The following is a 57,671-nucleotide window of genomic DNA, read 5'->3' as shown; positions in this document are numbered from 1 at the left end:
CGGCGCCGCGACATCGGCACCTTCACGACCCGCAAGCCCAGCGCACCCGTGATCGCGTTCACGCCGCAGCAGCAGGCCGTCTACGACGAGGTGCTTGCGCTCGGCCGACGCATCGTGCAACTGCAGGCTCCGGGTATGCCGGTCGAGTTCCTGCTCTCGATGCTGCACCGCCAGGCGGCGAGCTCCATCAATGGCCTAGCACCCCTGGTTGAGCAGATCCTCACCGACCGGCTGGACACCGTGGAGTTCTTCGAGGTCGACGACGACGTGCCGCAGACTGCGCCGGATCTGAGGGGAGACATCCGTGACCAGATCCGGCAGATCGGCCAGATGGCGGCCGGACTGGAAGGCCAGCCGGACCCAAAGGCTGACTACCTGCGCCAGGTCGTCGCTGATAAGCAAGGTGAAGCGAACAACAAGATCCTGGTGTTCAGCACGTTCCGGCACACCCTGGCGTACTTGCAGCACCAGGCGCGCACCTGGGGCGTGCGCGTCGCCGTCGTCCACGGCGCGGTCGCCGACGACGAGCGCCACGCGCTGCGCCGGCGCTTCAAACTACCCAGAGAGAACCCCGACGCGGTCGATCTCATGCTCTGTTCGGAGGTCGGAACCGAGGGCCTCGACTACCAGTTCTGCAACACCCTCGTGAACTACGACATCCCCTGGAACCCGATGCGCATCGAGCAGCGCATCGGCCGTATCGACCGACGTGGACAGCGCAGCGAGTCGGTGGCGATCGTCAACATCCTTACCCAAGGGACGATCGAGGCTGAGATCTACCAGCGCTGTCTGCTGCGCATCGGCGTCTTCCACCGCGCCCTGGGTGGCAGCGAGCAGATCCTCGGAGACATCGCGACCCAACTGCGACGCATCGCCGACAATCTGTCGCTCTCCGAGGAGGACCGCGCGCAGCGCCTGCGGCAGCTCGCCGACAACCAGGTCGGGCGTATTGAGGAACTCGAGCGGCTTGAGGCTCAGCAAGTGGCACTGCTCGGCCTCACGATCGAGTCCCTCGAGGAACGCATTGCGGAGGCGAGCAGCGAGTGGCTCGAGGACGACAAGCTCGGCGACCTCGTCCGCTCGTATCTCGGGCTCGTCCTCGGAGGCCGGCGCATCACAGGCCCAAAGCCCGGCAAGGTCGCGACCGTACGGCTGGACGACAAGACTGCGACCCGGGTGACGGCCGACCTCCGATCGGTTGGCGGCGACCCGCGCCTGGAACGAATCCTGCGACGTCGGGACCCAGTGCTGCAGCTAACCACTGATCCAGAGCTCGCCGCCGACGATGACGCCGTCGAACTGCTGGCGCCCACCCATCCACTCGTGGTGGCGGCTGCGAAGCACGCGGCACTGATCGATGTTCCCGTCGCGTCGCTGCGGGTCCGTTCGAATCTCGTCCCGCCTGGCCGCTACCCAGTCGCAATCCACGCCTGGACCCGGCTGGACTCCCACGACACTCTCACCCTGCGCTACATCAGCACGGATCCGCAGGCGGAGGCCGCAGCGGGTGAACTGCTCGCCAACGCCACCGACGGCGACTCCGGGCATACCGTCTCGTCGAGCGACAGCGACGCGCTCGACCAACGACACCACACCGAATGGGCGTCCGCCCGCGACACGCACGAGACACGGGCACGCGCCGCAGCGACCCAGCGAGCGGCCTCCCTTCGTGCCCAGCGGGACCGCCAGTTGAAGGTCATCGAGGAGAGCGCCAGCCGGGTGAGTGACCCCAACATCTTGAGGATGCGTCAGGGCGAGCGCGTCGCAGTCGAAGAGAAGTTCGATCGGCTTATTGCGCAACACGAACGGGCGCCCGACCTCCTGACTCGTCAGCTCGCGACGGTGCTCCTGGAGGTGGCTAAGCCGTGACGACCTTCGACGAGCTGTCCGCCGACCGCCGGGCATATGTCCATTGGGCACGGAAGAATGGGTTCGAAGAAGGGCTGCGCAACCTGCTGTCGGACCTGTATCCGGACAACGCACACTTCATCTACGAGCTACTCCAGAACGCCGAGGACGCAGGCGCGCGCGAAGTGACCTTCGACCTGCGCAGCGACGGGCTGCGGGTCGAGCACGATGGCAGCCGGCTCTTCGGCCTGCGCGACATCGATTCCATCACCGGTATCGGACAGTCGACCAAGAAGGACGACGCGACGACGATCGGCAAGTTCGGCGTCGGATTCAAGGCCGTCTTCGCCTACACCCAGACCCCGGTCATCCACTCCGGGAACCACTCGTTCGCCATTCACGACTTGTTCATCCCCGTCCCAGTCGCCGCGGCCGCCCACCGGGGACGGACGACCTTCTGGTTCCCCTTCGACCGAGCCGACAAGCCTGCGCAACGCGCGGTCAAGGAGGTCGCGCACGCACTGCGCATGCTCTCGTCGACAACCCTGCTGTTCCTCAACAACATTGAGCGCATCGCCTGTTCGCTGCCCGGTGACGAGGCGGTGCTGCTCGAGCGTGTCGCACTCGACGAACATGTGATCAAGATTGTGGGCGCACACGAAGACCGTCGCGCTTCGTACTGGTACCGCATAACCGGGGACATCGAAGTTGCCGGAAAGGTCTGCCCGGTCGCAGCGGCGTTCGCGCTCGACGCCACGAGCACTGAGCCGACGGTGTCGTCAAAGTTCTCGGTCAAGCCGGCCAAGGGCCGCGTCTACATCTACTTCCCAGCGGCCAAGGAGACCTCAGGGCTTCGGTTCCACATCCACGCGCCCTTCGCCTCGACGGTCGCCCGCGACAGTGTCCGAGACGACCCCGGCAACGACGAACTGCTGAACGGCATCGGTGAGCTCATCGCCAGAGCGCTTCCAGCCATGCGCGATGACGGTCTCATAACCGACGGCCTGCTCAGCGCGCTGCCGAACGATCGCGATGACCTGCCGGGACGATATGTCGTGCTGCGTGAGCGAATCGTTGATGCCTTCGACTCCGAACCTGTTACGCCCGTGGCAGGCGGCGGACACGCACGCGCGGGCCTGCTGCTGAGGTCCAGCCATGCCGCCATCCGCAACGCGCTCTCAATCGAAGATGCGAATTTCATCAGGGGATTCGCCTACGAGGATGATGAGCCGCCCGTCGGCTGGTTGCGCTCGGCCGACGGACGAGCGGGTACGTTCCTCAATTCGCTGCCCGCAATCGACTTCGGTCGCGACGAGTTGTTGGAGGTATTCGAGGTAGTCAGTGGCCCCGGTGTTGTCGAGCCTTCGTGGTTCGTATGGATTTCGGCCAAAACCGACGGATGGCTTCGCGAACTGTACGTGGCGCTAGGTGTCCTGTCTCAGGAGGACGCATCAGACCCGTTCGCCATGAGAGAACTACGGAATGTGCTCGGGGCCGCGCCGCTGATCCGCGTGTGGCAGGGCAACGACATCGACCATATTGCGGGAAGCAACGCCTACTTGCCCACGGCGCCTGACCTGCGAGCTGATCGACTGGTCATAGACCCCCTCGTCATCTTCGACGACGAGGGCAGGTCCAAGACCCGCGAGCACCGGTTCCTGCGCCAGTTCTACGAGATCGCCGGAGTCAGGCCGTGGGACCAGGCTGCGCAACTGGACATCCGCCTCAGCAACTACCGCACGCAGGCCGCCTCCGTCACCGAGGATCATCTCGCGGACCTCTCGGCACTGAAGGAACTGATCGACCGTCGGGCAGTCACGCCTGGCACGTACGCCGGGATGCCGATCTTCGTGGCCGTACGACACGACGGGACACGCCACTGGGCTTCGGCTCGAGCGACCTACCTGGACGACCCGTTCGTCGCGACCGGACTGACCGCCCTTTACCAATCCCGTGAGTACCGGGACAAGCCCCCAAGCCTGCTCGCCCCTGAATACGCCAAGCGGTCATTCGACGTCGCCGCACTCGCCAAGACGTTGGAGGCCATTTCGGATCTCAATGTCATCCGCGTTCCTATCGGGAAGAATCCAAAGTTCGAGTACTCATGGCATTGGGACGGCCGAGAAAACCACAATATGGTTGATCGTGACTGGGTGATCCCGCACTTCCACGCAATCGTCTCGACCGAGGACGAGGCACTGCTGAGGACACTCTGGCGAGTGGTAACTACGACGGACGGAGCCTGCGGGGACGCCGTCTACCCAGGGGGATTTCAAAGTCCGTGAAGCGTGTTGGTCACCGCTGGAGTGCTGCGGTCAGGACCGGCAGGATCCGCATCCGGTCTGCCGCGATGCTCTCGGTCAAACGTTTGACCTTGGAGATCCCGGCCAAGCGAAACAGGGAAAGGACCAGGTTGCGCAGGATCGCCATGGACTGCGGGCCGTTGCCGATGTAGGCACCCTGGGCGTCCTCGCCGAAGACAACGTCGCGGGACCAGTGCACCAGATTCTCGATCGCCCAGTGCCGTCGAACGAACCCGGCGAGCTGGGCGGGTGTGGCCCGGTGGGCCGGCAGGCTCGTGACCCCGTAGACGACCTCCTTACTCACCCGCGTCCCGAACGGGTCGAAACGCTCCCGGAGCATCCGAAACACCCGCGCCGCCTCGGGAAAGTCGACCCCGCCGGCTTCGACCACCCAATTAGTCCTGCGGTTCTTGTCCCCTTCGCTGTCTCCGAGCTCGCTACATTCCGCATCCGCCACCACCGCCGCGGGCATGACCGCGGCGATCTGCCGCAGCACCTCCACCTGGTTGGCCTTCACCTGCAGCACGTAGTCACCGCCACGTTCGAACACGATGTAGTCAGCCATGTCGACCTGAGCATGCGCGGCGTCGGCGGTCACCACCCAGCCAGCCAGATCCACCCCATCCAGCAGCGCACGGACCTGGGTGGTCTCCGTGGTCGCCGCCGGCACCCGCACCTGCCCCAGCACGACCGCCCACCCATGGGCCATCGCGGCGAACAGGGTCACCTCCCCCTCGGCGGTCGAGGCGCCCCGGACCGTCTTGGCGTCCATCGCCAACCCGCGCAGTTCGTCGCCGTCCGAGTCCAGCAACGACGCCAGCCAGGAACCGACCACCCGATCGGCGCCATCGGCGTCCAACAGGGTCAATGTCCTGCGGATCGTCGACCCACCGGGCGCCTGCACGGCTCCCAACGCGGGACACGCCCGCCCACCGGCCAGCGCCACCAGCGACTGGGGCAGGTCAGCGACCCGATCGCCGACCTGCCGGTAGTTCCGCGCCCCGGCCAGCACCGCGAACACCGCCACCGTCAGGATCGTCGCCAACCGATGACGCACCCCACGCGGGTCACGCGGGTCAGTCACCTGCTCGAACATCTCCACCAGCTCACCCACCGCACCAGCCCCGGGCAGCACCTGCGGCAGGCCAAGAATCCCCGCCACGGCACCCGATCCGACTCTGACGGCATGCGACACTGACACAGCGGCTCCTTGCTCCTCGATGACGTTTGTTGTGGAAGACCAACATCATCGCAGGACAAGGGGCCGCATCTATGTCTACCCCAGAACCGGGCTGAACCTACCAGCAGAAATAAAGATCAAGATACTTTGGAATCCCCCTGAGCCTGGTAGACCTCCAACGGCCCGACCACCACAACTCTCGACACCCTACGCGTCATGCCGTCCTCCTCAAGTCAGGAACTCTCGGAGAAGGCTGGCACGAGATCAACAAGCCGGATTATGCCGCGTATCCAACGGCAGAAAGCCCTTCCGCCCAACAGATCCAGCCCCAACCGCGGCATAATCCGCTACTCGGCATAATGCTTCTTATGCCGACGTCGGCATAAGAAACAGAACAGCGGATGGTAGCCAAACGACTTCTTCCAGGTCGGGGTCGCGGCTTCCTTCTCCGAATGGCAGATCACGATGGAGGCGTCCAGGTCGAGGGTCAGCCCCGGGACGGGTAGGCCGGCGGCCGTGGTCTGCGGCAGCCCACCTGCGGTGTCGATCCGTTGCGCCCACGCGATTTCGCGGGCTTGTGCCCGCGCGGTGGCGAACTGAACCAGTACCGCACTGTCCATGCTGGACAGCAGTCGCCACGCGGTCGGGTCGGACGCGACCGGCCCGAACAACGCCGCCTGATGCCGCAGCACGGCCAGGTCGGAGATCGTTTCCCCGCCGTCGGCGAGCGTCACCGCCAGATCGACTGCGATCCGGCCCGGGTCGTGGCCGCCGCGACGCTGCCGCAGCCCGGCGAGCGCGTCACTGCACGCGACGGTCAGACCGGTCACATCGGCGATGTCGGTGAGCAGGCGCGCACCGGCATGACCGACGACGCCACGACCGTCTGCGGACACCACAATCCTCGGACGCGTTCCGGTACGCTTCACCATGCAGGTGCCCTCCGGGCGGGATGGACAAGGACCCTCGACAAGTCCTATCTTCCCAGCTCAGACGGCACCTGTTCCCATTCAATCCAGCATGTGGGCAGCCCTTAACGAATGACCCGGGCTAGCCGCCGGAAGGTGTCCCATGTGCCGGCCAGGGCCAGGTCCTGGCCGGCATCGGCGGTCACGGCAGCAGCTTTTCCACCAGGTCGATCAGTCCCTGGATCAGCCCGCCACCACCGGACGGCGTCGGCGAAGGGTGCGACGGCGGCCGCCCAGACGCTGACGGGCCCGGCGACGCCGCGGAGCTCGTCCGCGCTGGCATGCCGAAGGAGTTCCACATCCAGACTCTCCCGGCGGTCAGCGACCTGCTGAGAACCAGCGCGATCGAATTCCGGTTCTGGCCTCCGGGCGGAATACCCGATGCTGACGTCTGGACCTGCGGGTGCGGGGCGGACGAGGAGGCATCGAACGGGCACTGGCAATTCAGGGTGCCGGTCGAGCCTCCTCCGGTGGCGCCGTACGGCGTGTCGTCGGGGCCGCAGCGCATTCGCTGACACGGGATCGGAATTGCGCCCCGGGTGGGGGTGACAGGGGGTCGTACCGTTGGTGGCCGTGAAGCGTGATGATGCGGGACATATGGCCCAGGGCGCGGTTGAGATCGCGAAGCTCGGCGGGGCGCTGATGCTCGCGGCCTCGGCGGCGACCCTGCCGTCGCCGACCTGCAGCCCTCGGCCTGCGGTGGTCGCGGCGGCCTCCGCGCCGAGCTACGGTCCGGGCCACGACATGCCCGAGCGCGACAGCGTTGTCGAGCTGCAGACCACGAATGTCGTGGTGACTGGCAGCGGCGGCGAAGTCCGCGCCCACGCTGGCACGGCTCACGCTACGGCCCAGGCGTTCGACGCGACCGTCGTCGTCACCTGAACAGCACGACGTGCCGCTGGCTGATGTCCGCGGAGCCCGAGCCGGCTATGCGGGAGCAGTTCGTTGAGCCGTGATGTGCTGCCCGTCACCGTCCGTGATTTCGTGGCGTTTGCTGATCCACGACCGCCGATGCCCACACTGAGATGCGTGGCTTTCTCACACTGCACCCCGCGGTGCAAGAGGTATGCGTTCGCCTTCATGCTTGGCCTCGGCCTGCTGCACAATGCGGCCGGCGACCGCCTCCTGCCCAACCTGCCGCGAGCTGTCGAGCCGATCGTCGGCCGCGACTGGGACCGCCAGGAAGCCGCGCACTCGACAGAGCCGGACACCGCTGTCGTGGAGGCCGGCCAGGGTGGCGGGGCGACCGGCGCGGCCCCGCCGCCGCTGGTCGTCAGCCAGCAGCCGCACCGACGCTACTGGTCCGGCTACGCCGCGATCATCGCCAACAACCGGGCCCGGTCGTACGGCGCGCCGGCATAGACCCGGTGCGGGCCGGCGGGCGGGACCCCCTCGCCCGCCCGCCGACTTTATGTGAATCCATCTGTAACCCGCGCCGGGCCAGCGGCAGCAACGGACGAACCGGCCCGGCAGACGTGGTCTACCCGGATGGGCGGCGGTAAACGGTACCGTCACAGTTCGTACGCACCCCGGGGGTGCGACACGCCTTCAACGGGAACGAGACAGGCCGGACGGCGATGATCGGCGGCCCATGCCGCCCGGCCCGCCGATCCCATTCCGGGTTCGCGCAGGCGGACGATCCGGCGATGACCATCCGCCGTCTCACCGCTGCCGCCGTGACCGCGCTCCTCCTAGGCTAGCCGGCCCCTGCCGCACTGAAGCCCGCTCGGCCGGGGTCAGTAACCCGCCGCGACAACGTGATCGACCGCGAAAGAGGCACCCGGGCTGCGCTGATCCGGCGTATGGGGTCTGTCCGTAGCGACCTGTGCGAAAACCTGGTCGATCAGCACGAGCATGTCCGGGTCGTCGACGGTGTAGATCTGGTACCTGCCCTGCCGTCGGGACGACACCAGCCCGGCCAGCCGAAGTTTGCCCAACTGCTGGCTGACCGCGGCGACGGTGGCGCCAACGTTCTCGGCCAACCAGCCCACATCGTGATCGCCGTGGCACAGCAGCCACATCAGGTGCAGCCGCATTGGGGTGGACAGCATGTCAAGGATCGCCGCAGCCTGCTCCACCTGGCCCGGCGTCGGACCGTCGTCGGTTCGCGATCCCGTGCGGCTGACCATCGACTTCTCCATCCGCCGGCCACGTCTGGGCCGACTGCCTGCTAGTTTGGCGGGTCTCGCACACTCACGCAACTGATTGACAAACGGCGGCCCGGGCGGTGAAGGTATGTATGTCGCGGGCAGGTCCCACGGCGGCGTGTGACCTGCGACGGACATTCCGGGCCGTCATGACCGCGACGTCACGCCGATGTACGTGTCTCGGTCGAGCCGCCCATCTACCAGCCTGGTGGCAGGCATTGCCGGGGCCTCTGCGGACATTTGTTCGGGGCAATGCGGTCCCTCGCACCTCGGTAGCGAGCCGCGCCGAGATCGAGGGGGTGGGATGAGGACACCGACACGAGTCCGCGCAGCCGGCCGCGGCGTTCGCCTCGATGGCGGGCCACTTGACGACAGGCTGCTGGATCAGGCCGGCTTGCACGCTGTTCAGCGCCTGTCGCACCTGTCCGGTTGCACCCCCGCGGAGGCGCTGCGCACGCTGGGGTCGGATGAGCGGGGCCTGTCGGAGGCGCAGGCCGCGGTACGGCTGGCCGAGAACGGCATCAACCAGCTGCCGGCCGGCATCGTGCCCGGCTGGGGTGGCCGGTTGGCGCGGGGTCTGCGCAGCCCGTTCCTGCTGTTGCTGCTGGTGTTGGACGTGGTGATGGCGGTCGCGGTCGATCCGTTCGGCGTAGTGTTGATCTCGGCGGTGGTGATGGTCGGCCTGGTGCTGCGGCTGCGCCAGGAGGGGCGCTTCGATGAACTGGTCGCCTCGTTGCACAACCTTGCGGCGCCACGCGTCAGTGTGCTGCGCCGGTCGGGGCGGGGCTTGCAGGACCGGCCGAGGGCGCGGCGGCTCAACTCACGCCTGTTGGTGGCCGGAGACCTGATCCTGCTCGGCGCCGGGGATGTCGTGCCGGCTGACTGCCGGGTGGTGGAGGCGGAAAACTTCGCCCTCAATCAGGCGGTGTTCACAGGAGAGTCGATACCGGCGCCCCGGTTCGCGACCGGTCCTGGCGGCGGATCGGACTGGATGGCGGCACCGCCGGCGGTGGCCGCCGCGCAGGCGGATGCGCGGGTGGATGTGCTGCGCAATGCGACGCTGGCCCTCACCGGCAGCAGCGTTGCCGCGGGACAGGCCACCGCTGTGGTGGTCAACACGGGCCAGGACACCGTTTTGGCCGCGGTGACCCGCCGGTCGAGCGCGCCGCGGCGGGCCACCGCGGCGGATCTGGGATTGCGGGCGGTGACCTGGCTGCTGATCCGGTTGCTGTGCGCGTTGGTCCCGGCGGTGTTCGCGCTGACCGCGCTGATGCATCGCGATGCCGACTGGTCGGGAGCCGCGCTGTTCGCGATCGCGGTGGCGGTGGGGCTGGTCCCGGAACTGTTGCCGGTGGTGCTGGCCGCGGTGCATGGCCGGGGTCTGTCCGCCCTGGCGAGCGCCCGGATCGTGGTGACGCGACCGGCAGCGGTGCAGGACCTGGCCGGCATGGACGTGTTGTGCACCGACAAGACCGGCACCTTGACTGCCGGCACACCGGTGCTGGCCGGCTGGGTCGGACCCGACGGCGACTCCTGCCCGCCGTTACTCGATCACGCCGTGCTGTACGCCGTGTTCGACACCGAGTGGGAGAATCCACTGGACGCGGCCGTTCTGGATGCCGTGGACCGCCTCGACCGCGATGTCGCCGAAGCCCAGTACGAGAAGGTCGACGAGTTCAGCTTCGACCATACGCGTCGCTGCGGCAGCGTGCTCCTCGATCGAGGCAGCGGCCCGTACCTGATGATCACCAAGGGGGCGGTCGCAGAGGTGCTGTCCCGGTGTACCCGCGTCCGTATCGGGTCCGAGATTCAGACGTACGACGGTGTGTGGCGCGAACGTCTCGCCGCTGTCTGCACGCGCCTGTGGGCCGACGGTCAGCGACTGCTTGCCATCGCCTACCGCGAGATCCCCGAGACCACCTCAAATGAACCGGACGTCGCATGGGAGTCCGAACTGACCCTGCTCGGCTTCCTGGTTTTCACCGACGCCCCCAAACCCGGCCTCGCCACAGCGATCGCCGGCCTCGCCGGGCAGGGAGTGCGGACCGTTGTCGTGACGGGTGACGCCACCGAGGTCGCGGTCCACGTCTGCCATGCGGCGGGGATCAGCCCCGGCCGACCGGTCACCGGTGCCCACCTCGACCGGCTCGACGACTCGGCGCTGGTCGGGCTGGCTGCCGTCACCACGGTGTTCGCGGAGGTCAACCCCTTGCAGAAGGCACGCGTCGTCTCTGCGTTGCGGTCAGGCGGGCACGTGGTCGGCTACCTCGGCGACGGGGTCAACGACACCCCCGCGCTCCGCGCCGCCGACATCGGGCTGGCCGCACCGGAGGCGGTCGGTGTGGCCAGGTACGCCGCCGACGCCATCCTGCTCGACAAGAACCTGGCCGTCCTGCACCAAGGCGTCACAACCGCCCGGCACGCGGCGCTGAATGCCACCAAGTATCTCAAGGCCACCCTGTCGGCGAACCTCGGCAATGTCCTGTCCGTCCTGGCCGCGAGCGCGTTCCTGCCGTTCCTGCCCATGCTGCCGCTGCAGATCCTGGTCCAGAACCTGGGCTACGACCTGGTCCAACTGACAGTGCCCACCGACCACGCCGACGCCGGGCAGCTGACTCAACCCCACCGTTGGAACACCCGGGACCTGCTGCGCTTCGCCGCCTGCTTCGCCTCCTTGTCCTCCCTTTTCGACCTGGTCACCTTCTGGCTGCTCCGGCATGCCTGGTCGGTCACCGGTTCCGGCGGCGAGGCGTTGTTCCACACCGGTTGGTTCATCGAAAGCCTGCTCACCCAGGTGCTGGCCGTGCTGGTCATCCGCACCGCGGGCCTTCCGCTGGTGCGCAGCCGACCAGCCCGACCGGTCGCCCTCGCCGCGCTTGCCGGCTGCTGCTTGGTTGTCGCCCTGCCCTACACCGCCCTGGGCGGCTGGCTGGGTTTGCCGCAGCCGCCCGCCGCCATGCTCGGCGCCCTCCTGCTCATCGTCGCCGGGTACCTCGTCACAGTCCACGCCGCGAAGATCGCCTACCAGAAGGTCTTCGGCCGCTGGCTGTAACGCTGCCGCCGGCCGGTAGTTCAGCGAGGCGTCACCAAATTATTCAACGGTCTACGTAACTGATTGACAGTAGCGCCGGTGGCAGACCATACTTCTGGACGCGACACCTCGTTCGGCGAGGCGTCTGCGCGGACACAGGCCATGGACTCTGCGCATCGAGAGATGCTCCGGGTCATCAGCGCTTCCGGCCTCAACGTGGCTCCAACCCGCTCCCGGTTCGCGGGGAGCACACCCGCGCAGTGCCAAAGCTCCTACGAGGAGGAGTCCAACCACGAATCGGGTCCCCCTCCCGCGTGGCGGCCTCCGGTGCCGCACAGGTGGCGCTGCGGCGCCCTGGGCGAAGGGAGGCGAGAGCAGTGGATAGCAGTCCCAGCGGACATAGTCCGCTACCCCCGGTTGATTCTCGTCTCCCGTTCGTCCGTTGCGGCACGCACTGATCCGCGTCGACCAGCCTCGTTAGGCATCCGCCCCGCCGCCCGACCCAGGGCGCCACTGCGGCTGCCTGGCCTGCACGCGCCGGCGACTGCACGCGTGCCGCCCGACTCCGCCGTACGGCGGGTTGGAAGGTGTGACATGACCATGGAAACCAATGTCGAGCGCCGTTCCGCGGTGCTCGATGAGGCGCACATCGGTGACATCCGCGGTGCCCTGGGCACCATCAAGGTGGACGACACCGCCCCCCGGCTCAAGCTGTCCACGAAGTTGAAAACCCTGTTGGCGATCATCGGCCCAGGGCTGATCGTGATGGTCGGCGACAACGACGCCGGCGCGTTCGCCACCTACGGGCAGGCCGGGCAGGACTACGGTACCAAGCTGCTGTGGACGCTGTTGCTCCTCATCCCGGTGCTGTACATCAACCAGGAGATGGTGCTGCGCCTCGGTGCGGTCACCGGAGTCGGGCACGCCCGGCTGATCCTGGAACGCTTCGGCAAGTTCTGGGGCGCCTTCAGCGTGATCGATCTGTTCATCCTCAACGCGCTGACCCTGGTCACCGAGTTCATCGGCATCACGCTGGCCGCCGGTTACCTCGGCCTGCCGAAAGTCCCGGCGGTGGTACTGGCCAGTGCGATCATCGTCGCAGCGGCATTCACCGGCAGCTTCCGAACCTTCGAGCGCATCGCCGTCATCTTCTGCGCCGGATCGCTGCTGCTGATCCCGATCTACCTGATGTCCCACCCTCGAGCCACCCAGATGGCGCACGACTTCGTGGTCCCCTCCATGCCGGCGGGGGATGGCGGGATGGCCACCCTGATGCTGCTGATCATCGGGATCGTCGGGACCACCGTCGCCCCCTGGCAGTTGTTCTTCCAGCAGTCCTACGTCATCGACAAGCGCATCACCCCCCGCTTCATCCGTTACGAGAAGGTCGACCTCGGGATCGGCATCATCGTGGTCATGGTCGGCGCCGCGGCCATGATGGGGTTCACCGCCGTCGCGTTCGCGAACACCACCGGCTTCGGCAACTACACCGACTCGGCCGGCCTGGCCGCCGGGCTGGCTGCCCACGCCGGTGAGATCGCCGGGAGCCTGTTCGCGGTCGCACTGCTCGACGCGTCCATCGTCGGCGCGTTCGCGGTATCCCTGGCCACCGCCTACGCCGTCGGTGACGTACTGGGCCTCAAGCACTCGCTGCACCGAGGGGTCAAGCAGGCCAAGGGTTTCTACGCCATCTACGCCGGCCTCATCGGCCTGTCCGCGACGATCGTGCTGATCCCCGGCTCCCCACTCGGGTTGCTCACGGCGGGGGTGCAGACCCTCGCCGGGGTGCTACTGCCCTCCGCGTCGGTGTTCCTACTGCTGCTGTGCAACGACCGGGCGGTGCTCGGTCCCTGGGTCAACGGACGGCTCGTCAACCTGTTCGCCTCCGCGGTGGTCGGCGTTCTGGTCACCCTCTCGGTCGTCCTGACCGCCGCCGTGCTCTTCCCGGACATCAGCACCGGCGCCATCCTGAAGATCATGGCCGGGTGCGGTGCCGCCGGGCTGGCCGCGGCGGGTTACGCGCTGGCTCGGCGACGCACCGCGAACGCGCCGACCGACCGGACCGGACGGGAAGCCTGGCGAATGCCGCCGCTGGCGACACTGGAACGTCCCACCATGTCCACCGCCCGCCGGATCGGCATGGGGGCGCTGCGGCTCTACCTGGTCGTCGCGATGGGACTGGTCATCATCAAGATCGTCCAGGTTGCGCTGGGCCACTAGGTGTGCCGACGCGGCCGGCCCCAGCCTGCCGACCCCACCACGCACGCGGTGGCGCGGCAGGCCGGGACCGGCCGCCGGCACGCACCGGACAGGAAAGGACTTTATCGCGATGCACACGCTGGCGGTGCTCGACTTCGCCGCCCGCCTCGGTTCCGGCCTCGGCTGCGGCGCCCTGATCGGCGCTGAGCGCCAATGGCGGGCCCGGATGGCGGGCCTTCGTACCAACGCCCTGGTCGCCGTCGGCGCCACCCTGTTCGTGCTCTACTCCGTCGCGGTCGGCGATCCCGGTAGCCCCACCCGGGTCGCCTCCTACGTCGTGTCCGGCATCGGGTTCCTCGGCGGCGGCGTCATCCTGCGGGACGGATTCAACATCCGTGGCCTCAACACCGCCGCAACCCTTTGGTGCTCAGCCGCCGTCGGAGTCCTGGCCGCCGCCGGCGAACTGTCCTTTGCGCTGCTCGCCACCGCTACCGTGCTGACCGTTCACCTGCTCGGGCGCCCCCTGGCCCGGCTCCTCGACCGCGACAACCCGGCCGTGGAAGAGGAGGGCCTGCACCCGTACCGACTCCAACTGACCTGCCGCCCCAAGGCCGAAGCGCACATTCGCGCTCTGCTCGTGCAGCACGCCACCGGCGGTGGTCACGTCGTACTCCGCGGCATCCAAGCCAGCCGCGACCGTGCCACCAGCGGCCAGGACCCCGACACCACCCTGACGGTGCACCTGCTCGTCGACGGGGACGCACCGACCCGGCTCGAACAACTCGTTGCTCGCCTGTCCCTCGAACGTGGCATCCACGCCGTGCACTGGCACACCACCGACCCGGACAACCCGGCCCCGGACACCGACGCGGGCGCATGATGGTCCGCACCTGGTGTACTGAAAGGTTCGGGTCGGCGGGATCCCACAGCGAGAGCCGCTACGTGTTGTCCGGCGATCCCGAAGCGACGGCGAGCGGGAACTCCGCGCGCAGACGGGTGCCCGCTGTTGCGCGACGCTCGGCATGAGCATGAAGGCGTCGTTGCCGGTGAGGACGAAGTAGAGCTGTTTGGTGCTCGTGCTGTCGGCGTCACGCTCGTGGTGTCGCGGGTGGTGCTCGTGCTGTCGCGGTGATGTTCACGGTGTCGCCGGGTCGCGGGCACGGACGTGCCTGGACGGTCGTTGTTGATCAGTCCGCGGGCGCCGGGGTGAGGAGCCGGCCGTGGACGAACACGACGATCAGCGCCCATGGGTCGGCAGGATGGTCGAACCGGCGGCGGTAGGCGACGACCGCGGCGGCGAGGGCCTGCATCGCGTCCCCCAACGGGCTGGGCTGCGGGACCAGGCCGGTGAGTACGTCCGGGTCGAGGGTGTGGGCGTGGTGGACGCCCCGGCGGCGGAGCCAGGTCACGTGCTCGCCGCGGACCCGGCGCAGCCAGCGGCGCACGGTGGAGACCGGGCGGTGCAGCTCAGCGGCGATGCTCCGGGCGCCGCGCCCGTCCGCCTTGGCCACCAGCACGGCGCCGACGACGGCGGCCGTGTCGCCCAGGCGCGGCAGACAGCCAGCGGGCAGCAGCACCTGGGTGGCGTGGCACGACGAGCACCGAGCCCGGCGTGGACGCACCGTCAGCATCGAGCCGTCCAGCCGGCGTACCCGGCGGCGCGCAGCCCACGACCACGGCCGCAGGACGCCTGGGCACCGTGGGCAGGTCACGGTCCCGGCGGCCAGGTCGGCGTCGGCCCGGCCGGCGTCCAGCACCATGATCACAACAGCGGGCTCCTCGCACGTCGGTGAGCATGCCTACCACACCCCGGGCAGTCTAGGGGCCAACCCGCGTTGCCGACCCGCGCCAGCAACCGTCCACATACGACAGACGCTATCGACGCCCTTCACCGTCACCGAGGACACCGGCCAGCCGACGCCCCAACGAGCCGCCCGCCCCGATCGACGCTGCACGCTCACCCTGTCGCGCCAGACGCTCACCCTGTCGCCGCACACCAGAGCCAACAGGCCGGCCCGGCCACGTTCACCGGCAATGACGCAAACCCCCTCCACGTCCTCATCCCGAGAGTCGTCTAACAACCGGCACGGCGCCGGCGCCTGGGGCGACTTCATGGACGTCATGAAGGAGACCGAGTACACGGCCCGCTTCGCCGGGCACTGGGTGTACACCGGAACGGGTTTGCGCGACGGCGACCGGTTCGCGCTCGGCGCGGTCGGCTATGAGACGGACGCCGCGCTGTATCGGGACGTGGACGGTGTACCGCGGATCACCGGCGCCGACGGCACCCCGCCGTCGTTCGTCATCCTGGCCACGGCGGACCTGCGCCACTGGCGCCGCTACGGCCAGGGCGGCCACGCGACGATGGGCGTGTTCCGGCTGGGCGCGGGCACCGTGTTCAACGCGGCGACCGTGAACTGGGGCAACCGGCTCGCCGACCCGGTGGTCGACCGCATCACCCGCAACGTGCTGGACCGCCTCTCGGCGCCGCGGGACCCGTCCCGCTGGGACGCGATCGGACCGGCGCCGGAGTTGGCCGCGCTGGTCGCCTGCGAGCACGCCTTCTGGGCGTTGACCCCGGACGGCACGCTGCTGGTCCGCGCCGCCTGCGGCCAGAACCTTCCCTGGCGCCCGGCGGTTGCGCCCCGGGACGCCGCCGACGATCCGCCGGTGTGCCTCGCGGCGCCCCACGAGGCCGTTTCGGGGATGGCGGTCGGGCTGTACGCGGTCACGCCGCGGGGGCGCCTGCTCTACCGCGAGCCGGTCCGGGAGCCCGCGCCGTGGGAGGCGATCGGCACCGCACCGGCGGGGATCCGGGCGCTGGCCGGGGCCGACGGGACGCTCTTCGCCATCACCGAAGACGATCGGATCCGATGCCTGCCGTTGGCCCGGCTCGCGGAGGGCGACCGCTGCTGGACCGACGCCGGGAGCGCCGCGGAAGCGGTCAGCCTTACCGCGGCCGGCGGGCTGCTCTTCGCCGTCGACCGCCGCGGCCGGCTGCGGTGCCGGCCGCCGGCGGCCGGCGGCCACGGAGGCGACCTGATCGGACCTCGGCCCGGCCGGCGACCGCACGATCATCGCCGGGTACGACGGACATCTGGCCGGCCCCGGCGACGACGGCCTGCTGCGATGGCGCGACATCGCCCCCTCGAACTGACGAGGCCCACTCGAACTGACGAGCGCCACCGCCACGCGGCGCAGCGATCACCGTGGGGCCGGACGGGTCCGGGACCCACGGGCCCAACGTGCGGATCCGCGGGTCAGATCCGCACGATGCGCTTGTTCATGAACTCCTCGACGCCGAGCTGACCCAGCTCACGGCCGATCCCGGAACGCTTTACCCCGCCGAACGGCAGGTCGGCCTGCGACCCTTCGGTCGCGTTGATGTAGACCATGCCGACGTCGAGCTGACGTCCAACCCGGCGAGCCCGCTCCACGTCGCTGCTGAAGACCGCGGCACCGAGCCCGAACGGCGTGTCGTTGGCGAGCCGTACCGCCTCGGCCTCGTCCTCTACCCGGAAGACGATCGCGACCGGGCCGAAAAGCTCCTGCTCGTATGCTTCGGTGCCGGGGCGTATGTCGGTCAGTACGGTCGCCTCGACCCACGCGCCGGGCCGGTCCAGCCGACGTCCGCCGGTACGCACCACCGCGCCCTCCTCGACGGCGCGCTCGAGCTGGGCCATGAGGGTCTCCGCCGCCTGCGTCGACGAGAGCGGCGCGAGCGTCGTCGCCTCATCCGCCGGGTCGCCGAGGACGAGCGCGGCGGTCTGCGCGGCGACCTCCTCGACGAACGCGTCGTAGAGATCCGCCATGACGATCATCCGCTTCGGCGCGTTGCAGGCCTGCCCGGAGTTGCCCATCCGCGCGGCCACCGCCATCGCGGCCGTCGCCTTCACATCGGCCGTGTCGAGCACGATCAGCGGGTCGGAGCCGCCGAGCTCCAACACGACCTTGGTGAGGTGTGCACCGGCGATCGCCGCGACAGCCGCGCCGGCCCGTTCGCTTCCGGTCAGCGAGACGCCGTGTACCCGCGGATCGGCGATGATCTCGGCAACCTGCTCATTCGACGCATAGACATTGATGTACGCGTCGGCCGGCACGCCCGCGTCGTGCAGAAGCCGCTCGATCGCGGCCGACGAGGCGGGGCAGGAGGGTGCGTGCTTGAGCAGGATCGTGTTGCCGAGGATCAGGTTCGCCGCGGCGAACCGCGCAACCTGGTAGTACGGGTAGTTCCACGGCATGATCCCCAGAACAACGCCGATGGAGCGCTTCTCGATGACGGCCGCGGCCCCCTCCACCTCCAGCGTCTCGTCGGCGATCATGGCCGCGCCGTTCTCGGCGTAGTAGCGGAAGATGCGGGCGGTGAGCCAGAGCTCGCCCTTGCCCTCGGCCGGGCGCTTGCCCATCTCCCGCATCACGAGCGCGGCCAACTCGTCGGAGCGCTGGTCGAAGAGGTCGGCCGCACGACGCAGCGCCGCCGCGCGTTCCTCGACCGGCCGGTCGCGCCAGCGGGTGTGCTCCCGGTCGGCCCGGTCGATCACCGCTGGTACGTCGCTGTCGGCCATGGTCGGGAACTCCTGCTCCACGACGCCTGTTGCCGGGTTGGTCACTCGGTACACCTGGTTGGTCCTCTCGTTATGGCGTTGCGGCTATCCGGCGTCCGGCCCCGGATCGGCCGCTGACGGGTGTTCTCGCCCGGCCCGGTCACCGGCGGTACGGTGCGACCGTGCCCCGTTCGCCGTGCCCGTTGCGGGCGCGATGGCTACGGGGCGACCTCGCCGGGCAGCAGCCACGGTGCGGGCAGCAGGTCACCGAAGCGGGCCCGAACGAGCTCGCCGCGGTGTGGCAGTACGACCGTCATGTCCGGTGCATAGAACCCGAGAAGCTCGCGGCAGACTCCGCACGGCGAGGTCGGCTCCGGCTCGTCCGCCTCGGTCATCTTGATGACCGAGGCGCAGGCGACCGGGGCGGCAAGCCCCTGCGACCGGACGATACCGAGGGCAACCTGTTCGGCACAGACGTTGATCCGCCGCGAGCCGAGGTGCACGCCGGTGACGACTGCGCCGTCGGCGAGCAGCAGCGCCGCGGCAACGTGATGACGACCGAGCACGAAGCCGCTGCGCAGGGCGTCGCTCGCGGCTTCAACGAGCAGCCGGTCCGACTCACCGGCCGGCTGGGTGGGGATGACGATCGCGCTCATTCGGCCACCTCGCGGCGGCGCGCCGCGCCGAGCCGCCAGGCCCGAATAGCGCAGGTGACGCTGATCGCGACGATCGCGAGCACGTAGGGGACCATCTGCACGACGTTGGGCGGCAACGCGATGCTGCTGAGCTGCACCCGCAGCCCCAACGCCTCGGCAAGTCCGAACATCAGGCTCGCGGCCCAGGTGTACCAGGGGTTGAGCTGGCCGAAGATGGCCGCGCTGAAGCCGGTGAAGCCGCGTCCGGCGGTCATGCCGACGGTGAACTCCGAGGCGTATCCGAGCGCAAGGTGCGCCCCGGCGATACCGCTCAAGAGACCGGAGTAGAGCACACTCACCGCCTTGACGAGGGTGGGCGAGACCCCTGCGGTGCGGGCCGCGTCCGGCTTCTCGCCGACCGCGCGGATCGCCAGGCCGAACGGTGTGCGATACAGCATGATGTGGGTGACCGCGACCAGCACGACGGCGACGTAGACGAGCAGCGTCTGGCCGCTCAAGGCCGGGCCGAGGATCGGGACCTTCTCCAGCAACGGGATCCGGATCGCGGGCAGCCCCACCATCCCGTCCGGCCGGAACGTCCCCTGCACACCAAAGATCGCATGGAGGAGGAAGGCGGTGAGCCCGGCGGCGAGCAGGTTGATCGCGATGCTCGCGACGATGTCGTTGGCGCCGAACCGGAGAACCGCCAGCGCGAGCAAGGCACTCACGAGCGCTCCGGCCAGCATGCCGCCGACGATGCCCAGGTAGATGTTGCCGGTCCAGGCGGTGACCGCGATCGCCGCGAAGCAACCGGTGATCATCTGCCCTTCCAGTGCAATGTTGTAGACGCCCGCCCGCATGGTGATCAGTCCGCCGAGGCCCGCGAGGAGCACGGGGGCGGCGACCCTGACGGTGCTGGCGAGGAGGTCTGCGTCGAAGAAGGCGGAGAGGCTCATGCGTCACTCCTTGCCCGGCGGCGGCCGAACCGGGCGAGCAGGTGCGGCGCGCGGCGCTGGAAAAGCTGATAGCCGACGCGCGCGGTGATGACGAGGATGACGATCGCCGAGATGACGTCGACGACGTCGCGAGGCGTATCTGTGTAGAGCTGCAGGCTCGTTCCGCCGTTCTTCAACCCGCCGAAGAAGACACCGGAGATGATGATCGCGAATGGGTTGTTCTGTGCGACGAGCGAAACCGCGACGCCTTGGAAGCCAAGGTTTCCCGCGAAGTCGTTGGGGAGCCGGTGCATCGAGCCGAGCAGTTCCAGGCCGCCGGCGAGCCCGGCGAGCGCCCCGGAGGTCATCATGGTTCGCACGAAGATCCAACGGTTGCTCATCCCCGCGTACGCGGAGAACTGCCGGTTGTCGCCGAAGGTACGGATCTCGAAGCCGTGCCGCGACCGCATCAGGTACCAGCCGACAAAGACCGCTACGACCATGCTGACGTAGAGGCCGATCGTCGCGGGCTTGTGCCAGGCGAGCGGATGCAGCCACAGGTTCCGCGGTATCTGGTCGGATGAGAGCGAGGCGCCGAGCGCGCCACGCCCCTTCAGCGGCCCGAGCACCAGCCACGAGACGAGCAGCGCCGCTACCTGTATCAAGAGAATCGTCGTAATGATTTCCGGTACGCCCCACCGAACCCGCAGTATCGCCGCGGGCAGTGCCCACAGCGCTCCGCCGAGCGCCGAGACCAGCAACACCAGCGCTATGCCGACGGCGCCGGGCAGGTGCGGGGCTACGTAGAGGCCGACGACCGTGCCGGTCAACGCTCCGATATAGAGCTGACCGTCCATGCCGATGTTCCAGATCCGGGCCCGGAACGCGACCGCGGTGGCCAAACCCGTGAGTATGAGCGGCGTCGCCCAGCGCAGCATCCCGTGGAAATCATCGACGAAGCTGCGCAGCAGGGTGGCGAAGACCGACCCGGCGTTGTAGCCACTGACCCAGAGCACGACCGCCACGATGAGAAACGCCAGTATCAACGAGAACAGCTGTCGAGCGATCCCCTGAAGCGCGCCGGGGAGCAGATCCGTCAGCCGCCTCGCCGCGGTTGTCTTACGCACCGCCACCTCCAGCAGGCAGTTCCGGTTCGGCAACAGCCGAGATTCCGGCCATGTGCATTCCCACCTCATTCGCGTCGGCCGTCGCGGGGTCGAGCCGCGCCACGAGTTGGCCGTCATACATCACGTACAGGTCGTCGGAGAGCGACATGACCTCGTCGAGTTCGGCGGAGACGAGCAGTACCGCGCTCCCCCGATCGCGCAGGGCGACGATCTCCCGGTGAATGTTTTCGATGGCGCCGACATCGACGCCGCGGGTCGGTTGGGCGATGAGCACGACCGCCGGATCGCCGCCGAGTTCCCGGGCGACGACGACCTTTTGCATGTTGCCGCCGGAGAGAGCGGCGATCGCCTGGTCGGGGCGGCCGGCGATGCCGAACCGTTCGATCATGGCCGTGGCTTCCTCACGGACGGCCGCCGTCCGAACCACGCCGAACCGGGTGAATCTCTTCTGCCGGTACGTCGTCGATACCAGGTTGTCCTCAATGGAGAGATTCGGCGCCAGGCCCCGCTTGAGTCGATCCTCGGGGATGTGACCGATGCCGAGGTCACGACGGCGACGGGGGGTCGAGCGCGTGATGTCCGTCTGCGCCAACTCGATCGAACCCGATTCCGCCGGGCGCAGCCCGGCCAGGCACTCGATCAGCTCCGTCTGCCCATTTCCCTCGACCCCGGCGATGCCGGTGATATTGCCGGCTCGCAGTTCGATCGTGACGCCGCGCACGGCCATCTGACCACGATCGTCCTTGGCTTCCAGGTCACGGACGTCGAGTCGGACGTCGCCCGGTTCGGACGCATCCTTGACAACAGAGGTAAGGACGTCCCGGCCGACCATGGTCCGAGCCAGCTCACGTTCGTCGGTCTCGGCGGCAGCGAAATGGCCGGTGACTCGGCCGCGCCGCATCACCGTGATCTCGTCGCTGACCGCCATCACCTCTTTCAGCTTGTGGCTGATGAAGAGCACGGCCTTGCCGACCGAGGTGAGTTGGCGGATGACCCGACCGAGCTCGACCGCCTCCGGTGGGGTCAGGACCGCCGTAGGCTCATCGAGAATGAGCACGTCCGCACCGCGGTGCAGGGCCTTGAGGATCTCGACGCGCTGCTGCGCGCCGACCGGCAGGTCCCGAACGAGCGGGTCGGGCTCGATGTGCAGGCCATACTCCTCGCTGACCCGCGCGACGATCTCGCGCGCGCGACGTCGGTCGATGAGGCCGCGCCGCTTCGGGGCCGAACCAATGATCACGTTGTCCGCGACGCTCAGCGACGGTACGAGCATGAAGTGCTGGTGCACCATGCCGATTCCGCGCGCGATAGCGTCACGCGGGCCGTGGAACGACACGGGTTCGTCGTTGATGCTGATCGTGCCCGAGTCGGGCTTGACCAGGCCGTAAAGGGTGTTCATGAGCGTGGACTTGCCGGCGCCGTTCTCGCCAACGATCGCGTGCACCGTGCCGGCCTCGACGACAAGGCTGACCTCGTCGTTGGCGATGAGCCGCCCGTACCGCTTCGTGATCCGGTCCAACTGAATGTGCATCGTCATCGATGGCCCCCTGCTGGTGGGAGGGACGGCGGGTGGCGCTGCACCGCCCGCCGCCGTTATCTCAGGACTTGGGCCAGGTCGTGTCGTGTTGGACCTTGAGCGACCCGGACTTGACATCCGCGGTGATCTTTTCGGCCAGCGTGACGAGCTTCGCGGCGTCCGCATCCCGCCCGCTCGCCTTGCCCCACTTGGTCACGGGGTCCGTCGGGAAGGAGTACCCACCGTTGGTGAGGTCGATGAAACTGTGCTCACCGCCCGCGAACTTCCCGTTCTTGAAGTTCTCGCAGCCCAGGTAGACATTCTGACCGAAGCTGCTGCCGACGTAGGAGACGAAGTTCTTCGGCGCCCGGTCGGAGTAGTCGCCGACGTCGCCGATGACCAGAGCATTCGCCTCGATCGCTCCGTCGATGACGCCGAGCTGGGTCTTGGCGGCGGCGGTGACGATCACGTCAACGCCCCGGCTCGTCATCGCCTTGGCGATGTCCTTGCCCTTCGCCGGATCCTCGTAGGAACCGGCGACCGCGGTGGAGACGGCGATGTTGGGGTTGACGCTGCGCGCGCCCTGGATCATGCCGTTGACCGCGGCCGTGATGGTCGGGTCCTGGTCGCCGGCAACGAACCCGATCTTGCCGGAGACCGTGAGGGTCGCCGCCGCCGCACCGGCGATGTAGTAGGTGCTGTCGCCGCGGTACTCGGTGTCCCACACATTCGCGACGTGACCGCCGTTGACGTTGATGAACTGGTAGACCGCGCCAAACTTGGTTTGCGGGAAGTCCGCAGCGACCGACTGGGTCGCCGGGGACATGTCCGGGAAGGTGGTGAAGATCAGGTCATAGCCGCTCTGCGCGACCGCACGCACATCGTTCTCGTGCGCGGCCGTCTCGATCGACTCGAACGTCTTGGTCTCGAATCCGAAGTCTGTCGCACACTTTTTCAGGCCGGCGGCCATGTCATCCATCGGACCTTGATCGCCGAAGCGCTGGTTACCGATGAGGGCCACCTTGATCTTCCCCGACGGTCCCGCGCTCTGGTCGGTGCCCGGTTCGGCACCGGATGCGCAGGCACTGACGGCCATGACGCAGACGACTGCGCCGACGAGCGCAGCCCTACTGACTCGATACGACATCTGCGTTCCTTCGGTTCGAGGGGTCAGTCGTTGCTCGGGACGAGTTCGTAACGCCAGCGGCAAACCGCGTCGCCGCGGCCAGCACATTCCGGCTGCGTCATGACGATGCGCGGGCTGACCGTCTCCAGGCAGCCGCGGTCCCAGTCCGCAGAGATGTCGCACGATTGTTCCGGTGCGCCCAGGTACTCCACCGGCCGGTGATACGGCCAAACCTCGGCCGGCACCGTGAACTCGTAGACCGTGTCGGTCGCGATGATCTCCTTGTAGACATACATTCCGGTGAGGTCCATCAGCTGATGGGTGAAGCGGCCCCACTCGGTCGGCGTGCAATCCTTCGGCACCAGCTCGTGGGCCAGCATGTCTTCGCCCGTACGCCGACCGAGATGCTTCATGCCCTCGCTGAGGATCGGCAGGCTCTCTGGGCCATATGCTTTGTAGGTCGCCGCCATGAGCGCGAACATCCCGACGAGCGGGTTGGTCCACTCCGGCGCGCGAGCAATGGGCATGCCCCCCAGCGGGGCCTTTTCTTCCATGGTCACGAGTGCTTTTCCGTTCCTTGTCAGGCCGTGCGGGACTGTTTTCTGGCCAATGCCTTCCCGGAAGAACCGCCGGGCGGCGCAGGCGCGCCGCCCGGGCGAGACTCAGGCGGATTCGGCGACGATCGGGGTGCTGAGCGTGCCGATGCCTTCGATCTCGACCTCGATGGTGCTGCCGGGCGTGAGCCAGCGCGGCGGGGTGAACGACATGCCGACGCCTCCCGGAGTACCGGTGGCGATCAGGTCGCCGGGCAGGAGGGTGGTGGCCCGGCTCGCCGCGGCGATGATCTCCCGGAGCGAGAAGATCATGTTTCGGGTGTTGCTCCGCTGGACTACCTCGCCGTCGAGGCGGCAGAGGATCTCCAGGTTCTGGGGGTCGGGCAGTTCGCTCGCCGGAACCAGCCGGGGCCCGACCGGGGCGAAGGTGTCATAGGACTTGCCACGGGTCCACTGACCGTCGAGCGCCTGGTCGGCCCGTGAGCTGATGTCGTTGAAGCAGGTGTAGCCGGCCACGTAATCGAGCGCATCGTCCGCCGCGATGTCGCGCCCCTCCCGGCCGATCACCAAGGCAAGTTCGGCCTCGTAATCCACCTTCTCGACGCCGGCCGGGATGACGATCGGGCTGCCGTGCGCAACGAGACTCGTCGCCCACTTCCCGAACAGGACGGGGAAGGTGGGCGGCGTCGCCCCGGACTCCTCGGCGTGGTCCCGATAGTTCAACCCGACGCAGATGATCTTGCCGGGAAGATCGATGGGTAGGGCGTGTGGCATGCGAATCCTCTTCTCGCGCAGCTGTTGCGACCGCAGCCGCGATCGGATGTCCGCCGACGCTAGGAGGCGAGTTGTCAGTTGTCAAGCAACCCGTCATCAGATACCTTGCATCTCAGCCGAGCCGGTGCCCGATCATGGACCCGGAGGGCTCGCCCACCGCGATAACCGTGTCCACTCGGGCAGCAACAGCCACTCAGATGGGTTCGCCGACAAGGACGTCCCCCCGGTAGATCCGCCCACCGGGAACGTCCCCGTCGGCAGAAGTGGAGAGCACTGTGACAGGCACACCGAACACCGCGATCGCCATCGCCTCCGGAACATTCGCCACAGACACGTCCGAGGCTCCGGAGGCGACTACGACCATCAGCCACGTCAACGCCGCCGACCAGGCCGCGCTCGCCGGGCTCACCGACTGCGACGCGCTCGTGGTGGGACTTGCGCCGCTCGGCCCGGCCGAGCTTGCCGCCCTGCCCAGCCGCGTACGCGTCATCGGCCGCGCCGGGATCGGCCTGGACTCCATCGACCTCGCCGAAGCAGAACGCCTCGGCATCGCCGTCGTGCACCAGCCGAGCTACGCCACCGACGAAGTCGCCGACCACGCGACGGCGCTGGTCTACGCCCTCACCCGGCACGTCGTGCTCGCCGACACCGTCGCGCGGACCGCCTGGCCCAGCTGGGACCGGTTCGGGGGCGTGCCCAGCCTGGCCGAGAGCACCCTCGGCCTCGTCGGGATCGGCCGGATCGGCGCAGCGGTCGCTCGGCGACTCGCCCCGGCCGTCGGCCGCATCCTCGCCTTCGATCCCGGTGTCACCGAAGCCCCCGACGGCATCGAACTCGTCGGCAGCCTCGACGAGCTGCTCCGGTCGAGCACCATCGTCTCGCTGCACGCGCCGCTCACGCCGCAGACGACCCACCTCATCAACGCGGCCGCACTCGCCGCGATGCCTGCCGGTTCCTTCCTGGTCAACGTCTCCCGCGGCGGCCTCGTTGACGAGCACGCCCTCGCCGCGGCTCTCGCCGACGGCCATCTCGCCGGCGCCGCCGTCGATGTGCTCAGCGCGGAACCACCACCGGCGGAGAACCCGTTGCTCAGCGCGGCGCGTACGATCCTTTCTCCGCACATGGCATGGTTGTCACGCTCAAGTCAGGATCGCTTGCGACGATGGACGCTCACGGATGTCGCTCTGGTCGCGCAGGGTGCGGCCCCGCGTCATGGCCGACTCGCGGTGAATGGATCGCCCAAGCGCCGGTAACCACGAAAGCGACTTTCTGACATGACTCTGGAAAATCACGGATTCGGTGTTATCCCCCCTCGTCGGGCCGCCCATGAGGTGATCGCGCAGATCAAGCAGCAGATCATCGCGGGCATGTTGAAGCCAGGCGACCGGCTCCCGAGCGAACAGGAGCTCGCCGCGCGCCTCGGCGTCAGCCGTCCGACGGTGCGCGAATCGCTGCGGGCGCTCACCTCGATGAATATCGTCGAGACCCGGCACGGCGAGGGCTCGTTCGTCGCCTCGCTCAAGGCTCAGGACCTGATCGAACCGCTTGATTTCGTCCTCCGCGTGGACGACGACGCCATCCATCACCTCTTCGAGGTGCGCTCGTTCATCGAAGCTGGCTCCGCCCGACTCGCCGCTGAACACGCCTCGGACGAGGACGTCCGTGAGCTCCAGCAGCTCGTCGGGGAGTACAGCGACCGGATCGACGACCTGGACCACTGCGTACGCCTGGACATGGCGTTCCATCGCAGAATCGCCGCTGCGAGCGGCAATCCGCTGCTCGGCAACCTGCTCGACAGTCTGGTCGGCCTCTCCGCGCAGAGCCGTCGGCGGACCGGGTCGGACCTCACCACCCGGCAGCGGGCCGCCCACGACCACACCCTCATCCTCACCGCCATCGCGGAGCGCGACCCGGACAAGGCTCAGGACGCCATGCTCCGGCACCTCGACCACGTCTCCGAAGTGCTCAAGCGAGTGGAAGGTCCATGAGCCCGAACCCTGCGCCGCCGGCGGCGCACCCGACCTTCACCAACGCGCACGCCCAGATGTGCACCGTCATCACCGCGATCACCGACGCCTGGGGCGCCGACGGCGAGGCGATCATCCGGCACGTCTACCGCGACCTGGGCCACCACACCGGCGCCGAGATGATCGCGACCGGTGTCGTGCCGGCCGGCGCTGACCTGGAGACCTACGGCCGGGTCAGCGAACAAATCATGGATACGTGCGGCCTCGAAGGCTGGACCCGAGTGGCGACCGACGCGGTCGAACACCGCACGATCGTGCCCGGGTGCGCCGCGTACGTACCGCTCTTCGAATATCTCCAGGCCCCGGCGAACATCTGCTCGCTACCGTTCGAGTGGGACAACGGCTGCCTCGACGTCATCAACGACGACCTCGAGGTCTGGCCGCGTAGCTGCGTCTACCGGGGCGCCGGCGAGTGCCACTATGTCATCTCGCTGCGCGACCAGGACCGCTCCCAGCCGGCACAGGCCCCTACCGCCGCACTGCCTGCCGGCACTGCACGGCCCGCCGCCGCTGTCGCGGTTCAGGCGGAACCGACCTGGACGAACCCCACCGCCGGGCTCCTCGCGCTCATTGGTGCCGCCGTTGCCGCCTACGGCGACGAGGCGTACGCGGTGCTCCGCCCGGCCTTGCATGCGCTCGGCGCGAAGGCCGGCGCGGACGAGGTTGCCTCGCCGGCCGCGGACGCGGCACAGATCGCCGAACTGATCGTTCGCCGTTACCGAGCCGCCGGATTCACCGAAGCCACCGCGGTCGCGGAGGCCGACGGGCGCTGGCGCGTCGACCTCGGACACAACCCGTACGGTCCGGTCCTGGCGCGCTTTGCCGCGCACCGCGCTGCCGCCACACTCTTCGCCGAGTACGACGATGGTTGGGCCACCGCAGCGCCACGGGTCGACCTCGTCACGGCGGCGGACGGCTGGGCCGCTGCGGGCCAGCACACGTTCACCATCTCCGCACGCAGCTAAGCCGTACGCGGCTAGACCGTACGCGGGCTAAGCCGTCCCGTACGGCGTACCGACTCAAGAGTCGCCGCCCCGCTGCCTGACGAGACCATCACACGCAGCGTCAGCCCCCCATGTCTCCTTCACGGACATTTCGGGTGTACCACCATCAAACAACGACGGAGCACCACCATCCCTCTCGGAGCGTTCGATGAATGCCGTGCCGTCCGCCACCGACCCCATGATCTGGCGCCCATCCGAAGAGGAGCTGCGCGCCAGCCGCATCCTCGCCTTCGCCGGAGAACACAACATCCTCTCCGTCAGTGAGCTGGTTCGCCGCGCCGACGAGGATCCGGCCTGGTTCTGGGGCGCGGTCGCCGACTGGCTCGGCATCCAGTGGCAGGTGACGCCGTCCGCCGTCGTGGACGACCTCGACCGCGGAGCGTACGCCCGGTGGTACGTGGGCGGCTCGCTCAACCTCGCCGAGAACGCGGTCGACCGCTGGGTGCGCCAAGGGCGGGCCGGCGAAACCGCGCTGAGCTGGCAGACGGACGACGGCGCTACCGGGTCGTGGACCTTCCGTGAGCTCCAGGCACAGGTCGACCGGCTCGGGCATGGGCTGCGCAGCCTCGGCGTCCGGCCGGGTGACACAGTCGGCGTGCAGCTGCCGATGGTCCGCGAAGCCGCCGTCGCGCTGCTCGCGTGCGCCAAGACCGGCGCGATCTGCGTACCGGTCTTCTCCGGCTTCGGCCCGTCCGCTGTCGTCGAACGCCTGCGTGCGGCGGGTGCGAAGGTCCACATCGTCGCCGACGCGTACCGGCGCCGCGGTAGGCGCATCGACGTACGAACGGGGCTTGCTCCGGCGCTCGCCACCGTCCCGTCGATCGTCGCAACCGTTGTTGCCGCGCTCGACCCGATCGGGCCGGACATCACCGGTGCCGCGCCCGACCAGGCTGGCACCGGTGCGAAGGGCGCCCGTGCGACGCTGCGCTTCCCCGGTGAAGAAGACTGGGACCGGCTCGTCGCCGATGCCGACCCGCGCCCGCTCGACGGCGCCGTCCTCCCCGCCGACCACCCGTTGCTCATCGCGTACACCTCCGGCTCGACCGGGAGGCCGAAAGGCGTCGTCCTCACCCACGCCGGTTTCGCCGTCAAGGCCGGCAGCGACGCCGCCTTCTGCTTCGGCCTCGGTCCGGGCGAGGTCGGCACCTGGATCACCGACCCGGGCTGGATCATGTTCCCGATCACGCTGCTCGGCGGCTTGATCGCGGGCAGCGCCACCGCCCTCTTCGGCGGTACGCCCGACCATCCCGGCACCGACCGCATGTGGAACTTCGCTCGCGCCACCGGAGTCACGATGCTCGGCGTCTCACCGACGCTCGTGCGTACGCTGATGGGCGCCGGAGCCGACCCGTCCGCGGCGGGCGTACCGAGCCTGCGCCGTCTCGCTTCCAGCGGTGAGCCGTGGACCCCGGACGCCTACGCCTGGCTCTTCGCCGACGCGTTCGGCCGGGCACTGCCGATCATCAACTACTCGGGCGGCACCGAGGTCTCTGGCGGCATTCTTGCCAACACCACCGCCCAACCGATCTTCCCGTGCGCCTTCGCCGGTTCGCTTCCCGGTATGGCCGCCGACGTCGTGGACACCGAGGGCGTAACCCTCGGCGCGGGCGTCGGCGAGCTCGTGCTGCGCCGACCGTCGCCCGGCATGCCGTCGACGTTCTGGGAGGAGCCCGAGCGGTACGCACAGACGTACTGGGCGACCTGGCCGGGCATCTGGCACCACGGCGACTGGGCCGAACGGACGCCCGACGCCTGGTACATCCACGGTCGCAGCGACGACACGTTGAAGATCGCGGGTAAGCGCGTCGGCCCGGCCGAGGTCGAAGGCGTGGTCAACGCCGTACCCGGCGTGGTGGAGTCGGCGGCGATCGGCGTCCCCGACGGGATCAAGGGCGACGCGCTGGTCGTCTTCGCCCGCTGCGCCGACGATGCCGGAATCGACCCGTCCGAGCTGCCGCCCGCGATCAGCGCCGCCCTCGTCTCACACCTCGGCCCGACGATGCGTCCACGCAGTGTCCACATCGCCGCCATGCTGCCCCGCACCCGGAGCGGCAAGATCCTTCGTCGCGTCATCCGGGCGTTGTTCCTCGGCGAGCCGACCGGCGACGTCTCCGCGCTGCAGGACCCGTCGGCGCTCGCAGCGATCGAGGCGCTCCGATGATACCGACGCCGACCACGCCGAAACACCCGGCGCTCACTCCCACGATCGTCGGTATCGCTGAGCTGCCGCCCCGGCGTACCACCCCGGGGGTCACCACGCTGGAACTCATCGCGCAGGTCGCCGTGGCGGCGACCATCGATGCCGGCCTCGACCACCGCGCGATCGACGGGCTCGTCTGCGGCCCGCACGTCGGCGAAACGCCGCAACACGTCCCAGCGACCGTCGCCGAATACCTCGGCCTCCAATCAACCTTCGCCGACATTGTCGACCTCGGCGGCGCGACCGCGGCCGGGATGGTGTGGCGGGCCGGAGCGGCGATCGCCGCCGGCATGTGCACAACTGTCCTTTGTGTCCTTGCGCACAGCCGTGACCCGCAGACGCCCGCTCGATCCCCCAATCGCAACCCCATCCGCGAGTTTGACGTGCCGTACGGGGCGAGCGGAGCCAACCAGGCGTACGCGATGGTCGCGCAGCGGCATATGGCCGAGTTCGGCACCACAACCGAGCAGCTGATGACCGTTGCGGTCAAGGAACGCCAGAACGCCCAGACCAACCCGGACGCGGTCTTCTACGGACGTCCGATCACCCTCGACGATGTCCGCCGCTCCCCCATCGTCATGCGTCCCCTCCATCAGTACGAGATCGTCATGCCGTGCGGGGGCGCAGCCGCGCTCCTCGTGACCTCCGCCGACCGCGCGCGCGACCTGCGCAGCTCGCCGGTGACGCTGCTCGGCGCCGGTGAGTTCGTCACGCACCGAGCGCTCAGCCAGGCACCATCGCTGACCACATCGCCGCTCTCCGTCGCGATCGACCGGGCGTACCGGCAGGCCGGGATAGGCCCGTCCGACCTGGACCTGCTCTGCCCGTACGACTGCTACTCCATTCTGCTGCCGATCACCGTCGAGGATGCTGGCCTGTGCGCCAAGGGCGACGGCGGTCCGTGGGTCGCTGAACACGACTTTTCCCACCGTTCCCGGCTACCGATCAACCCACACGGCGGCCAACTCGGCTGCGGACAAGCCGACCTCGCCGGTGGGGCGGGCCACATCATCGAAGCCGTACGCCAGCTGCGCGGCACCGCGGCCGGGCGCCAGATCGACGGCACCGAACTCGCCCTCGTCACCGGAAACGGTGCAACCTTCAGTGAAGAGGTGGCGCTCGTGCTCGCCGGTGATCTCCGATGAACCGGGCGCCAGCACCGATGCCCCAACGGGTCAGCACGGCGCTCACCGCGGCGTACTGGGGCGCAGCCGATCGTGGCGAGCTGCTCTACCAACGCTGCGACGCGTGCGGCCGGGCACAGCTCTACCCCGGCGGGATCTGCCGCGGCTGCTGGTCAACCACGCTCTCGTACCATCCGGCGGCCGGAACCGGAACCGTCTGGACCTTCACCATCGCCGAGGTCGCCGGCCACCCCGCCTGGCAGGCGCGTACGCCGTACTGTCTGGCGATCGTCGAAATCGACGAGGGCCCGCGCCTGCTCACCCAGATCATCGGCGGTGACCCGTACGCTTTCCGCGTCGGCCAGCGGGTTCGGCTCGCGCCGCACGCGATCGCCGACGACGGACCACCGCTGCGGTTCATGCCGTGCTAGGCGCCGCGTCATCCGGCCCGGCCGATGTGCGTATCACGCGCTGGTACGCACACCGGCAACGCCTGCTCGTAGCGGCGACACAGGTCCTCGCCCTGTCGACGTGGTTCTCCGCCTCCGCCGTAGCGCCCGCGCTCACCGCGGCGCTGCACTCCGGCAGCGGCGCCGCCGCGCTGATGACCTCCTCGGTGCAGATCGGCTTCGTCGTCGGCGCGGTCGCCTCGGCCCTCCTGAACCTTCCCGAACGCGTACCGCTGCCCCTGCTCTACGGCGTGAGCGGCCTGCTCGCCGCCGCCTGCACAGCGCTCTTCCCGCTCCTCGTCACCGACCTCCCGACCGCAGTCACGCTTCGCGCGCTCACCGGCCTCTTCCTCGCCGGGGTTTACCCGATTGGACTGCGCCTCACCGCGTCCTGGGCGCCGACCGCTATCCGCGGACGCGCCTTCGGCCTCCTCGTTGGCGCGCTCACCCTCGGCTCGGCCCTGCCCCATCTCATCCGCGGCTTCGACGGCCTGCCGTGGAAGACAACGATGGTGGTCGCCGCCGGCATCGCCGCGATCGGCGCACTCGCCGCGCTCGCACTGCTCACCGTCGGACCGCACGCGACGGCCCCTGCTCCGAAGCGGTCATCGGCGCTCGGCCACCCCACCCACGGGTACGCCTGGCGCATGTTCGGCGCCCGTGAGCCACGCCTGGCGAACATCGGCTACTTCGGCCACATGTGGGAGCTCTACGCCTTGTGGGCCTGGCTGCCCGCGTTCTTCACCGCGGCCGCGCCGCACGTGTCCCGGACAACTACGAGCGTCATCGCCTTCGCGGCGATCGGTATCGGGGGTGTGATCGGCTGTCTCGCCGGTGGGTGGGCTGCGGACCGGATCGGCCGCGCCCGCACCGCGGCCAGCGCCCTCGCTGTCAGCGGCGCCTGCTGCCTCCTCTCGCCGATCGCGTTCGTCCTACCCACCGCCGCGCTCGCGCTCTTTCTTCTCCTTTGGGGAGCCGCGGTCATCGCCGACTCGGGCGTCTTCTCGGCCGCGCTCAGTGAAAGCGTCGATCCCCGCTACGTCGGAACCGCGCTCACCGCACAGACCGCTATTGGTTTCTGCTTGACCGTCGCGTCCATCCATCTCGTCCCGGTCGTCGCCGAGCTTGGATCGTGGCGATTCGCCTTCGCCATCCTCGCCCTCGGCCCCGCGATCGGCGTGGTCGCCATGCTTCGCCTGCACCGCGTCCATCAGCCACCGGACACCCTCGCTCGGCACCCATCGCCTCTTCGGTACCCGCCGTTTCCTCAGGAGGAACTCGTGAGCCACCACCCTCGCCCCGCCGTCGGTGACACCGCCGAACTCACCCGAATCGTCGGCCCTGAAGACATCCGGCTCTTCACCGAGATCAGCGGCGACCGCAACCCGCTGCATTACGACGCGGAACTCGCGGCGGCATCCCGATTCGGCGGGATCGTTGTCCAGGGCGGCGTCACCAGCGCGATCCTGAACGCCGTCGTCGCCGAGCGGCTCCCCGGCCCGGGTACCGTCTTTCTGAACGTCAACTGGGACTTCAAGGCCCCAGTACGCCCGGGGGACGAGATCACCGGTCGGGTCGAGGTCACCGCGGTCCATGCCACGAAGCCGGTCACCACGCTCAAGACCTCGGTCGTGCGCGCGGACGGTGTCACTGTCCTCGAGGGAACAGCGGTCTGCTACACCATGACCATGGGCCGGTCCTGATGTCCGCCGTCGACACAGCGGACGCTGTACTCCTGGTCTCCGCCGCGCGTACGCCGATCGGTCGCCTCAACGGCGCCCTACGTGACGTGGACGCCGTCGAGCTGGGGGCGACCGCGATCCGCGGCGCCCTCGATCGGCTTCCCGTCGCTGTCACCCCGCAGCATGCGTTCCTCGCGAACGTGGTGCAGGCGGGCAACGGCCAGAATCCGGCCAGGGTCGCGGCGGTCCGGGCCGGTCTGCCGTTGACCGTCCCCGCCACCACCCTGAACGACGTCTGCCCGGCGAGTATGAGCGCGGTCGGGCTGGCCGCCGCCATGATTGAACTCGGCCGCCTCGACTGCGCTCTCGTCGGCGGATTCGAGTCGATGAGTCGGGCACCGCACGGGGTCCGGATGCGCGGCCGCCGGGCGCTCGGCGACGCCGACCTCATCGACCTGCTCCTCACCGATGGCCTCACCTGTTCCCTCACCGGCCGGGGCATGGGCGAACTCTCCGACGAAGTCAACGCCGACCTCGGGATCGGCCGCGATGAGCAGGACGCGTTCGCCGCGGAGAGCCACCGTCGCGCGGACCGCGCGCGCCGCGACGGCACCCTCGCCCGGGAAATCGTTCCTTGCGCCGACGTCACCGCCGATGAGGGGATCCGCCCGGCCACAACACCGGAGATCCTCGCGGGTCTGCGTCCGGCCTTCGCCGCCGACGGCACGATCACCGCAGGCAACGCCTCGCAGCTTTCCGACGCCGCCGCCGCGGGAATCCTGACCAGCCGGCGATACGCCAGCGAACACGGCCTGCAACCACTCGTCGCGGTGGTCGGCTGGCGCGCCATCGCCGGACCCGACGCCAGCCTGCACAGCAAGCCGGCGGCAGCGGCGAGACAGCTGCTTGACGCGTACGGCCTCGCCCCGCGCGACATCGACCTGTGGGAGATCAACGAGGCGTTCGCCGGTGTTGTCCTCGCCGCCGTCCGCGACCTGGGCATCGACCTCGACGTCGTCAACGTCAACGGCGGCGCGATCGCGCTCGGTCATCCGCTCGCCGCGTCCGGGTTCCGGCTCGTACAGACCCTCGCCGAGGCCATGGTCGCCGGAGAGCGCCCCTTCGGCGTCGCGACGATGTGCGGCGGCGGCGGCCAGGGTCAGGCGATTCTGCTGCGCCTGATTCACCCATGACGAGATCTGCAGACACAGTGGGGGCTACATTGCGCCAGAGCCGAATACTTGCTGCCCCTCACCATGGCGGAGGACCGGTCACGCCGTGAGCGTGGCCGGTCCGCCGATGATGGTATGTCCGGATCAGCAGGTCAGGTTGCCGCCCGCCGGTACACCGAGAATGCCGACGAACTGGTTGTAGAGGTTGACCCGGCTCTGCATCTGGGCGGGGTTGCCGCCGTTGCACTCGATGCTGTTGATCGCGCGGATCGTGGTACCGAATCCCTGGCCGTTGACCATCGCGTTGTGCGACGTCGTGCCCGCGCCGCCGGTACCGGTCATCCAGTACCACAGCCCGGTCTGCCACGAGATCGACGAGTTGGTCGCCACGAGGTTCGGGTTGTTGAGCAGGTCGACGCCGAGCGCGTCGCCCGCGGCCTTGTAGTTGAAGTTCCAGCTCAGCTGGATCGGGCCGCGGCCGTAGTACGCGGCCTGGCCGGCCGGGCAGCCGTAGGGCTGACTGTAGTCGCAGTAGTGCGGGTAGTTGGCGGTGTTGATCTCGTTGATGTACACCAGACCGCCGGTCTCGTGGCTGACGTTGGCCAGGAACGCCGCGGCCTCCTGCCGCTTGACCGTGTCGCTGCCGGTCGTGGCGAACGCGGGGTACTTCTTCATGGCGTCGGTCAGCCCGGCGTACGTGTAGAAGGAGTTCCGGCTCGGGAACATCTGGTTGAACTGGGCCTCGCTGACCACGAAGCCGGTCGTCCCGCCACCACCACCGCCGGGGACGGTCCATTTCTGGTTGGCGCCGCCGGAGCAGGTCCAGATCTGCAGCGGCGTGCCGTCGGCGGAACTCGGGCCCGTGGCGTCGAGACACTTGTTCGCCTGCGGGTTGACGATGTCGCGGGCGGCGTTGGCGACCCACTGCTGTGCACCGGTGCCGTTGCAGTCCCAGAGCTGGACCTTGGCCCCGTCGGCCGTGGAGCCGGCGGAGACGTCAAGGCACTTGCCGAGGGCGCGGATCGTGCCGTCGGTACCCACGGTCCAGCTTTGGGCGTTGGTGCCGTTGCACGTCCACAGCTGCACCTTGGTGCCGTTCGCGGTGTTGGCGCCGGAGACATCGACGCACTTGCCGCCGTAGCCGGTGATTGCGCCGGTGCCCGCGGCGGCCGCGGCTCCCGGGATGAGGATGAAGGCGCCGAGGACGGCAGCGACGGCCGCGACGAGCACCCGGCGCAGGCGCGCCGATCGTGAATTGTCCATGGTGGACTCCTGGGCGAGGGAGCGGGCGGGGCATGGACCCTGATCCATCGGGGGCCTTTTTCATATCGCAAACTTGGCTAACTGTAAAGAGTCCTTCCTTTTTGTCTGGATGCGTCGCGGCGAGATCCCACCGCGGTGTCGAGGCGTGCCAGGGGTGCGACAGGTATCCGACGGCCCGGGCGGGCGTCCGATCGGCGACACGGCGAGGCAAGCCGGCATTAACTCAACGCCAGTGCTGATGACGGTCATCTACGTCCTGGACGGCGGGCGGATCGTGGAGCAGGGCCGCCACGACGAGCTGCTCGCCCGCGGTGGGCCCTACGCCGAGCTCGCCGCGCTGCAGTCGGTGGCCGGGTAGCCGTCAGGCCAGCTGCCGCAGCTCGTCCGCGCGGACGGCGCCGTGCGGCGGCTCGCCGGCGGTCAGCCTCGGCGCGGCGGCGCGCAGGCGCTCGATCGCGCGGGCGTCGCCGTGCTCGTCGTCGCCGCCGGGAAGACGCGGACCGCGCGGGCGCCGAGGTCGGCGGCGAGGGCGGCCTCGGCGAGCAGGTCGGCGACGCATCGTTCGTCATCGACCTGGCGGCTGGCCACCTTGACGTAGGAGGCGACGCGGAGGACGGCGACGCCCTCCAGGGCGGCCACGGCCGCCCGCCGCCCGTCCGCGGACAGTCCGATGTGGACGGGCTCGTCGAGGGCCGAGCGCAGTTCGACGCCGCGCCACCCGGTGCGCCGGGCCAGCGCCGCGACCTCGGGCAGCGGCAGGCCGGGGCAGCCGAGGGTCGAGAACGCCAGCCGGCCGGAGATCCATGCCATCGACCGAGCATAGATCGGGGGCTGACGTCACGGGCGCTCGGTGCGGACCGGGTTGCCGCGCACGAGGTCGTCGTGGACGCGCCAGCGGGCCGTCTCCAGGGCCGCGCCGGCCGCCGCGTGCCGCTCCTCGAGCCGGCGGCGCAGCAAATCGAGGGCGATGCGCCGGTTGAGGCCGAACTGCCGCTCGGTGTCGACGACGACCACCATCCCGGTCGGCCGGTGCGTGGCCCGCACGGCGGTGCTCACCTTGTTGCGGTGCTGGCCGCCGGGGCCGCCGGTGCGGCACGGCACGATGTCCACGTCCGCCTCGGCGAACTCGGTGCGCGGGGCGCCGACCTCGCAGCGTTCGGCGATGACGTACCAGTTTCGGCGCTCGGTGCTGCGAAACGGGCTCGGCGCCCGCCAGCACAGCGTGCCCGTCCAGGCGCCGGCGACCTGTGCCGCCCGCTCCCCCGCGAGGCGCAGCAGCACCGAGCGCAGGGTGCCGCGCCGGTCGCCGGCCACGGACTCGACCCGCTCGGTGCGCACCCCGGCGCCGCCGCCTCGGCCTCGAGCCGGGCGACGAGCTCCGCGACCGCCCACGAGCACTCCTCGGGGCCGCGGCCGGCCGACACGACCAGGTGCAGCGGCTCGCTCATCGCCGCCCCTTGCGCGGGTCGGCCGTCTTGTAGGTGACCACCGGCACCGTGCTCACCACCGGCGTGGCGAGGCCGTGCGCGACGAGGTCGGCGATGACCTGCTCGATGCGCTTGTACGCCCCCGGCGCCTCCTCGAACAGCAGCTGCCGATCGCCGCACACGACGACGGACCCGGTCGGCGGGCGGCGCAGCTCCTCGACGGTGTGCTTGGCCCGGTTGCGCACGAGCGCGTCGGCCCGCGACATCTTGCGCCCGGCGCCGTGGGCCACGGAACGCCCGGCGTCGTCGCCGGCGTGGGCGGCCACCACGTACGACGGGGTGCCGCGCGTGCCGGCGATGAGCACGTCCCGCCCGTCGCCCGGGGCGGCGCCCTTGCGGTGCAGGTAGGCGCCGTCGCGGACCTCGACGAGGTTGTGGCACTGGTCGATGACCGGCTCGGCCGGGCGGGCGCCGAGCGCGTCGGCGACCCGCGCGGCGATGAGCCGGCGGTTGAGCGAGCCCCAGCGCACGGCGGCGTCGTGCCGGGCGAGGTAGTCCGCCGGGTCTGCGGCCGGCCCGGCGCCGTGGACCTCGGTGTGGGCGCGCAGGATGCGCTCGCCGAGGCCGCGGGAGCCGCTGTGCACCACGAGGACGAGGTCACCGGCGGCCAGGCCGAGCCGCTGGGCGTGGCCGGCGTCGAGGACCTCGTGGACGCGGGCGAGCTCGGCGAAGTGGTTGCCGCGCCCGACGGTGCCCAGCCCCTCGAGGTGCCCGGCCGGCACGTCCTCGGCGCTCAGGTCGGCCCAGTCCGGGTCGACCGGGACGTCGAGGTCGGGGAACTTCGCCGCGAGCTTCTGCGGGTCGGGCCGCTTGAGCGCGATCGGGAACACGGCGATGCCGCAGCCGATGTCGGAGCCGACCAGGTGCGGGTACAGCACGGTGGAGGTCATGGCGGCGCCGATCGGCGCGCCCTTGCCGGGGTGCAGGTCGGGCATGCCGGCGACGTGCAGCATGCCGTCGAGGGCCGCAACCTGGTGGCACTGGTCGACGGCGCCGGACTCGATCCAGCTGCCCTCGGAAGCGAAAACGGTGACGGTGGCGGGCAAGAAACGCTCGTCCTTCGACTGAGGAGGAATGGTTGGCGTCGGTTCACCGTCAGCGCGTCATGCGCCCAACCATCCCGGCCCCCGCCCAGGGGGATTTCAAAGTCCGTGAAGCGTGTTGGTCACCGCTGGAGTGCTGCGGTCAGGACCGGCAGGATCCGCATCCGGTCTGCCGCGATGCTCTCGGTCAAACGTTTGACCTTGGAGATCCCGGCCAAGCGAAACAGGGAAAGGACCAGGTTGCGCAGGATCGCCATGGACTGCGGGCCGTTGCCGATGTAGGCACCCTGGGCGTCCTCGCCGAAGACAACGTCGCGGGACCAGTGCACCAGATTCTCGATCGCCCAGTGCCGTCGAACGAACCCGGCGAGCTGGGCGGGTGTGGCCCGGTGGGCCGGCAGGCTCGTGACCCCGTAGACGACCTCCTTACTCACCCGCGTCCCGAACGGGTCGAAACGCTCCCGGAGCATCCGAAACACCCGCGCCGCCTCGGGAAAGTCGACCCCGCCGGCGTCGACCACCCAAATCGACCTGCGGATCGTGTCCCCGTCGCGGTCTCCGACCTCGCTCCAGTCCGCATCCGCCACCACCGCCGCGGGCATGACCGCGGCGATCTGCCGCAGCACCTCCACCTGGTTGGCCTTCACCTGCAGCACGTAGTCACCGCCACGTTCGAACACGATGTAGTCAGCCATGTCGACCTGAGCATGCGCGGCGTCGGCGGTCACCACCCAGCCAGCCAGATCCACCCCATCCAGCAGCGCACGGACCTGGGTGGTCTCCGTGGTCGCCGCCGGCACCCGCACCTGCCCCAGCACGACCGCCCACCCATGGGCCATCGCGGCGAACAGGGTCACCTCCCCCTCGGCGGTCGAGGCGCCCCGGACCGTCTTGGCGTCCATCGCCAACCCGCGCAGTTCGTCGCCGTCCGAGTCCAGCAACGACGCCAGCCAGGAACCGACCACCCGATCGGCGCCATCGGCGTCCAACAGGGTCAATGTCCTGCGGATCGTCGACCCACCGGGCGCCTGCACGGCTCCCAACGCGGGACACGCCCGCCCACCGGCCAGCGCCACCAGCGACTGGGGCAGGTCAGCGACCCGATCGCCGACCTGCCGGTAGTTCCGCGCCCCGGCCAGCACCGCGAACACCGCCACCGTCAGGATCGTCGCCAACCGATGACGCACCCCACGCGGGTCACGCGGGTCAGTCACCTGCTCGAACATCTCCACCAGCTCACCCACCGCACCAGCCCCGGGCAGCACCTGCGGCAGGCCAAGAATCCCCGCCACGGCACCCGATCCGACTCTGACGGCATGCGACACTGACACAGCGGCTCCTTGCTCCTCGATGACGTTTGTTGTGGAAGACCAACATCATCGCAGGACAAGGGGCCGCATCTATGTCTACCCCAGAACCGGGCTGAACCTACCAGCAGAAATAAAGATCAAGATACTTTGGAATCCCCCTGGCACACGACGGGAGGCCGAGGATATCAAGGGCAAGATCGGAAGGGTTCTCGGCTATCGCCTCAAGCTGGAACTCTCCGAGCACAAGACCTTGATCACTCATGGACGGACCGAACCGGCCCGTTTCCTCGGCTACGAAATTGTGGTCCACAACAACGACGCCAAGCGCGATCGGAACGGTCACCGCTCGATCAACGGGCAGATCGGCCTGAAAGTGCCCATGGACGTCGCGCGAGCCAAACGCAAGCCCTACATGCGACGCGGAAAACCGGCTCCCATCCTGGCACGCGCACACGACTCGGATTTTCAGATCGTGGCGCGTTACCAGGCGGAGTTCCGGGGCCTCGCGGAGTATTACCAGCTGGCCTACAACCGGCACCGTCTCGGCACGCTGAGGTGGATCATGGAACGGTCGCTGACCAAGACGCTGGGACACAAGAACAAGATCAGCGTCAACAAGGTCTGGAACCGCTACCGTGCCACCTGGCAGACACCAGCAGGTCCTCGTAGAGGCCTGCAAGTCACGGTCGAACGCGGCAACGGAAAGAAGCCACTGGTCGCCCGATGGGGCGGGGTGTCCCTGGCCCGCAGGACCACAAAGGTAGTCCTCAAAGACGACCTCCCAGCCATCTGGAGGAAGCGACCAGCAGAACTCATCGACCGGCTCATGGCCGGTCGATGTGAACTCTGCCAGTCGCGCTCAGACGTCGAAGCGCACCATGTCCGGCGGCTGAAAGACCTCCTACCCGGGAGCCGGGACGAACAGCCCGGCTGGGCCAAGCAGATGGCGTCACGCCGTCGCAAGACCCTGATCGTCTGCCGTGACTGCCACGACGGCATCCACAATGGACAGTCGACGCGGCAGGCTTCGAGGAATACGGCACTGGAGAGCCGGGTGCGGTGACAAGTCGCATGCCCGGTTCGGAGGGGGGACGTCGGAAAAGGTTCCGCATCCGCGGAAACCTCGCCGGCGTCCTACCCTGCGGCCAGTGCGACAGCTCGCGGGCCAGCCGGTGCAGGGCGTCGGCGTGCTGATGCTCACTCACGCGAAGGCGCTGCCGGAGAAGTTCGACCGCCTCGCCGGGTTCCATGACGCCGACAGCAACGGTGGTCCCGATCGGCGGGGCCGCGCTGTCGATCGAGGTGATCAGAGTGTCCCCAGTCCCGAGCACAGGAATCCACCGCTCGGCCAGCCGACGATCAACGACGTTGTCCACGACCATCAGCCATCGGCCCGGCAGCCCGCTCAGCACGGTATGCAGTTCGTCACGCAACTGAGCCGGGGTGGAGTGGTGCCCCGTCGTCCGCTGACCGGATTGCAGATAGGTGAGGATTCGGCGGAAGGCGCTGGCGAACGCAGGTTCGCTGTCGCCGTCAACCCAGAAGATGCAGTCGTAGGCGTCGGCTCGGTCAGCCACGTATGCCGCGGCGAGGCTGGACTTGCCGATCCCTGATGGTCCGAGAAGGACGACCCGGCGAATGCGTTGGGACGGTTGTGCGTGCAAGCCGTCCGCGATCTTGCGCAGTGGCAACGGTCGGGCGACGTCCGGTACTGGCGGCATGGGCCCGACGAGGATGCCCCAGTCGCGTGACCCGATGCCACGAGCTAGATCTTCGTGGCTGATCAGGAGATGCGCTCGCAGCTGGTCAATGGTGAAGACGGCCTTCGCCTCGTCGGCCGCCCGGTCGAGGATCTCTGCGACGAGGTGGCCGAAGAGCAGCCCGGCAGACCGCTGTCCGAGCGCCGCGTTGGTCCGGCTCCGAAACTCGCGGAGACGCTCGCGCAGTCCGTCACGGATCTCGTCTTCTTCGCGAGGGTCGAACCGTACTCGGCATCGCAGCAGCCGTTGGCGTTGCCCGGTCGGAAGGTCACGGACCTGCACGAGCCGCGTCGTCGAGATGATCCCGGTCAGGGCCTGGGGAAGCAGTTCGGCATCGCGGACGGCCTCGAGCGCCGCAGCGAGGTGCCGCGTGCCCTGCGCCGGCGCGGCGTTGGTCAACAGTTCGTAGCTGTCGGCATCGTGCCGGATGAGGCCGAGAAGGACACCGAGCGCCTCACCGGGCGCCATCGAGCCGCCGGAGGGCTTGCTCTTGACCTGCACCGCACGGCGAGTACGTCCATCGACATCGAGCACGTCGAAGTCAATGGCGTTGCGGCCAGGGGTGTCGGCTGTCGGCCCCTCAACTCGCACGCTGCCCACGGCCGGGTCGTCGACGACGTCCAGCAAGGCTTCCAAGGTCCGCCAATACTGGTAGCGGAACCCGTAGGCGGCTACCCGGCCTCCATCCATTCCTACCCTCCGCTCCGCAGCATGCCGCCCTGCTCTGGCAGTAGGAGAGCCTCAGGTGTAGCCGACATGAGCGCGGCGAGGCGCGGGAAGAGCTCGTCGACGCGGCTCAAATCGCGGTAGGTCCGGGTGGCATTCAGCAGGTCGACGACCGTATGCGCCAGGGCCACGCCGCCGTGTTCGATCACTGCCGCATGACAGGTCAGGAGGTCGCGATAACGCTGGGTCCACTCGGGATATGGATACCAGCCGACGCTGAATTGGCCTCGAATAGTGCCAGGTATCTGCCAGGGGTTCAGCAACTGCGAACGGCCATGCGGCAGTGGCAGCATCGCCGGCACGGTGAATGTCTCGTCCGCGCCGCCCTCGGCCCGCAGAAGCCGTCGACTACGGAACACGCCCACGTCGACCAACCGATTGAACGAGCCAATCCACACAAGGGCATGGCCGTCGGTCGTACCATCCGCGCGGGTCGTTGGTGGCCGCTTCCACACGCCCATATCAGCTAGCCGGGCATGCTGCGGCAGCCGGAACACGCGGGCGCAGCAGGCGATCAGCTCCGCCTCGAAGCCCAGCTGGCGCAATGCGTGAACCATCTGAGCGCTCTCGACCACGACGCGGTCCGGGGGCAGATCGCCAACGGCTTGGTGGACCGCAATGAGCATCGCAAACAGGGGCGTGAGCTCGACCGGCTCCGTCGTGAGTCGGTCGAGACCGAGCCCTGGCAGCAGGAGACGGTCGGCCGAGGCACGTACCCGGATGCGGTCGACCTGCTGACCGGGTACCGGAATCGGCCGCCGGCCTGGCTGTCGACGCCCACGTTTGCCCGCGCCGCGACCTTGTCCCACCGGCCCTCCCATCGATGCAGCAACGACGAGTAACCCTACCGTCGCCCTACGACAGTTCGGGACGGGCGAGGGAAGCGTTGCTGCGCGTCAGACCTTGTAGGCGTCCAGGAACTGCGCGGCTCCGGCGCGGCAGTCAGCGGGCCCAGCCCAGGGCAACCGCCTGACCCGGTCGTGGTGCGGCGCGGCGAGGACGTCGAATCGGTCGGACGCTGGCGTTGAGTTCAGCCGGCGAGAGAGCTGGATGATGACCGCAGGGGGCTGGCGCGCGTAGGGTGGACCCGTCCAGCCACCGGAACGGCCTCGGCGCTATACCCGGCGCTGCCGGGCATGTGGAAGGCTTGCCGGCGTGGGTCAACCAACCTTGCCCCGGTGCGCTTGTTGTGGTTTCCGAACAGGATGCAGCACCTGCCCGATCTGCTATTGGACCGATGATGGCCGCAGCGACGTACACGACGTGGTTGCGGAAAGCCGCAACGGCGACCTGAGCCTCGCCGACGCTCGGCTCAACTTCAGCATCTACGGGGCCAGTACGCTGCGCTACAAAGACCTGGTCCGCGCCCCCCGCGCCGACGAACGACCCTAGGACCGGCAGCGCTGCCGTCCCGAACGGCGCCCGCGGACGGGGTCTGCTGCAGTTCCACGGCCTGCCGTACGTCCGCACCGACCGGACGACCGGCGACCGGGCGGCTGTCGCGGGTGTCGCGGCTGCCGGCTGGGTTACCAGGCGTCGTGGACGGCGACGATGCGCCGCCACGGGACCGTGACGGTGGGGCAGCCGGGCAGGTCGTGCGGCCGGTATGTCAGGGCGCCGGTGTCCGGGTCGACCGCCTCCGGGGAGACCACAAGTTCGACCTGGTCGAGCGCGTCCGGTTCGCCCGCGGCGAGGACGAGGACGGCGGTGTAGTGCTGCAGCGCCTGGCACAGCTGCTGCAGGATCTGCCCCGAGCCCGGTCCGCTGGTCTGGTGGTCTTCGGCGGGGATCCACCGCCACCGCTGGGGCAGGTGCCAGTGGTGGCCGTCGCGTTCGGTGGCCCAGGCGCGCAGGTCGGTCGCCGGCGCGGACCCGGCCCGCCAGGCGACGACGGCGGGCAGCGGACCGTCCGGGTCGCCGGTGCTGTCCTGCGGTAGGTACCCGGCGGCGGAGCGGAGCAGGGCCCGCACGGCGCGGTCCTCGACCGGGGTGCCGGCGGGCACGACGCCGCCGGCTTCGGCGTGCAGGTAGTTGCTGCGGTGGGCGGCGGCGTGGCCGGCGGCGAACACCGGTACCCGCAGGACGACCGCCTGTGGGACGGTCTGCGGCGGCGGGATCGGGTTGCGGTATCGGGTGGCGACGACGGCGCTGGCCAGGACCGGGTACTGGGTGAGGTAGGCGACCTCCCGGTCGGGGTCGTTGATGATCGGCCACCCTGCGACGAGCAGGAGTTGATCGCCGTCGCCGCTGTGCAGGTGCCCGTCGTGCAGGGCGGCGGCCAGCCGGGTGCACCAGGCGTCGACGACGTGGCGGCGCACGAGTCGGTACTCGGCGGCGGCCCACGCCGCCGGTGAAGCATGTCCGGTGGCCGCGGTCAACGCCTGGGTGGGCAGCAGCGACACGTCACGGACCTCGGCGTTGCCGAGGCGGGTCTCGACGGCGGCGAGCATGGCGGCGTGTCCGGCGGTGAGGTCGCCGTCGGCGGCGACCGCTTGCAGCCACGCGTCGAGCGCGTGGCGGGACAGTTCCGGTTCGTAGAGCATGCGGCGGGCGCCGCCCGCGATGGCTTCGAGGATGTGGGCCTCGTCGAGGGTGGCCCGGTCGCGCAGCAGCAGGTCGCGGGCGCGGGCGGCCAGGACCCGCAGCCCGGGCGGGCCGGCGGCCTGCCGGGCCACCGCCACTGCGGCGTCGGCCCGCCGGCGCAGCCGGTCCCAGGCCGTGACGGCGGCGGCGCGGTGCGCGGCGAAGCCCCGGGCGCCTTTGAGCCCGGCGAGCAGCGCAGGGATGGGGTCTGGTGGGTCGAACGGGGTCTGCCGCGACCAGCGGGCCACGTCCAGCCACCCCATCGCGGGGGCGAGGCGTTCGAACTCGGCGACCCACTGCGCGGCGGCGACGATCAGGCCCGCCGTGATGTGCAGCGCCCCGGCCGGGCCGGGTACCCGCAGCTGGTGCGCGCAGGAACTGCACAGGTCGTGCTCGCCGAGCACGCTGACCTGCTGCACGGGCAGGCCGACCGGGCGGTAACCGAACACCCGGGTCACGTGGGTGCACCGGTGGGTGTCGGTACCGGGGGCGTGCCACTTGCCCTTCGGGCTGACGCGCACCAGGTCGAGGTGCATCGCGGCGAACGGCTCGGCCGGTAGCCCGGCGGCGGTCACGGTCGCCTCGGTCAGCTGGGGCAGGACCGGCGGGCGGAACGCCGGCGCGATCCGCGCCGACCCGGTCGTGGTCACGGCCATCGGGTCACCATAGCCCGCGATCAGCGACGCGCGGCGCACCGGCCACAGCGCGGACGGGTACGCCGGGCGCTGTCGACCGATCGCGCATCCCGCGTCCGGCCCTCGCGGCTCAAACCGTCCTCACCGCGATGCGCACTTTGCCGTCCTGGACCGTGTATCCGCCCCGTGCCCGGGATGGGCGTACGGACCGAGGTCATCCAACGCTGGGGCGCTCAGGCAGGTACCGCGGCGCTGCGATACCTGCCGGAGCCGGATGGTTTAAACGGCGGCGGTGGCCAGTTGCTGGTCAGCGGCGGCGGGTACGAGCGTGACGTGATGGCGTGCCGTGTCGAGGTTGCCGCGCGCCTCGACGAGTGCGACCTCGGCGGCGGCGACCCGTGCGCCCGCCGGGGCCAGAAGTCCCCGACGTAGGGCGCGACGTGGTGGGCGAGTTCGGCCAGCGCCGCGGTGGTGTCCACGAGAGCCGCCACCGCGAGGTCGGGCGGGTAGAACCCGCTGACGGCGACGATGCGACAGGTCTGACGGGCAACGTCTCGCAGGTGCCGCAACGCGGCGGGGACCACCTCGGCATCGTCAGGATCCGAGACGGCCGGACCGTTCAGCAGATGGCGACATCGTCCGGCTCCGCCATCGCCGTCTACCCTCATGTGACATCCGCCATTATCTGGACGGCCGTCGACCCAGCGTCGTTCCTGACTCGTCGACGAAGCGATCAAGGTACGGCTCCGTGCCGAGGTTCCGGAACAGCGGGCGCAACAACTGGTCGACGACAACGGGCGCGTCGTGCGGTAGCCGACGTGCGGAGACTCTGACGGTGTGACGGTAGTGATCATCGTCGTACGGTGCGAGGTTGAGCGAACTCGAGTTGGCAAGGTTGGCCGATATTTTGCCAGCCATACGGTCGAGGTGGATGCCAAACAGCCAGTTACCGGCGTACCCGGCCTCGCGTGAGAGGGCGTCAATGAATCGCACTAGATCCAGGGTGAGGAAGAACAGGGCGTTCTCGTACACGACGGACCCGCTCGCAACAGGCCGCACCGGCCAGCCCGCTGCGGCGGCTTGCTCGGCCGAGGGATCCAGACCGTTGTCCAGGTTACCGGCGGCGAGGTAGATGTAGCGGACCGAGCCGTCATCGTCGACGCCCAACATGCCGCCGATTCCCTCCGTTGGGTTACCAGACCAGGTGCGTATCCAGCTGCCGCGCACACGCTGGCTTCGTGCACCGTCCATCATTCCCGCCATAGCATGGGCGGGACGGTCGCGTCCGACATCGGCTCGGCGCAACTCGTTGGTGACCTCGGTGGTGCGCTGCATCAGCGCAATCCGGGCCTGGCGATCGCGGCTGTACTTGACGAACATGTCCGGCCAGCCTTGTGACGGCACGGCCGGGAGGTAGAGGTGCGGCACCCGGCGATTCGCGGACGCGATCGGATCCGCCCGTACCGTCAAATCAAGCTGGCGGGCCAGCAGCTCGATCACCCGGCCACGCAGCCGAATCAACCGCTCGACATCATTGTCAGCCATCTTGACCTTGGCGGTCTCCGATCGCCCGTAGTAGACACCATCCACGCTGTGCGGCGCGTCTGACGACTCGTCGATCTCGATGACCAGGAAGCCGTGCGGCGCGCCAGGCTGGCTGCTCGGATCAATGAGCAGGTGCGGTGTGACATGCAACGGTGGTGTGACCAAGTCCCGGGCGATCTGATCGATCGTCTCGGCGATGCCCACGGGAAGGTCGATCGGGTATGCGCTGAACGTGTGGTTGGTCTTGTCCTCGGCCACCCCGTAGATGAGGTAGCCGCCCCTGACCGCCATACTCGCCATGTCCCGGGCGGCTTCCAGATGAGCCTTACGCCGCTCGCCGCCGCTGAGCGTCCCGGAGGACTGCGGGTTGGGGTACAGCTGGCGTTTGTAGTCGATCCAATGCCCGCTCATCAGGCAGGGTCGCGGCGGTCAGTGCAGCGTCAAGCGCACCGTAGTCGAGCGGTACGACCCGCTGTGTCACAGACATGGTCGTCAGCATGACGCTTCGTCACCTCGATCGCGAATGCGTTGCCGGCGCGGCCCGAGCTTGAATTGGGCATCGGCTGACTCAGGCGATGCCAGTCGACGGGTCTGGCTGGGGTTGCGTGCGGCATTGGATGGGCCATGCGTGTGGCCGGACAGAAACCTGTACAGCCACTCCGGTGGGCGGCGGCGGGCCGCAGTGCGGACATTGATCGCTGGAACGTATCGGCGGGGCGCTGGTACCGCCCGGCTGGTGCGGCTGCGGGCGTGCGGTCGGTCATACGGGGAGCAGGGCCGCGATGACGGCGCCGGCGGCGAGGAACGGCCCGAACGGCAGCTCACCGCGGCCGTCACCGTCGCGGCGGTTCCGCCGCCACTGGCCGATGGCGAACGGCAGGCCGAGCAGGTACGGCAGGACGGCGGCGAGCAGGGCGGTGTCCCAGCCGGTGGCGGCGGTGAGGCCACCGATCAGCGCGGCGAGTCGTACATCGCCCATGCCGATCCCGGTGGGGGTGAGCAGGGCGACGGTGAGGTAGCCGCCGCCGAACAGGGCCGCGCCGGCGAGCCCGGCCAGCAGCGTCCACGGCTGCCCGGCGGCGACGGCTGCCGCCGTCTGCAGGGCGGCGATGATCGCGGCGGTGCCGGTGATGACGGGTGTGGGCAGCCGCCGCACGGCCAGATCGGTCAACGTGAGCAGGATTCCGGCCTGCAGGAACACGAGCCATGCCGCCGTGGTCAACACCGCTGGGGCCGAGGCGGCGGGCAGGTGCCGGCACAGCGCTGCGGCGCCCAGACCGCCGACGGCACCGCAGAGCCATCGGCGCATGCCGCGCCGGGCGGCAGGCGGTGCGCCGGGCCGCACCAGCCGGTCCGCGACCGCCGGAAGGTGCGCGGCGGTGACCGCGCTCAGCACGACGACCCCGGCCAGGACGGTGCTCACTGGCGGGCCGGCGCTGGGCTGGCGGCGCTGGCCGCGGGATGGGGCTGGATGCGCGGCTGGGCGAGGCCACCGATGGTGGCCTCGCCCAGCGGAAGCTGGTGGTCTCTGGTGTGAGTGACCGCGGTGCGGTCAGAGCACGCTCCAGGACCCGGCTCGGGGAACTGCCGCACGGCGTTGCCGCATGGGCAAGAGGCGAGTGACGGAAACAGCTGGACGTCCCGGACCGCCCTACCGGAGGTTGCCCTCCATTCGGGTATGGACCCGACCGTAGCTTCGTGCCGCACCGTGGGGCAAGTTGTTGGCGCACCGGCCATGCGGCGTGCGCCCATACCGCGCACTGGCTCGGGCGGCGCCGTCCCGGCAGGGCCCGGACGCATCCGCCGGGAGCACAGGGTGCTGCCGGCGTCGAGTGTGGTCCGCGGGCCGGTACCGGTCATTGGCTGATGTCGTCGCTGGGCGGCCAGTACCGGCGAACGGTGCGTTCGGAGCGCCCGATCCGGGCGGCGATGTCGCGGGGATGCGGGTCGGGCAACCGGTGGTACCAGTACGCGACCGCGGCGACGGTTTCCTGCGGCACGGTGTCCTCGTCTCCCTCCCCGTCTGCGTCTGCGCCGTTGGTGTCGGTGTCCTCGTCCTGTTCGTCGTGGCCTTCCTTGCGGGTGTCTTGAGCGGTGTGGTGCTCGGCTCCGGGACGTGGACCGTCGACGGGTGAGGCGTCGCCATCGAGACGGGTGGGGCCGGTGCTCGGTTCGGGTCGCTCCTCGCCGGGTTGGCGCGCTGGGCCTGCGGGGACCGGCGTCCAGTGGGATGCCGCGACCACGGCTGCGGTGGTTGCGGGTACCGCGGGGTCGTTGAGCGGGACGTCGGCCGCGGCGGCCGAGCCGTTGGTGTCGGGTCGACCGGTGGTGGGTGGGTGGTTGTCGTGGTCCACCGTAGGCGCAGCCGGCGGCGTCGTTGGCGTCGCCGACGGCGCCTGAACCGCTGCGGACGGCCGCTTGTCGTCGTCGGATGCCGGTTCGGTGTGCTCGACGCGAGCGGAAGCGGTGACAGCTGCCCGGGTGCGGGCCGGTGTCCGGTCGGGGCTGTCGGTGGTAGGGCCGGTGTGTGGTGCTGGTGGCGGCGCGCTGGTGGTGTGGGTGGCGGGGGTGTGCTGGTCTGCGCGGTGGGGTGTCGGGGCGGTCAGCCGGGCGGGGGTGAGGTCGTGGGCGATGAGGGCGGTGAGGCCGTCGTAGTCGGCGCCGTCGGCGAGGCGGTCGGCGATGATGTCGAGGTCGAAGACGGCGACGGCGATGTCGGCCGTTGTCGGGTCGACGGCGGCGCGGATCTTGCGGTGCAGGACAGTGGCGATCGCCGCTTGACGGCGTTCGGTGCGGATCTCGGTGCGGGCGGCGGCGAGCGACGCGTACAGGCCGAGGTCCGGGTCGGCCTTGGCGAGGGACCTGGCGCGGCGGGTCAGCCACGGGTGCCGGAGCCAGTGCCCGACGACCTCGTAGGCGGGGGTGGTCGGGGGCAGGTCGCCGAGCGCGCGGAGCCGGTCGCGGCGGGAGTTCTCCGCGTGGGTGAGCCACACCAGGTAGCCGAGCGCGGACATCCCGGCGAAGAACCCGCCGAGGAGATGATCCTGGTGGGCGAGCCAGTTGAACGCGACGGCGCCGGCGGCGATCGCGGCGGACAGGATGCGGGAGCCGATGGCGTGTTCGCCGAGTCGGCGGCGCACGTCGGCGTTGGCGAGGACGACGACGCCGCCGAGTTCGAGGGCGCCGACGGCGGGGATCGCCCATAGCAGCGGGATGTGCAGGGCGGTGACGGCGCCGCTGACCTGACCGGCGAGCGCGACGAGGAGCACGACGAGGTAGAAGCCGCGCCGCAGGTACCCGGCGTGGCGGACCGCCTGCTCCAGCTCGGCGTCGACCGTCACCACGGCGGACCGCTTCGCCGCTGGGGGCGCGGATTGCATGGTGGACCCGGCACTGGATGGGGATGTTCCTGGCGCGTGCCGTGCGGTGCCGTTCGGGGCGGGCGGCAGCGGCCCGGCCAGGGTGGCGGCGCCGTTGACGGCCCGGGGGCGGGTGTCGGCGAGGTGGGCACTCATCAGGCGGCGGCGTCCTCGTCGGGGCGGGCGTCTGGGCGGGCGACGGGGCGGGGCCCGGTGCGCCGCAGCGGGGTCTGCAACCGGGCGACGAGCTGATCGGCCAGGGCGGTGGTCTCCTCGGCGGGTTCGGCGTCGATCTCGGCGAGGCGGCGGATCAGGGTGCGGCGCAGCGCGCGAATGGCGTCGACGTCGCCGAGCGCGGCGTGGGCGCGGAACCCGGCCAGGTACAGCGCCTCGGTGTACGGGTTGTGCTCCAGCGCAGCGGCGAGGATCGGCAGGACCTCGGCGGGGGTGTCGGTGAGCGCGTCGGCCAGGGCTAGGACGGCGTCGAGGACCTGCTGGCGGACGGCCTCCCGATACGGCTCGACCCACTCGTAGTCGGCGCTGGCGGCGAGGTCGCCGCGGTACTGATCGACCGCCCGCCGCCAGGCGGCGATCCGCACTGCCGGGTCGGTGGCCTGTTCGGCGTCGCGCAGTGCCTGCTGCATGCGCCACAGGTCGATGTCGAGGACGTCGCGGTTGAGCTGGTACCGGTCGCCGCTGCGGCGCACGTACTCGGTCGGGGCGCCGGTGCGGCGTAGCACGTCGCGCAGCGCCGACACGTAGGTGTGCAGCCGGTGGGGTGCCCGCTTGGCGGGTGCCTCGGGCAGCAGGTCGTCGGTGATCGGCTCGTAGTGCACCGGTCCGTCGTGCACGGCGAGGTAGACCAGGAGCTCGACCGATTTGGCGCGGGCGGCGCCCTTGCTCATGTCCATGTCGAGGATCTGCGGCGGGCCGAGGACCAGGACCTGCACCACCGGATCCCGTGCAGGCTCCGCCTCGCCGCTGTCGGGTGCCGGGTCGGGATCCGCTTCGCCGGGTTCACCGCTCGCAGCGGGACCTGTCGGCGCTGCGTCCGCCGGCTCGGCGTCGGCCGGGGCCGGCAGGTGCGGGTCGGTGTCCGGTGCGGGCGCGTGCTGTGGGCCATCGGGTGACTGCGGCGGCTCCACCAGGTCGTTGGCCGGATCGGCGGCGGGATCGGCGGTGGGGCGCATTGCCGCCGGCCCGGTCTCGAGGGCCGGGATGTCGGCCGGTCCGCGCCCGGCAGCACCGGTGCCGGTGTATGTGTCGGCGTCGGCGGGGCGGTGCTCGACGACCAGGATTGCGGCGGGTGCTGTCTCCTGCTGGGTGGCGTCGCCGGTCGGGGCGGGTTCGGGCCGCATCGGGGTGGGGGCTGGAGGTTCGGACGGGGCTGGGGATGGCGCGTGACCGGTGTGGGATTCGGCGAGCAGCGCGACAAGGTCGGCGGTTTCGGCCGGGGTGAGCACGGCGAGGCGGCCGACGTCGGCGGGGTGTCCGCCGTGGCGGGCCTGTTCACCGGCGGCGGGGCTGGTCGTGCCGTCGGCGGCGACGACGACGGTGTCGCCGTCGGGCCACGCGCCGAGCACGACGGCGTGGATGTCGAGGCGCTGGCCTTGTGCGAGCAGCGCCGCGACGCGGGCCCGTTCGTGCCCGGCCGCGGCGTCGGCGATGAGCAGGATCGGCTCGACCGGCTCCTCGAGGGGATCGGCGGTGCGGAGTTGGGTGATGCTGTCGACCTCGTGCCGGTAGACCAGCCGGGTGCGGTGCAGGGTCTGTGCCTCGAGCAGTTCCAGGGCCTCGTCGAGGCCGCCGGTGATCGTCAGCCGCGGTGTGTCGGGCAGGCCGACGGCTGCGGCGCCGAGCAGCGTCGCCGCCGTCGCGGAGGGCATCACCACGTGGGTGCGCGCCTGCGGGTCCTCGGCGCCGGCGGCGAGGGCGGCTGCCAGGAACCCGCGCGCCGCGTCCTCGGCGCGGGGTCCGGTCAGGCCGAGACCCGCGGGCGGCCACACCGCGATGATCGGGTTCGTCAGCGCCGGGACGACCGGCGGCGGCTCGTGTGCCGGTCCGTCTTCGTCACCGTCGTCCTCGCCGTCCTGCTCACCGGCACCGTCCTCCTCGTCGTCATCGACCCACCCGACGTCAGCGTCGCCAGCGTCGTCCTCGTCGTCAGCGTCGATGTCCGCGTAGGCGTCGATGTGACGGTCGTCGGAAGACAGGTTGTCGGGGTCGTCGGCGTCGAGGTCGATGAGCGGGCCGGGGTCGTTGTCGCGGTCCGGGACCGGTCGCCGGAGACCGTGGCGCAGGCGGGAGATCATCGGCGGCATCGGGGCGAGGTCGGGGTCGTCGAGGCGCAGCTGCGGGGACGGCGGCCTGGGGGTGTAGCGGCGGCGGCGGTGTGCCCAGACGAGCGCGACCGCGGCGATGACGGCCAGGGCGAGTCCGAGATCGACCCAGCTGCCGGACAGCAGCGACACCCCGCCGTGCTCGGTCGCCGAGCCCGGCTCGCTGTCCGTGTCGCCGGTGGCGGGGTCCAGCGCCGGTTGGGACGAGCCCGGACCCGCACTGCTCGACGCGTCACCGGTGGCTGTACCGACCGGCGGAGCCACGACGCCGTCGTCCGGCACGCTCGACGACGGCGCGGCAGTGGACGGCGCGACAGTGGACGGCGCCGTGGTGGACGGCGCGGCGCTCTGGCCGGGGTTCTGGGATTGGCTCGGGTCTTCGCTGTTACCGGGATCGGTTTGGGCGGGCGGACCGGCGGGTTGGGCGCCTGCCGGTGGGGTGGCGTCGGCGGGCAGGATGAGCACCCAGGTCGGTTCGATGTGATCGCCGCCGTGCATGCGGCCGGTCGAGTCATATCGGTCGGCGTTGAGCTGGTAGATCTCGGTCCAGCGGTGCGGATCGCCGAGCCACGTCTCGGCGATCTCCCAGAGGGTGTCGCCGCGTTGCACCGTGACGGTGTACTGCTGGCCGCCGCTGCTGATGGTGAGCGGGCCGGTATGCGCGACGGCGGCGAAGCGGGGCAGATCTGTGGACGGCGGTGCGGTGACCGTCCCGGTGTCCGTCACCGTGTTCACCGTGGCTGCCGGGTGTGCTGTGCTCGCTGTGGTGGTGACGGTGAGCCAGGGCAGGTCGGTGGCGGGGGCGCCGACGGCGGTAAGCGCGGCCGGCGCGGCGGCTGTAGTGGCTTGGCTGACAGCTGGGGCGGGGGTGGCGATGACCGCGACGGACGCTGCGGCGGGGGCGGCGGAGAGTCCGGCGATGAGCAGCGCGGCGAGGGCCTGCATCGGGGAGATGACCCGGATGGTGCGGGCGGGTCGGCCGCGGCGGGCGGCGATGAGTTCGCCGAGGAGGCTGTAGCAGAACGCGGCCCAGACCAGCCACAAGGCGATGGTGAGCAGACCGACGACGGCGGTGTCCGGGAACCCGCCGGTGAGGATCGCGGACCAGCCGACCCAGTCGGTGGGCACGGTCCGCGGTAGCGGCCAGCCGACGAGGGCGACCAGGGCGGTCGGCAGCCCGCCGAGCAGCGCGAGGAGGGTCAGCGCGCTGGTTGCGCGGACGATGGTCCGGCCGAGGCGGTGCATGAGCATCACGGTCGCTCCAAGTCAGGCCGGTGGCCCGGTGGTGGGGGTGGCCTGCGCGGTCGAGGTGACGGTGACGGTGTCGAACCCGAACGCGGTGAGCATCGGGGTGGCCTGCCGGCTGGTCGCGGTCACGCTGATCCGGGCGACGGTGACCTCGACGGTGCCGGTCGCGCCGGCCGCGGCGAGGAACTGTTTCGCGGCCTGCGCGGCCTTGACCGGGTCGAGGCGGAGCTCGCCGGTGGCGCGGTAGGTGGCGGTGTCGATCTGCTGGGCGCCGGCGCGGGCGGCGGACTGGGCCAGGTCGTATCCGGTGCTGCGGGCCGCGAACAACGCACCGCCGCCGAGGAGCGCGGCAACGAAGAGGACCACGACCATGCCGATGAACAGCATGGTCACGCTGATCGCTCCGGCGTCGTCAGGCAGCCTGGCCGCAGATCGTGATGCCGGCGGACGCAGCCGTACGGCTGCGGCGGTGAGCGCCCGGCGGTCGCTCAGCGGGGCACGACCCGGCGGGCACGAGCGGCGGTGACGTGGTCGCGCCTGACGCCGCAGCCGGCCGTAAGCGCGTAGCAGGTCCCGCACATATCGGTGCGGGCGAGCGGGGCCGCCGGAGCGGCCGGGGCGGTCCGGACAGGTCGTCGAGGTGTCGGTGTCGTGCGGTGCGGTCCTCATCGCAGCACCGCGACCGCGACGAGGACCATGCCGGTGAGCAGCGCGGCCACGATCAGGAGACTGATCACCACTGCCGATGGCGGTAGGTCCGGATGTGCGTTGGCGAGAGCGTTGGTGAGGTCGAAGTAGGCGCGCTGCTCCTCGACCGGCAGGGACAGGAAGTCGCGGGCGCCTTCACCGAGCGCCGGATCGTCGACGTCCGCGGCGAACAGGGCGACGAACTCCGCGAACGCTGCAGCGTCATCGTCGGCTGGTTCGTCGCCGGTGGGGCCGGTGCCAGTCGGCTGAGGGTGGGTGTTCATCGGGTCCTCCGTTCGCGGGGAGCGGTGGCAGGTCGGCCACCGGTGACGTTGCCGGGGCTGGTTCGCGGGTGCCGCTGGCTGGTGGGCGAGGGTGCGCGGGCGTGGTCCTGGCTGTGACCAGGCGGGCGGGTCGCCGCCTGCCCGTCGCGGCGTCGTCATCGACAGGCCGTCTGCACTGATCGGCGTCGCCATGCTCGGCATCCCGACGGGTGCCGTACCTGAAGGCCCTCGCTGTGCTCACCACGGCGCACCCGCTCGCGGGTTCGGGCCGGCGGGTGTCTGCAGGGTCTGGGGGGTCTGCGGGTTCCTGGCGGCGGCTGCATCGCTGCGGTAGCGGTCGAGCGGGCTGGTGGAGGTGGCGGTCACGGTCAGCTGGCCGGGTAGGCCGACGCCGGTGAGACGTTGGGTGCTGACGGTGCAGCCGATGGTGACGGTGAACTGGCCGCCGCGGTGGAACTGGCTGGTGTCGGCGGTGATGGTCACGGCGGTGCAGTGCCCGGCGAGGTTGACGGTGGCGGCGTCGCGGGCGGCGGCGGTCGCGGCGGACGGGTTGCGGGCGATGGAGCCGGCGCGGGCGGCGGCGGTGGCGGCGGCGTGTACGTCGAGGTTGGAGCGGGAGACGTTGATCGCGCCGATGACGAGGAACAGCAGCAGCACGACCAGCGGCACGGACAGGGCGAGTTCGACGGAGATCGACCCCCGGTCGTCGGTGGCCTGCGGGCGCCGGCCGCGGGCGGCGGCCGGCGCGGTCGTCCCCGCGGTCGACGTCAGGAGTGCGCCCGCGGTCGGGATCAGGGTCGGGGCCTGTGTGCTGCTCACGTGGTGTACCGCTCGGTGGGCAGTTGCACGATGACGACGATCGGGACGGGCATGCCTCGGGCGTGTCCGGTGATCCGTACGGTGGTGGTCTGGGCGGTGCGGGTGACGGTGACGGTGCGGTCGGCGATGAGGTCGCCGCCGAGGCCGGTGAGGAGGTCTTCGGCGTCGGTCTGGCCTGCTGCGGCGGTGCCGCCGACCACGCGGGTGGTCTGGGCCGCGTGGTCGGCGGCGGCGTGCGCGGCGAGGTATCCCATGCCCCAGAAGAACACCTGCGTGAGGACGACCACGATGAACACCAGCAGCGGCACGGCGAGGGCGAACTCGACGGTGACCGCGCCGCGGTCGTCGTGGCGTCGGTTCGTCCGGCGTCGTGGCCGCGGGCTGGTGCCCGGGCCGTCCGGACGGGCCGGGCGGCCTGGGCGGTCCAGGTGGTCGGGGCGGGTGCGGATGGGCATGGGATGGTTTCTCACCCGAAGAACCAGTTGGCGACGATGGCGTCGATGCCTTCTTGGTAGGCGAGGAACAGGCCCATGATGACGGCGGCGGCCAGGCCGATGCCGATGGCGTACTCGGTGGCGTGGCTGCCCCGATCTGGATTGGCCCGCAGCTCCGCAATGCGGTCTCGCACAGCGGTGGCAGTCAGGCCGGGTCGGATGGTGCGTGCTGACATGTGCGTGGCTCCTTGCTCGGTGGACGTGGCGTCCGGGAACGTCGGCCCGATCGACGGGCCGTCCGGATGGTTGTGGACGAGGCTGTGGATGACGCTGTGGACAGTGCTCGATGTGCCTGGTGAAGGCTGTGGACAGACTGTCTCGCTGCCGTCGTTCACAGCAGTCGGATCAGTTGAACGCCGATGAAGATCTCGAAGACCACACCGATGGCGATCATGACCATCAAGGTGCGCTCTACGCCCATGTTGTGCTGCCCTTCGGCGTCGGGTGCGGACTGTGGTGAGTTGTGGGGACTTTCGGTTACTGGCCTCCGATCACCGCGACCGCGGGGTAGATGAGGAAGAGCAGGAAGACGAACGTCAGTGCCATGAGCGGGATGCTCATGCGTTCGGTCGCGGACTCGGCGTGGGCTTCCAGTTCGGCGGTGAGCCGTTCGGTGAGCGCTTCGCCGCGTTGCAGGAGGGCGTCGCGGATGCGGGTGCCTTCCCCGGCGGCGAGGTGCAGGGTCCCGGCGAGTTGTTCGAGCTGGATGACGCCGGTCGTCTCGCCAAGTTCACGTAGCGGCTCCCACAGGGGCCGCCGCTCGATGCGGGCGGTGGTGAGGGCGTCACGGATACGGCGGGCGGCCCATCCTTCGGCGATGCTGGACGCATCGGTGAGGGCCTGCTCGATGCCGGCGCCGGCGGCGAGGGCGGGCGGCACGACGTCCAGGAGGGCGGCGAGGGTGTGCCGCATCAGCAGCCGCCGCTGCTCCGCCTCCTCCCGGATCGACAGTTCGGACACGGCGAACGCGCCGGCACTGAGCAACAGGCCGAGCCACAGCGGGATGGTGAACCCGATGTGGGCGCCGAGGGCGTTGAGCGCGGCGACGGTCGCCGGTGGGGCGAGCAGCCCGAGTGCGGCGAGGCCGACCTGCCCGGCCAGGTAGGTGGTCGGGTCCCGCTCGAGGATGGCGAGGTCCTTACGGGCTTGCGGGCGGGGCAGCCCGAGCTGGGCCAGCGGCGCGGCCACGCCGTGCAGCAGCCTGGCGCGGCCGATCGGCGGGGCCGGTGGCGGCTGTCGCAGCGTCGCGATCGCGGTGGCCAGGGACGGCCGGCCCGGGATCAGCGCCCAGACGAGTACCGCGAGGCCGAGACCGGTCCCGGCGCCGGCGAGGACGAGTCCGTTCACGGTGTCACCTCCGGTGCGGTGCCGGTCAGGATGCGGGGCAGGTCCGGGATGCGGCCGGTGCGCACCATCCACGCGAGGGCGGCGGCGAACAGCATGCCGAGCACGGCCAGGGCGAGCTGCCCGGCGGCGGTGCCGTAGGGGGCGAGGAACGCCGACGCGAAGATCATGAGTAGGACGACGGTGATCAGGACGACGGC

47 protein-coding genes, 4 pseudogenes and 1 riboswitch (1 of these 52 running past the window's edge) are annotated in these 57,671 nt (G+C 69.9%); of the genes and pseudogenes, 20 read left to right on the top strand and 31 right to left on the bottom strand.

Annotated features, from left to right (window positions below; translation table 11 throughout):
• Together AB0M46_RS24320 and AB0M46_RS24315 are read left to right on the top strand one after the other, a co-directional pair.
• Window positions 1-1,869, top strand: partial view of an SNF2-related protein gene (locus AB0M46_RS24320; protein ID WP_363339252.1) — the 3' portion only. Its footprint begins 1,155 nt before the window's first position; only the last 1,869 of its 3,024 coding nucleotides appear in the window; its start codon lies off the left edge, out of view; it ends in the stop codon at window positions 1,867-1,869.
• The gene (locus AB0M46_RS24315; RefSeq protein ID WP_363339251.1) at window positions 1,866-4,133 is read left to right on the top strand and encodes a hypothetical protein; all 2,268 of its coding nucleotides are present in this window, start codon (window positions 1,866-1,868) and stop codon (window positions 4,131-4,133) included. The genes AB0M46_RS24320 and AB0M46_RS24315 overlap by 4 nt, the downstream gene beginning before the upstream one ends.
• A 10-nt stretch (window positions 4,134-4,143) precedes the next feature.
• Here the strand turns inward: AB0M46_RS24315 and AB0M46_RS24310 are convergent, their stop codons facing one another.
• Both AB0M46_RS24310 and AB0M46_RS24305 read right to left on the bottom strand, forming a co-directional pair.
• Window positions 4,144-5,346: an ISAs1 family transposase gene (locus AB0M46_RS24310; protein ID WP_363339250.1), complete on the bottom strand. Its 1,203-nt coding sequence runs from the start codon at window positions 5,344-5,346 to the stop codon at window positions 4,144-4,146.
• Between the two features lie 368 nt (window positions 5,347-5,714).
• Window positions 5,715-6,263: pseudogene (locus tag AB0M46_RS24305) on the bottom strand (transposase); the annotation flags it as partial.
• Window positions 6,264-6,872: 609 nt separating this feature from the next.
• On the opposite strand from AB0M46_RS24305, the gene AB0M46_RS24300 reads away from it, so the two are divergent.
• Together AB0M46_RS24300 and AB0M46_RS24295 are read left to right on the top strand one after the other, a co-directional pair.
• Window positions 6,873-7,181 carry a hypothetical protein gene (locus AB0M46_RS24300; RefSeq protein ID WP_363339249.1) on the top strand — a complete coding sequence of 103 codons (309 nt, stop codon included), beginning with the start codon at window positions 6,873-6,875 and terminating at the stop codon, window positions 7,179-7,181.
• 147 nt (window positions 7,182-7,328) lie between these two features.
• Window positions 7,329-7,661, top strand: coding sequence for a hypothetical protein (locus AB0M46_RS24295; RefSeq protein WP_363339248.1), 333 nt, complete (start codon window positions 7,329-7,331; stop codon window positions 7,659-7,661).
• A 374-nt stretch (window positions 7,662-8,035) separates the two neighbouring features.
• On the opposite strand, the gene AB0M46_RS24290 is transcribed toward AB0M46_RS24295, so the two are convergent.
• Window positions 8,036-8,440 carry a metalloregulator ArsR/SmtB family transcription factor gene (locus AB0M46_RS24290; protein WP_363339247.1) on the bottom strand — a complete coding sequence of 135 codons (405 nt, stop codon included), beginning with the start codon at window positions 8,438-8,440 and terminating at the stop codon, window positions 8,036-8,038.
• A 310-nt stretch (window positions 8,441-8,750) separates the two neighbouring features.
• Here AB0M46_RS24290 and mgtA point away from each other — a divergent pair, with 310 nt between their 5' ends.
• The 3 genes from mgtA to AB0M46_RS24275 all read left to right on the top strand — a co-directional run bounded on the left by mgtA (window position 8,751) and on the right by AB0M46_RS24275 (window position 14,556).
• Complete coding sequence (gene mgtA / locus AB0M46_RS24285) at window positions 8,751-11,498, top strand: magnesium-translocating P-type ATPase (RefSeq protein WP_363339246.1); 2,748 nt, start codon at window positions 8,751-8,753, stop codon at window positions 11,496-11,498.
• A 100-nt stretch (window positions 11,499-11,598) separates the two neighbouring features.
• Window positions 11,599-11,766: riboswitch (M-box (ykoK) riboswitch) on the top strand.
• A gap of 311 nt (window positions 11,767-12,077) precedes the next feature.
• Window positions 12,078-13,697 (top strand): NRAMP family divalent metal transporter, encoded by a 1,620-nt coding sequence (locus tag AB0M46_RS24280; protein ID WP_363339245.1) that lies wholly within the window; start codon window positions 12,078-12,080, stop codon window positions 13,695-13,697.
• A gap of 109 nt (window positions 13,698-13,806) precedes the next feature.
• Entirely contained in the window at window positions 13,807-14,556 is a 750-nt protein-coding gene (locus tag AB0M46_RS24275) for an MgtC/SapB family protein (protein WP_363339244.1), read from the top strand.
• 307 nt (window positions 14,557-14,863) lie between these two features.
• Here AB0M46_RS24275 and AB0M46_RS24270 read toward each other — a convergent pair whose 3' ends face one another.
• Complete coding sequence (locus tag AB0M46_RS24270) at window positions 14,864-15,442, bottom strand: hypothetical protein (protein WP_363339243.1); 579 nt, start codon at window positions 15,440-15,442, stop codon at window positions 14,864-14,866.
• Here AB0M46_RS24270 and AB0M46_RS24265 point away from each other — a divergent pair.
• Window positions 15,435-16,985 carry a N,N-dimethylformamidase beta subunit family domain-containing protein gene (locus AB0M46_RS24265; protein WP_363339242.1) on the top strand — a complete coding sequence of 517 codons (1,551 nt, stop codon included), beginning with the start codon at window positions 15,435-15,437 and terminating at the stop codon, window positions 16,983-16,985. The two genes, AB0M46_RS24270 and AB0M46_RS24265, sit on opposite strands and share 8 nt — an antisense overlap.
• On the opposite strand, the gene AB0M46_RS24260 is transcribed toward AB0M46_RS24265, so the two are convergent.
• The 8 genes from AB0M46_RS24260 to AB0M46_RS24225 all read right to left on the bottom strand — a co-directional run bounded on the left by AB0M46_RS24260 (window position 16,937) and on the right by AB0M46_RS24225 (window position 24,887).
• A complete protein-coding gene (locus AB0M46_RS24260) occupies window positions 16,937-18,286 on the bottom strand; it encodes an NAD-dependent succinate-semialdehyde dehydrogenase (RefSeq protein WP_363339241.1) in 1,350 nt (449 codons plus the stop codon). The two genes, AB0M46_RS24265 and AB0M46_RS24260, sit on opposite strands and share 49 nt — an antisense overlap.
• A gap of 152 nt (window positions 18,287-18,438) precedes the next feature.
• Complete coding sequence (locus tag AB0M46_RS24255; protein WP_363339240.1) at window positions 18,439-18,876, bottom strand: hypothetical protein; 438 nt, start codon at window positions 18,874-18,876, stop codon at window positions 18,439-18,441.
• Entirely contained in the window at window positions 18,873-19,811 is a 939-nt protein-coding gene (locus tag AB0M46_RS24250; protein WP_363339239.1) for an ABC transporter permease, read from the bottom strand. Before AB0M46_RS24250 ends, AB0M46_RS24255 begins: the two co-directional genes overlap by 4 nt.
• Window positions 19,808-20,917, bottom strand: a complete 1,110-nt coding sequence (locus tag AB0M46_RS24245; RefSeq protein ID WP_363339238.1) for an ABC transporter permease — start codon at window positions 20,915-20,917, stop codon at window positions 19,808-19,810. Before AB0M46_RS24245 ends, AB0M46_RS24250 begins: the two co-directional genes overlap by 4 nt.
• On the bottom strand, window positions 20,910-22,454 hold the full coding sequence (locus AB0M46_RS24240; RefSeq protein WP_363339237.1) for an ABC transporter ATP-binding protein: 1,545 nt from the start codon (window positions 22,452-22,454) through the stop codon (window positions 20,910-20,912). The genes AB0M46_RS24245 and AB0M46_RS24240 overlap by 8 nt, the downstream gene beginning before the upstream one ends.
• Before the next feature lie 61 nt (window positions 22,455-22,515).
• Window positions 22,516-23,529 carry a BMP family ABC transporter substrate-binding protein gene (locus AB0M46_RS24235; RefSeq protein ID WP_363339236.1) on the bottom strand — a complete coding sequence of 338 codons (1,014 nt, stop codon included), beginning with the start codon at window positions 23,527-23,529 and terminating at the stop codon, window positions 22,516-22,518.
• A 74-nt stretch (window positions 23,530-23,603) separates the two neighbouring features.
• Window positions 23,604-24,119 (bottom strand): hypothetical protein, encoded by a 516-nt coding sequence (locus tag AB0M46_RS24230; protein WP_363339235.1) that lies wholly within the window; start codon window positions 24,117-24,119, stop codon window positions 23,604-23,606.
• A 102-nt stretch (window positions 24,120-24,221) separates the two neighbouring features.
• Window positions 24,222-24,887, bottom strand: coding sequence for a fumarylacetoacetate hydrolase family protein (locus AB0M46_RS24225; RefSeq protein ID WP_363339234.1), 666 nt, complete (start codon window positions 24,885-24,887; stop codon window positions 24,222-24,224).
• A gap of 275 nt (window positions 24,888-25,162) precedes the next feature.
• On the opposite strand from AB0M46_RS24225, the gene AB0M46_RS24220 reads away from it, so the two are divergent.
• The 8 genes from AB0M46_RS24220 to AB0M46_RS24185 all read left to right on the top strand — a co-directional run bounded on the left by AB0M46_RS24220 (window position 25,163) and on the right by AB0M46_RS24185 (window position 34,566).
• Window positions 25,163-26,140 (top strand): NAD(P)-dependent oxidoreductase, encoded by a 978-nt coding sequence (locus AB0M46_RS24220; RefSeq protein WP_363339233.1) that lies wholly within the window; start codon window positions 25,163-25,165, stop codon window positions 26,138-26,140.
• A 78-nt stretch (window positions 26,141-26,218) separates the two neighbouring features.
• Entirely contained in the window at window positions 26,219-26,875 is a 657-nt protein-coding gene (locus AB0M46_RS24215) for a FadR/GntR family transcriptional regulator (protein ID WP_363339232.1), read from the top strand.
• Window positions 26,872-27,879, top strand: a complete 1,008-nt coding sequence (locus AB0M46_RS24210; RefSeq protein WP_363339231.1) for a hypothetical protein — start codon at window positions 26,872-26,874, stop codon at window positions 27,877-27,879. Before AB0M46_RS24215 ends, AB0M46_RS24210 begins: the two co-directional genes overlap by 4 nt.
• Window positions 27,880-28,066: 187 nt before the next feature.
• Window positions 28,067-30,079, top strand: coding sequence for an AMP-binding protein (locus AB0M46_RS24205; protein ID WP_363339230.1), 2,013 nt, complete (start codon window positions 28,067-28,069; stop codon window positions 30,077-30,079).
• Window positions 30,076-31,263, top strand: coding sequence for a thiolase family protein (locus AB0M46_RS24200; protein ID WP_363339229.1), 1,188 nt, complete (start codon window positions 30,076-30,078; stop codon window positions 31,261-31,263). The genes AB0M46_RS24205 and AB0M46_RS24200 overlap by 4 nt, the downstream gene beginning before the upstream one ends.
• Window positions 31,260-31,673, top strand: coding sequence for an OB-fold domain-containing protein (locus tag AB0M46_RS24195; protein ID WP_363339228.1), 414 nt, complete (start codon window positions 31,260-31,262; stop codon window positions 31,671-31,673). Before AB0M46_RS24200 ends, AB0M46_RS24195 begins: the two co-directional genes overlap by 4 nt.
• Before the next feature lie 26 nt (window positions 31,674-31,699).
• Window positions 31,700-33,394, top strand: a complete 1,695-nt coding sequence (locus tag AB0M46_RS24190; protein ID WP_363339227.1) for an MFS transporter — start codon at window positions 31,700-31,702, stop codon at window positions 33,392-33,394.
• Window positions 33,394-34,566, top strand: coding sequence for an acetyl-CoA C-acyltransferase (locus tag AB0M46_RS24185; RefSeq protein WP_363339226.1), 1,173 nt, complete (start codon window positions 33,394-33,396; stop codon window positions 34,564-34,566). The genes AB0M46_RS24190 and AB0M46_RS24185 overlap by 1 nt, the downstream gene beginning before the upstream one ends.
• A gap of 123 nt (window positions 34,567-34,689) precedes the next feature.
• On the opposite strand, the gene AB0M46_RS24180 is transcribed toward AB0M46_RS24185, so the two are convergent.
• The 5 genes and pseudogenes from AB0M46_RS24180 to AB0M46_RS24160 form a co-directional block, all read right to left on the bottom strand.
• Window positions 34,690-35,808: a glycoside hydrolase family 19 protein gene (locus AB0M46_RS24180; RefSeq protein WP_363339225.1), complete on the bottom strand. Its 1,119-nt coding sequence runs from the start codon at window positions 35,806-35,808 to the stop codon at window positions 34,690-34,692.
• Window positions 35,809-36,228: 420 nt separating this feature from the next.
• Window positions 36,229-36,618, bottom strand: coding sequence for a hypothetical protein (locus AB0M46_RS24175; protein WP_363339224.1), 390 nt, complete (start codon window positions 36,616-36,618; stop codon window positions 36,229-36,231).
• 27 nt (window positions 36,619-36,645) lie between these two features.
• Window positions 36,646-37,256, bottom strand: a pseudogene (gene prfH, locus AB0M46_RS24170) (peptide chain release factor H).
• Complete coding sequence (locus AB0M46_RS24165) at window positions 37,253-38,341, bottom strand: RNA ligase RtcB family protein (protein WP_363339223.1); 1,089 nt, start codon at window positions 38,339-38,341, stop codon at window positions 37,253-37,255. The pseudogene prfH and the gene AB0M46_RS24165 overlap by 4 nt, the downstream one beginning before the upstream one ends.
• A 119-nt stretch (window positions 38,342-38,460) precedes the next feature.
• Window positions 38,461-39,630, bottom strand: a complete 1,170-nt coding sequence (locus AB0M46_RS24160) for an ISAs1 family transposase (protein ID WP_363339222.1) — start codon at window positions 39,628-39,630, stop codon at window positions 38,461-38,463.
• Between the two features lie 58 nt (window positions 39,631-39,688).
• Between AB0M46_RS24160 and AB0M46_RS24155 the strand changes: the two genes are divergently transcribed.
• The gene (locus tag AB0M46_RS24155; RefSeq protein WP_363339221.1) at window positions 39,689-40,711 is read left to right on the top strand and encodes a group II intron reverse transcriptase/maturase; all 1,023 of its coding nucleotides are present in this window, start codon (window positions 39,689-39,691) and stop codon (window positions 40,709-40,711) included.
• A 145-nt stretch (window positions 40,712-40,856) separates the two neighbouring features.
• Here AB0M46_RS24155 and AB0M46_RS24150 read toward each other — a convergent pair.
• A pseudogene (locus tag AB0M46_RS24150) lies at window positions 40,857-41,369 on the bottom strand (NB-ARC domain-containing protein); the annotation flags it as partial.
• Window positions 41,370-41,423: 54 nt separating this feature from the next.
• Here AB0M46_RS24150 and AB0M46_RS24145 point away from each other — a divergent pair.
• Window positions 41,424-42,218: a hypothetical protein gene (locus AB0M46_RS24145; RefSeq protein WP_363339276.1), complete on the top strand. Its 795-nt coding sequence runs from the start codon at window positions 41,424-41,426 to the stop codon at window positions 42,216-42,218.
• Here AB0M46_RS24145 and AB0M46_RS24140 read toward each other — a convergent pair.
• A complete protein-coding gene (locus AB0M46_RS24140; protein WP_363339220.1) occupies window positions 42,101-42,943 on the bottom strand; it encodes a hypothetical protein in 843 nt (280 codons plus the stop codon). The genes AB0M46_RS24145 and AB0M46_RS24140 overlap by 118 nt on opposite strands.
• Before the next feature lie 346 nt (window positions 42,944-43,289).
• On the opposite strand from AB0M46_RS24140, the gene AB0M46_RS24135 reads away from it, so the two are divergent.
• Complete coding sequence (locus AB0M46_RS24135; protein WP_363339219.1) at window positions 43,290-43,526, top strand: CPCC family cysteine-rich protein; 237 nt, start codon at window positions 43,290-43,292, stop codon at window positions 43,524-43,526.
• A gap of 134 nt (window positions 43,527-43,660) precedes the next feature.
• Here the strand turns inward: AB0M46_RS24135 and AB0M46_RS24130 are convergent, their stop codons facing one another.
• The gene (locus AB0M46_RS24130) at window positions 43,661-45,373 is read right to left on the bottom strand and encodes a hypothetical protein (RefSeq protein WP_363339218.1); all 1,713 of its coding nucleotides are present in this window, start codon (window positions 45,371-45,373) and stop codon (window positions 43,661-43,663) included.
• Window positions 45,374-45,547: 174 nt separating this feature from the next.
• Here AB0M46_RS24130 and AB0M46_RS24125 point away from each other — a divergent pair, with 174 nt between their 5' ends.
• Window positions 45,548-45,784: a hypothetical protein gene (locus AB0M46_RS24125; protein WP_363339217.1), complete on the top strand. Its 237-nt coding sequence runs from the start codon at window positions 45,548-45,550 to the stop codon at window positions 45,782-45,784.
• A 249-nt stretch (window positions 45,785-46,033) separates the two neighbouring features.
• Here the strand turns inward: AB0M46_RS24125 and AB0M46_RS24120 are convergent, their stop codons facing one another.
• From AB0M46_RS24120 to AB0M46_RS24070, 11 genes and pseudogenes are all read right to left on the bottom strand, one after another.
• Window positions 46,034-47,308 (bottom strand): ATP-binding protein, encoded by a 1,275-nt coding sequence (locus tag AB0M46_RS24120; protein ID WP_363339216.1) that lies wholly within the window; start codon window positions 47,306-47,308, stop codon window positions 46,034-46,036.
• Between the two features lie 349 nt (window positions 47,309-47,657).
• The gene (locus tag AB0M46_RS24115; RefSeq protein ID WP_363339215.1) at window positions 47,658-48,320 is read right to left on the bottom strand and encodes an A24 family peptidase; all 663 of its coding nucleotides are present in this window, start codon (window positions 48,318-48,320) and stop codon (window positions 47,658-47,660) included.
• A 433-nt stretch (window positions 48,321-48,753) separates the two neighbouring features.
• On the bottom strand, window positions 48,754-50,412 hold the full coding sequence (locus tag AB0M46_RS24110) for a hypothetical protein (protein ID WP_363339214.1): 1,659 nt from the start codon (window positions 50,410-50,412) through the stop codon (window positions 48,754-48,756).
• Complete coding sequence (locus AB0M46_RS24105) at window positions 50,412-53,846, bottom strand: hypothetical protein (protein WP_363339274.1); 3,435 nt, start codon at window positions 53,844-53,846, stop codon at window positions 50,412-50,414. Before AB0M46_RS24105 ends, AB0M46_RS24110 begins: the two co-directional genes overlap by 1 nt.
• A gap of 15 nt (window positions 53,847-53,861) precedes the next feature.
• The gene (locus AB0M46_RS24100) at window positions 53,862-54,230 is read right to left on the bottom strand and encodes a hypothetical protein (protein ID WP_363339273.1); all 369 of its coding nucleotides are present in this window, start codon (window positions 54,228-54,230) and stop codon (window positions 53,862-53,864) included.
• Between the two features lie 278 nt (window positions 54,231-54,508).
• Window positions 54,509-54,814: a hypothetical protein gene (locus tag AB0M46_RS24095; protein WP_363339213.1), complete on the bottom strand. Its 306-nt coding sequence runs from the start codon at window positions 54,812-54,814 to the stop codon at window positions 54,509-54,511.
• Window positions 54,815-55,051: 237 nt separating this feature from the next.
• Window positions 55,052-55,633: a TadE/TadG family type IV pilus assembly protein gene (locus AB0M46_RS24090; RefSeq protein ID WP_363339212.1), complete on the bottom strand. Its 582-nt coding sequence runs from the start codon at window positions 55,631-55,633 to the stop codon at window positions 55,052-55,054.
• Window positions 55,630-56,088, bottom strand: a complete 459-nt coding sequence (locus AB0M46_RS24085; protein WP_363339211.1) for a TadE/TadG family type IV pilus assembly protein — start codon at window positions 56,086-56,088, stop codon at window positions 55,630-55,632. The genes AB0M46_RS24090 and AB0M46_RS24085 overlap by 4 nt, the downstream gene beginning before the upstream one ends.
• An 11-nt stretch (window positions 56,089-56,099) precedes the next feature.
• Complete coding sequence (locus tag AB0M46_RS24080; RefSeq protein ID WP_363339210.1) at window positions 56,100-56,303, bottom strand: hypothetical protein; 204 nt, start codon at window positions 56,301-56,303, stop codon at window positions 56,100-56,102.
• Window positions 56,304-56,604: 301 nt separating this feature from the next.
• Window positions 56,605-57,474, bottom strand: coding sequence for a type II secretion system F family protein (locus tag AB0M46_RS24075; RefSeq protein WP_363339209.1), 870 nt, complete (start codon window positions 57,472-57,474; stop codon window positions 56,605-56,607).
• Window positions 57,471-57,671 (bottom strand): annotated as a pseudogene (locus AB0M46_RS24070) (hypothetical protein); the annotation flags it as partial. The gene AB0M46_RS24075 and the pseudogene AB0M46_RS24070, both read right to left, overlap by 4 nt.

The sequence above is a fragment of the Dactylosporangium sp. NPDC051485 genome (genome assembly GCF_040682015.1).
Classification (GTDB): domain Bacteria; phylum Actinomycetota; class Actinomycetes; order Mycobacteriales; family Micromonosporaceae; genus Dactylosporangium.
Note: the sequence above shows the minus strand (reverse complement) of the source record. Positions and strands in the feature narration are given on the sequence as shown.

Bases quoted from the DNA above. Each gene is read 5' to 3' on its own strand.
- AB0M46_RS24290 (WP_363339247.1), bottom strand. From the start codon at position 8,440: ATGGAGAAGTCGATGGTCAGCCGCACGGGATCGCGAACCGACGACGGT.
- mgtA (WP_363339246.1), top strand. From the start codon at position 8,751: ATGAGGACACCGACACGAGTCCGCGCAGCCGGCCGCGGCGTTCGCCTC.
- AB0M46_RS24280 (WP_363339245.1), top strand. From the start codon at position 12,078: ATGGAAACCAATGTCGAGCGCCGTTCCGCGGTGCTCGATGAGGCGCAC.
- AB0M46_RS24275 (WP_363339244.1), top strand. From the start codon at position 13,807: ATGCACACGCTGGCGGTGCTCGACTTCGCCGCCCGCCTCGGTTCCGGC.
- AB0M46_RS24265 (WP_363339242.1), top strand. From the start codon at position 15,435: ATGATCACAACAGCGGGCTCCTCGCACGTCGGTGAGCATGCCTACCAC.
- AB0M46_RS24255 (WP_363339240.1), bottom strand. From the start codon at position 18,876: ATGAGCGCGATCGTCATCCCCACCCAGCCGGCCGGTGAGTCGGACCGG.
- AB0M46_RS24250 (WP_363339239.1), bottom strand. From the start codon at position 19,811: ATGAGCCTCTCCGCCTTCTTCGACGCAGACCTCCTCGCCAGCACCGTC.
- AB0M46_RS24240 (WP_363339237.1), bottom strand. From the start codon at position 22,454: ATGACGATGCACATTCAGTTGGACCGGATCACGAAGCGGTACGGGCGG.
- AB0M46_RS24235 (WP_363339236.1), bottom strand. From the start codon at position 23,529: ATGGCCGTCAGTGCCTGCGCATCCGGTGCCGAACCGGGCACCGACCAG.
- AB0M46_RS24225 (WP_363339234.1), bottom strand. From the start codon at position 24,887: ATGCCACACGCCCTACCCATCGATCTTCCCGGCAAGATCATCTGCGTC.
- AB0M46_RS24210 (WP_363339231.1), top strand. From the start codon at position 26,872: ATGAGCCCGAACCCTGCGCCGCCGGCGGCGCACCCGACCTTCACCAAC.
- AB0M46_RS24205 (WP_363339230.1), top strand. From the start codon at position 28,067: ATGAATGCCGTGCCGTCCGCCACCGACCCCATGATCTGGCGCCCATCC.
- AB0M46_RS24200 (WP_363339229.1), top strand. From the start codon at position 30,076: ATGATACCGACGCCGACCACGCCGAAACACCCGGCGCTCACTCCCACG.
- AB0M46_RS24195 (WP_363339228.1), top strand. From the start codon at position 31,260: ATGAACCGGGCGCCAGCACCGATGCCCCAACGGGTCAGCACGGCGCTC.
- AB0M46_RS24185 (WP_363339226.1), top strand. From the start codon at position 33,394: ATGTCCGCCGTCGACACAGCGGACGCTGTACTCCTGGTCTCCGCCGCG.
- AB0M46_RS24180 (WP_363339225.1), bottom strand. From the start codon at position 35,808: ATGGACAATTCACGATCGGCGCGCCTGCGCCGGGTGCTCGTCGCGGCC.
- AB0M46_RS24175 (WP_363339224.1), bottom strand. From the start codon at position 36,618: ATGGCATGGATCTCCGGCCGGCTGGCGTTCTCGACCCTCGGCTGCCCC.
- AB0M46_RS24155 (WP_363339221.1), top strand. From the start codon at position 39,689: ATGACGTTTGTTGTGGAAGACCAACATCATCGCAGGACAAGGGGCCGC.
- AB0M46_RS24130 (WP_363339218.1), bottom strand. From the start codon at position 45,373: ATGGCCGTGACCACGACCGGGTCGGCGCGGATCGCGCCGGCGTTCCGC.
- AB0M46_RS24125 (WP_363339217.1), top strand. From the start codon at position 45,548: ATGGGCGTACGGACCGAGGTCATCCAACGCTGGGGCGCTCAGGCAGGT.
- AB0M46_RS24120 (WP_363339216.1), bottom strand. From the start codon at position 47,308: ATGAGCGGGCATTGGATCGACTACAAACGCCAGCTGTACCCCAACCCG.
- AB0M46_RS24110 (WP_363339214.1), bottom strand. From the start codon at position 50,412: ATGAGTGCCCACCTCGCCGACACCCGCCCCCGGGCCGTCAACGGCGCC.
- AB0M46_RS24105 (WP_363339274.1), bottom strand. From the start codon at position 53,846: ATGCTCATGCACCGCCTCGGCCGGACCATCGTCCGCGCAACCAGCGCG.
- AB0M46_RS24100 (WP_363339273.1), bottom strand. From the start codon at position 54,230: ATGCTGTTCATCGGCATGGTCGTGGTCCTCTTCGTTGCCGCGCTCCTC.
- AB0M46_RS24095 (WP_363339213.1), bottom strand. From the start codon at position 54,814: ATGAACACCCACCCTCAGCCGACTGGCACCGGCCCCACCGGCGACGAA.
- AB0M46_RS24085 (WP_363339211.1), bottom strand. From the start codon at position 56,088: ATGCCCATCCGCACCCGCCCCGACCACCTGGACCGCCCAGGCCGCCCG.
- AB0M46_RS24080 (WP_363339210.1), bottom strand. From the start codon at position 56,303: ATGTCAGCACGCACCATCCGACCCGGCCTGACTGCCACCGCTGTGCGA.